The sequence below is a fragment of the Pseudooceanicola batsensis HTCC2597 genome (assembly GCF_000152725.1).
GTDB classification, from domain to species: Bacteria; Pseudomonadota; Alphaproteobacteria; order Rhodobacterales; family Rhodobacteraceae; genus Pseudooceanicola; species Pseudooceanicola batsensis.
The window spans coordinates 1,983,264-2,037,026 of record NZ_CH724131.1 but is presented as its reverse complement, the minus strand read 5'-3'; the positions used below and the strand labels follow the sequence as shown (position 1 = coordinate 2,037,026).

The 53,763-nt window shown below is 66.5% G+C and carries 59 protein-coding genes (1 of these 59 cut by a window edge); 29 read left to right on the top strand and 30 right to left on the bottom strand.

Features of this window, described 5'->3' with window-relative positions:
• Window positions 1-673: 673 nt before the first annotated feature.
• From OB2597_RS13705 to OB2597_RS13690, 4 genes are all read right to left on the bottom strand, one after another.
• Window positions 674-1,561, bottom strand: a complete 888-nt coding sequence (locus OB2597_RS13705) for an IS1-like element ISOba3 family transposase (protein ID WP_040609789.1) — start codon at window positions 1,559-1,561, stop codon at window positions 674-676.
• A 199-nt stretch (window positions 1,562-1,760) separates the two neighbouring features.
• Window positions 1,761-2,264: a hypothetical protein gene (locus OB2597_RS13700; RefSeq protein WP_009806182.1), complete on the bottom strand. Its 504-nt coding sequence runs from the start codon at window positions 2,262-2,264 to the stop codon at window positions 1,761-1,763.
• Window positions 2,265-2,348: 84 nt separating this feature from the next.
• Entirely contained in the window at window positions 2,349-2,573 is a 225-nt protein-coding gene (locus tag OB2597_RS13695) for a hypothetical protein (protein WP_009806181.1), read from the bottom strand.
• Between the two features lie 593 nt (window positions 2,574-3,166).
• Window positions 3,167-3,817 carry a 50S ribosomal protein L25/general stress protein Ctc gene (locus tag OB2597_RS13690; protein ID WP_040609788.1) on the bottom strand — a complete coding sequence of 217 codons (651 nt, stop codon included), beginning with the start codon at window positions 3,815-3,817 and terminating at the stop codon, window positions 3,167-3,169.
• A 255-nt stretch (window positions 3,818-4,072) separates the two neighbouring features.
• On the opposite strand from OB2597_RS13690, the gene OB2597_RS13685 reads away from it, so the two are divergent.
• The 3 genes from OB2597_RS13685 to OB2597_RS13675 all read left to right on the top strand — a co-directional run bounded on the left by OB2597_RS13685 (window position 4,073) and on the right by OB2597_RS13675 (window position 6,604).
• Window positions 4,073-5,299 (top strand): Hsp70 family protein, encoded by a 1,227-nt coding sequence (locus tag OB2597_RS13685; protein WP_009806179.1) that lies wholly within the window; start codon window positions 4,073-4,075, stop codon window positions 5,297-5,299.
• An 83-nt stretch (window positions 5,300-5,382) separates the two neighbouring features.
• Window positions 5,383-5,979 carry a HupE/UreJ family protein gene (locus OB2597_RS13680; RefSeq protein WP_009806178.1) on the top strand — a complete coding sequence of 199 codons (597 nt, stop codon included), beginning with the start codon at window positions 5,383-5,385 and terminating at the stop codon, window positions 5,977-5,979.
• 40 nt (window positions 5,980-6,019) lie between these two features.
• On the top strand, window positions 6,020-6,604 hold the full coding sequence (locus OB2597_RS13675) for a hypothetical protein (RefSeq protein WP_148234735.1): 585 nt from the start codon (window positions 6,020-6,022) through the stop codon (window positions 6,602-6,604).
• Between the two features lie 10 nt (window positions 6,605-6,614).
• Here the strand turns inward: OB2597_RS13675 and OB2597_RS13670 are convergent, their stop codons facing one another.
• On the bottom strand, window positions 6,615-7,778 hold the full coding sequence (locus OB2597_RS13670) for an alpha-hydroxy acid oxidase (protein WP_009806176.1): 1,164 nt from the start codon (window positions 7,776-7,778) through the stop codon (window positions 6,615-6,617).
• Window positions 7,779-7,871: 93 nt separating this feature from the next.
• Between OB2597_RS13670 and OB2597_RS13665 the strand changes: the two genes are divergently transcribed.
• On the top strand, window positions 7,872-8,669 hold the full coding sequence (locus OB2597_RS13665; RefSeq protein WP_009806175.1) for a ZIP family metal transporter: 798 nt from the start codon (window positions 7,872-7,874) through the stop codon (window positions 8,667-8,669).
• Window positions 8,670-8,677: 8 nt separating this feature from the next.
• On the opposite strand, the gene trpA is transcribed toward OB2597_RS13665, so the two are convergent.
• A complete protein-coding gene (gene trpA, locus OB2597_RS13660; protein ID WP_009806174.1) occupies window positions 8,678-9,469 on the bottom strand; it encodes a tryptophan synthase subunit alpha in 792 nt (263 codons plus the stop codon).
• A 75-nt stretch (window positions 9,470-9,544) separates the two neighbouring features.
• Window positions 9,545-10,540: a polyprenyl synthetase family protein gene (locus OB2597_RS13655; protein WP_009806173.1), complete on the bottom strand. Its 996-nt coding sequence runs from the start codon at window positions 10,538-10,540 to the stop codon at window positions 9,545-9,547.
• Window positions 10,541-10,600: 60 nt separating this feature from the next.
• Here OB2597_RS13655 and OB2597_RS13650 point away from each other — a divergent pair, with 60 nt between their 5' ends.
• The 3 genes from OB2597_RS13650 to OB2597_RS21505 all read left to right on the top strand — a co-directional run bounded on the left by OB2597_RS13650 (window position 10,601) and on the right by OB2597_RS21505 (window position 11,842).
• Window positions 10,601-10,816, top strand: a complete 216-nt coding sequence (locus OB2597_RS13650) for a putative signal transducing protein (protein WP_009806172.1) — start codon at window positions 10,601-10,603, stop codon at window positions 10,814-10,816.
• The gene (locus OB2597_RS13645; RefSeq protein ID WP_009806171.1) at window positions 10,813-11,586 is read left to right on the top strand and encodes a tRNA1(Val) (adenine(37)-N6)-methyltransferase; all 774 of its coding nucleotides are present in this window, start codon (window positions 10,813-10,815) and stop codon (window positions 11,584-11,586) included. Before OB2597_RS13650 ends, OB2597_RS13645 begins: the two co-directional genes overlap by 4 nt.
• Window positions 11,587-11,674: 88 nt before the next feature.
• Window positions 11,675-11,842, top strand: coding sequence for a YdcH family protein (locus OB2597_RS21505; RefSeq protein WP_009806170.1), 168 nt, complete (start codon window positions 11,675-11,677; stop codon window positions 11,840-11,842).
• Here OB2597_RS21505 and yddG read toward each other — a convergent pair.
• From yddG to OB2597_RS13620, 5 genes are all read right to left on the bottom strand, one after another.
• Window positions 11,820-12,716 carry an aromatic amino acid exporter YddG gene (gene yddG, locus OB2597_RS13640; RefSeq protein ID WP_009806169.1) on the bottom strand — a complete coding sequence of 299 codons (897 nt, stop codon included), beginning with the start codon at window positions 12,714-12,716 and terminating at the stop codon, window positions 11,820-11,822. The two genes, OB2597_RS21505 and yddG, sit on opposite strands and share 23 nt — an antisense overlap.
• Before the next feature lie 88 nt (window positions 12,717-12,804).
• Complete coding sequence (gene phbB / locus OB2597_RS13635; RefSeq protein WP_040609344.1) at window positions 12,805-13,527, bottom strand: acetoacetyl-CoA reductase; 723 nt, start codon at window positions 13,525-13,527, stop codon at window positions 12,805-12,807.
• 195 nt (window positions 13,528-13,722) lie between these two features.
• The gene (locus OB2597_RS13630) at window positions 13,723-14,898 is read right to left on the bottom strand and encodes an acetyl-CoA C-acetyltransferase (protein ID WP_009806167.1); all 1,176 of its coding nucleotides are present in this window, start codon (window positions 14,896-14,898) and stop codon (window positions 13,723-13,725) included.
• A 110-nt stretch (window positions 14,899-15,008) separates the two neighbouring features.
• Window positions 15,009-15,851, bottom strand: a complete 843-nt coding sequence (locus OB2597_RS13625; RefSeq protein ID WP_009806166.1) for an EAL domain-containing protein — start codon at window positions 15,849-15,851, stop codon at window positions 15,009-15,011.
• Between the two features lie 99 nt (window positions 15,852-15,950).
• On the bottom strand, window positions 15,951-16,508 hold the full coding sequence (locus tag OB2597_RS13620) for a TlpA disulfide reductase family protein (protein WP_009806165.1): 558 nt from the start codon (window positions 16,506-16,508) through the stop codon (window positions 15,951-15,953).
• Window positions 16,509-16,529: 21 nt separating this feature from the next.
• Here OB2597_RS13620 and argH point away from each other — a divergent pair, with 21 nt between their 5' ends.
• The 5 genes from argH to OB2597_RS13600 are packed head-to-tail and all read left to right on the top strand — an operon-like array spanning window position 16,530 to window position 22,317.
• Entirely contained in the window at window positions 16,530-17,921 is a 1,392-nt protein-coding gene (gene argH / locus OB2597_RS13615; protein ID WP_009806164.1) for an argininosuccinate lyase, read from the top strand.
• Window positions 17,918-18,073 (top strand): lipoprotein, encoded by a 156-nt coding sequence (locus tag OB2597_RS22305; protein ID WP_009806163.1) that lies wholly within the window; start codon window positions 17,918-17,920, stop codon window positions 18,071-18,073. Before argH ends, OB2597_RS22305 begins: the two co-directional genes overlap by 4 nt.
• The gene (locus tag OB2597_RS13610; RefSeq protein ID WP_009806162.1) at window positions 18,073-18,387 is read left to right on the top strand and encodes a DUF2834 domain-containing protein; all 315 of its coding nucleotides are present in this window, start codon (window positions 18,073-18,075) and stop codon (window positions 18,385-18,387) included. Before OB2597_RS22305 ends, OB2597_RS13610 begins: the two co-directional genes overlap by 1 nt.
• 18 nt (window positions 18,388-18,405) lie before the next feature.
• Window positions 18,406-19,671 (top strand): diaminopimelate decarboxylase, encoded by a 1,266-nt coding sequence (gene lysA / locus OB2597_RS13605; protein ID WP_009806161.1) that lies wholly within the window; start codon window positions 18,406-18,408, stop codon window positions 19,669-19,671.
• 30 nt (window positions 19,672-19,701) lie between these two features.
• A complete protein-coding gene (locus tag OB2597_RS13600) occupies window positions 19,702-22,317 on the top strand; it encodes a TIGR02302 family protein (protein ID WP_009806160.1) in 2,616 nt (871 codons plus the stop codon).
• Between the two features lie 42 nt (window positions 22,318-22,359).
• Here the strand turns inward: OB2597_RS13600 and OB2597_RS13595 are convergent, their stop codons facing one another.
• Window positions 22,360-23,271 (bottom strand): zinc-ribbon domain-containing protein, encoded by a 912-nt coding sequence (locus tag OB2597_RS13595; protein ID WP_009806159.1) that lies wholly within the window; start codon window positions 23,269-23,271, stop codon window positions 22,360-22,362.
• 149 nt (window positions 23,272-23,420) lie between these two features.
• Here OB2597_RS13595 and OB2597_RS13590 point away from each other — a divergent pair, with 149 nt between their 5' ends.
• From OB2597_RS13590 to OB2597_RS13580, 3 genes are read left to right on the top strand one after another with little or no spacing between them, the layout of a single operon-like run.
• Window positions 23,421-24,098, top strand: coding sequence for a cell division ATP-binding protein FtsE (locus tag OB2597_RS13590; protein WP_009806158.1), 678 nt, complete (start codon window positions 23,421-23,423; stop codon window positions 24,096-24,098).
• Window positions 24,095-24,997, top strand: a complete 903-nt coding sequence (locus OB2597_RS13585; protein ID WP_009806157.1) for a cell division protein FtsX — start codon at window positions 24,095-24,097, stop codon at window positions 24,995-24,997. The genes OB2597_RS13590 and OB2597_RS13585 overlap by 4 nt, the downstream gene beginning before the upstream one ends.
• On the top strand, window positions 24,994-25,743 hold the full coding sequence (locus tag OB2597_RS13580; RefSeq protein ID WP_009806156.1) for a lysophospholipid acyltransferase family protein: 750 nt from the start codon (window positions 24,994-24,996) through the stop codon (window positions 25,741-25,743). The genes OB2597_RS13585 and OB2597_RS13580 overlap by 4 nt, the downstream gene beginning before the upstream one ends.
• Before the next feature lie 241 nt (window positions 25,744-25,984).
• Here the strand turns inward: OB2597_RS13580 and lpdA are convergent, their stop codons facing one another.
• From lpdA to sucC, 14 genes are all read right to left on the bottom strand, one after another.
• Window positions 25,985-27,373, bottom strand: a complete 1,389-nt coding sequence (gene lpdA, locus OB2597_RS13575) for a dihydrolipoyl dehydrogenase (RefSeq protein ID WP_009806155.1) — start codon at window positions 27,371-27,373, stop codon at window positions 25,985-25,987.
• Window positions 27,374-27,506: 133 nt separating this feature from the next.
• Complete coding sequence (locus OB2597_RS13570; RefSeq protein ID WP_009806154.1) at window positions 27,507-27,893, bottom strand: MAPEG family protein; 387 nt, start codon at window positions 27,891-27,893, stop codon at window positions 27,507-27,509.
• The gene (locus tag OB2597_RS13565) at window positions 27,890-28,303 is read right to left on the bottom strand and encodes a DUF4345 domain-containing protein (RefSeq protein WP_009806153.1); all 414 of its coding nucleotides are present in this window, start codon (window positions 28,301-28,303) and stop codon (window positions 27,890-27,892) included. The genes OB2597_RS13570 and OB2597_RS13565 overlap by 4 nt, the downstream gene beginning before the upstream one ends.
• On the bottom strand, window positions 28,303-28,572 hold the full coding sequence (locus OB2597_RS13560; RefSeq protein WP_009806152.1) for a hypothetical protein: 270 nt from the start codon (window positions 28,570-28,572) through the stop codon (window positions 28,303-28,305). The genes OB2597_RS13565 and OB2597_RS13560 overlap by 1 nt, the downstream gene beginning before the upstream one ends.
• Before the next feature lie 15 nt (window positions 28,573-28,587).
• On the bottom strand, window positions 28,588-28,971 hold the full coding sequence (locus OB2597_RS13555) for an MAPEG family protein (protein WP_009806151.1): 384 nt from the start codon (window positions 28,969-28,971) through the stop codon (window positions 28,588-28,590).
• Window positions 28,972-28,983: 12 nt separating this feature from the next.
• Window positions 28,984-29,379, bottom strand: coding sequence for a cupin domain-containing protein (locus tag OB2597_RS13550; protein WP_040609343.1), 396 nt, complete (start codon window positions 29,377-29,379; stop codon window positions 28,984-28,986).
• Window positions 29,380-29,638: 259 nt separating this feature from the next.
• Window positions 29,639-31,201 carry a 2-oxoglutarate dehydrogenase complex dihydrolipoyllysine-residue succinyltransferase gene (gene odhB, locus OB2597_RS13545; protein ID WP_009806149.1) on the bottom strand — a complete coding sequence of 521 codons (1,563 nt, stop codon included), beginning with the start codon at window positions 31,199-31,201 and terminating at the stop codon, window positions 29,639-29,641.
• A 71-nt stretch (window positions 31,202-31,272) separates the two neighbouring features.
• Window positions 31,273-34,242, bottom strand: a complete 2,970-nt coding sequence (locus tag OB2597_RS13540) for a 2-oxoglutarate dehydrogenase E1 component (RefSeq protein WP_009806148.1) — start codon at window positions 34,240-34,242, stop codon at window positions 31,273-31,275.
• Complete coding sequence (locus OB2597_RS13535; RefSeq protein WP_040609784.1) at window positions 34,239-34,772, bottom strand: DUF805 domain-containing protein; 534 nt, start codon at window positions 34,770-34,772, stop codon at window positions 34,239-34,241. The genes OB2597_RS13540 and OB2597_RS13535 overlap by 4 nt, the downstream gene beginning before the upstream one ends.
• Window positions 34,773-34,937: 165 nt before the next feature.
• The gene (gene sucD / locus OB2597_RS13530) at window positions 34,938-35,822 is read right to left on the bottom strand and encodes a succinate--CoA ligase subunit alpha (protein ID WP_009806146.1); all 885 of its coding nucleotides are present in this window, start codon (window positions 35,820-35,822) and stop codon (window positions 34,938-34,940) included.
• A gap of 213 nt (window positions 35,823-36,035) precedes the next feature.
• Complete coding sequence (locus tag OB2597_RS13525; RefSeq protein ID WP_009806145.1) at window positions 36,036-36,698, bottom strand: hypothetical protein; 663 nt, start codon at window positions 36,696-36,698, stop codon at window positions 36,036-36,038.
• Window positions 36,689-37,249, bottom strand: a complete 561-nt coding sequence (locus OB2597_RS13520) for a hypothetical protein (protein WP_009806144.1) — start codon at window positions 37,247-37,249, stop codon at window positions 36,689-36,691. The genes OB2597_RS13525 and OB2597_RS13520 overlap by 10 nt, the downstream gene beginning before the upstream one ends.
• Window positions 37,250-37,271: 22 nt before the next feature.
• Window positions 37,272-37,733 carry a hypothetical protein gene (locus OB2597_RS13515; RefSeq protein WP_009806143.1) on the bottom strand — a complete coding sequence of 154 codons (462 nt, stop codon included), beginning with the start codon at window positions 37,731-37,733 and terminating at the stop codon, window positions 37,272-37,274.
• Complete coding sequence (gene sucC, locus OB2597_RS13510) at window positions 37,730-38,923, bottom strand: ADP-forming succinate--CoA ligase subunit beta (protein WP_009806142.1); 1,194 nt, start codon at window positions 38,921-38,923, stop codon at window positions 37,730-37,732. Before sucC ends, OB2597_RS13515 begins: the two co-directional genes overlap by 4 nt.
• A 276-nt stretch (window positions 38,924-39,199) precedes the next feature.
• On the opposite strand from sucC, the gene OB2597_RS13505 reads away from it, so the two are divergent.
• The gene (locus OB2597_RS13505; RefSeq protein ID WP_009806141.1) at window positions 39,200-39,538 is read left to right on the top strand and encodes a hypothetical protein; all 339 of its coding nucleotides are present in this window, start codon (window positions 39,200-39,202) and stop codon (window positions 39,536-39,538) included.
• 58 nt (window positions 39,539-39,596) lie between these two features.
• On the opposite strand, the gene mdh is transcribed toward OB2597_RS13505, so the two are convergent.
• Window positions 39,597-40,559 (bottom strand): malate dehydrogenase, encoded by a 963-nt coding sequence (gene mdh, locus OB2597_RS13500; RefSeq protein ID WP_009806140.1) that lies wholly within the window; start codon window positions 40,557-40,559, stop codon window positions 39,597-39,599.
• A gap of 236 nt (window positions 40,560-40,795) precedes the next feature.
• Window positions 40,796-41,098: a hypothetical protein gene (locus tag OB2597_RS13495; protein WP_009806139.1), complete on the bottom strand. Its 303-nt coding sequence runs from the start codon at window positions 41,096-41,098 to the stop codon at window positions 40,796-40,798.
• 261 nt (window positions 41,099-41,359) lie between these two features.
• On the opposite strand from OB2597_RS13495, the gene OB2597_RS13490 reads away from it, so the two are divergent.
• The 13 genes from OB2597_RS13490 (at window position 41,360) to OB2597_RS13435 (ending at window position 53,417) form a co-directional block, all read left to right on the top strand.
• Window positions 41,360-42,214: an HpcH/HpaI aldolase/citrate lyase family protein gene (locus tag OB2597_RS13490; RefSeq protein ID WP_009806138.1), complete on the top strand. Its 855-nt coding sequence runs from the start codon at window positions 41,360-41,362 to the stop codon at window positions 42,212-42,214.
• A 43-nt stretch (window positions 42,215-42,257) separates the two neighbouring features.
• A complete protein-coding gene (locus tag OB2597_RS13485; protein WP_009806137.1) occupies window positions 42,258-42,803 on the top strand; it encodes an NnrU family protein in 546 nt (181 codons plus the stop codon).
• Between the two features lie 13 nt (window positions 42,804-42,816).
• Window positions 42,817-43,020 carry a DUF1737 domain-containing protein gene (locus OB2597_RS13480; RefSeq protein ID WP_009806136.1) on the top strand — a complete coding sequence of 68 codons (204 nt, stop codon included), beginning with the start codon at window positions 42,817-42,819 and terminating at the stop codon, window positions 43,018-43,020.
• Window positions 43,020-44,051, top strand: coding sequence for a MaoC family dehydratase (locus tag OB2597_RS13475; protein WP_009806135.1), 1,032 nt, complete (start codon window positions 43,020-43,022; stop codon window positions 44,049-44,051). Before OB2597_RS13480 ends, OB2597_RS13475 begins: the two co-directional genes overlap by 1 nt.
• Before the next feature lie 220 nt (window positions 44,052-44,271).
• Window positions 44,272-44,661, top strand: a complete 390-nt coding sequence (sdhC, locus tag OB2597_RS13470; RefSeq protein WP_009806134.1) for a succinate dehydrogenase, cytochrome b556 subunit — start codon at window positions 44,272-44,274, stop codon at window positions 44,659-44,661.
• A gap of 11 nt (window positions 44,662-44,672) precedes the next feature.
• Window positions 44,673-45,044 (top strand): succinate dehydrogenase, hydrophobic membrane anchor protein, encoded by a 372-nt coding sequence (gene sdhD, locus OB2597_RS13465; RefSeq protein ID WP_009806133.1) that lies wholly within the window; start codon window positions 44,673-44,675, stop codon window positions 45,042-45,044.
• Between the two features lie 15 nt (window positions 45,045-45,059).
• On the top strand, window positions 45,060-46,865 hold the full coding sequence (gene sdhA, locus OB2597_RS13460; protein ID WP_009806132.1) for a succinate dehydrogenase flavoprotein subunit: 1,806 nt from the start codon (window positions 45,060-45,062) through the stop codon (window positions 46,863-46,865).
• Window positions 46,866-46,883: 18 nt separating this feature from the next.
• Window positions 46,884-48,260 (top strand): O-antigen ligase family protein, encoded by a 1,377-nt coding sequence (locus OB2597_RS13455; protein ID WP_009806131.1) that lies wholly within the window; start codon window positions 46,884-46,886, stop codon window positions 48,258-48,260.
• Between the two features lie 13 nt (window positions 48,261-48,273).
• Window positions 48,274-49,053, top strand: coding sequence for a succinate dehydrogenase iron-sulfur subunit (locus OB2597_RS13450; RefSeq protein WP_009806130.1), 780 nt, complete (start codon window positions 48,274-48,276; stop codon window positions 49,051-49,053).
• Between the two features lie 138 nt (window positions 49,054-49,191).
• The gene (locus tag OB2597_RS13445; RefSeq protein ID WP_009806129.1) at window positions 49,192-50,835 is read left to right on the top strand and encodes an FAD-binding dehydrogenase; all 1,644 of its coding nucleotides are present in this window, start codon (window positions 49,192-49,194) and stop codon (window positions 50,833-50,835) included.
• 108 nt (window positions 50,836-50,943) lie between these two features.
• On the top strand, window positions 50,944-51,093 hold the full coding sequence (locus OB2597_RS22095) for a hypothetical protein (protein WP_009806128.1): 150 nt from the start codon (window positions 50,944-50,946) through the stop codon (window positions 51,091-51,093).
• 313 nt (window positions 51,094-51,406) lie between these two features.
• On the top strand, window positions 51,407-52,579 hold the full coding sequence (locus tag OB2597_RS13440) for a type III PLP-dependent enzyme (RefSeq protein WP_009806127.1): 1,173 nt from the start codon (window positions 51,407-51,409) through the stop codon (window positions 52,577-52,579).
• Window positions 52,580-52,751: 172 nt separating this feature from the next.
• The gene (locus OB2597_RS13435) at window positions 52,752-53,417 is read left to right on the top strand and encodes a DUF998 domain-containing protein (RefSeq protein ID WP_084658799.1); all 666 of its coding nucleotides are present in this window, start codon (window positions 52,752-52,754) and stop codon (window positions 53,415-53,417) included.
• A 36-nt stretch (window positions 53,418-53,453) separates the two neighbouring features.
• Here the strand turns inward: OB2597_RS13435 and yghU are convergent, their stop codons facing one another.
• Window positions 53,454-53,763, bottom strand: the 3' portion of a protein-coding gene (yghU, locus tag OB2597_RS13430; protein ID WP_009806125.1) for a glutathione-dependent disulfide-bond oxidoreductase. It continues 569 nt past the right edge of the window; 310 of the gene's 879 nt are visible here — the last part of the coding sequence; the start codon falls outside the window, past its right edge; it ends in the stop codon at window positions 53,454-53,456.

The following is a 53,763-nucleotide window of genomic DNA, read 5'->3' as shown; positions in this document are numbered from 1 at the left end:
GGTCGTTGCGTCGGCCCCGGTTTATCGAAGCGCCCCGCGCGGGTCCAGCATTCTCAGGCGGGGGTAGTGGGTCAGTTTGAAATCTTGGCCTGTTACAACCCTTGCAACGCAAAGACCCCGCCGAAGCGGGGTCTTCTATCTGCGCCGTGCGGCTCAGTTTGCAATCACCGAAGTTGCACGGCGGCCCCTGGTGGGGTCTTAGTCGCGGATCACCATGTGAGAGCCGCTATCGGGACCCCAAATAATCGCTCACAGCGATTTTGTCAAGCGCGCCAACCCCAAGGCTGAAAGAGCGCACGCCCGAATTATTCTTAAATTTTCCTCACTTAGGGGCTGATAGATGTAAGTTCGGTTGCCCGCCCGGTCTTTTCCGGTTCGGATCAGGTCAAGTCTATGAAAACCGACTGCGTTGACCATGTCTCCCTTCACCCAAACGCCTTTGCTCGACCAAGGCTTTGGAAGTTCTGGGAAAATGTCGATTTGAGCGTGATATGGCAGAACGGGAACTGGCGGGTCCGTGCTTAGGGCAACGACAGTGCACAGGTAAGGTCTAGCAGTGATCTTTGGGCTGATCACCACGACGGCCGCCGCTTTTGCATTTCGGGCTTCGAGAATCCCGAGGTGAAGTCACACAACAAAACCGTGCCGATTGCTGGATGCTCTTTGATTGGCATTAATTCACCGCTCGTTTTTTGTAGGGTCCGCGCTTCTTCGGCGCGGGTTCTGCGGCGTCCACCAGCGCGACCAGATCAGCAATATCCCAAAGCCGATCCGTCAGACCGGCGGCCATTGCGGGCGAAACGCACAGCGTTTGATGCTGGCGGCAGAAATTGTAGTACATGAAGTGCAGCGCGACCGCATAGGCGTGGTTCTCAACCTTCTTGCTGAACCCGTTAGTCAGCCGCGTAAAGCGGCGCATGTGCATCCGCATGGTAAGATTCTGCCGCTCAACGTGCGACGTGCTTACCTTCGCCATGTCGGGGCGACCCTCCACCGCACGTTTCTTGGTGCCCGTGCATTCTGACGGAAAATACTTGCGCTCGTGCCCCTTCTGGCCCGTGGGTTCGCCGTACAGCTTGATGAGCTGGGCATAGTCAACGTCGCCACCGAATGCGCCTTCTACGGCTTCCAGATATGCCTTGTGACCGTCCGTGGTCAGTTGGACCCGGTTGGCGAGCCGAGAGCAAAGATCGTCCATGAAGCCAATAGCATATTCGCTGTCGCGCCCACCTACCATGTAGGACACGATCAGCTTGCTATCACTATCCAGAGCCGTCCAGGTCCACGTGTCGCCTGCGCCGTCTGGCGCAGCCTTGGCAGCAGCAACGTTCTTTTGCTTGGCATAGGTGAATGACCAGATTTCGTCGCACTGGATGACTGACGCCTTTACATCCCGCACGTTTCCATCGTGGTACGAGTGACATACTTTCCCCACATCTATCAACAGCTTGTTGACAGTGTTTTTGCTCACGTCAGCAATCCGCGATGTGGCGCGAATTGAATTACCTTCCACCAAAAGGCGGATGATCAGTGAGCGGGTTTTGGTATCCAACTTGTTCATACTCACAATGTAGGTGCTATCCATACTATAGTCAAGCATGTCGGTCAGTTTAAATTCACAGATGACATAACTCATTGACGGGAATCACCTATTCTCGCCTTGCAAGTTGCTGTTTTGGATGCTAGAAATGCGTCAGCCGCGCATTGGGAGGGCCAACTCCCGCCGCGCGGCTGACGACTTACATGAGGTTCTTACCTCCTCATGTCTCACCTCCCGGGCCGGCTTCACGGCCTTGCGCTGGGGGTTCAGTCGGTTGGCTAAACCGGCTCTCGATATTGGCCCCGGAAGAACTGTCGCTATACAGAGATTCTTCCGGGGCCGCATTCTCAGGAAGCGAGTAAGTGCCGTCATCGTGTTTCACGATGGTTCCCTTGTCGCTCAAGCGTTTCGTGGCGGTGTAGTAGTAATTCTGGCTCATCTGTGAAATGTCAAAGCCAACATCTGTCAGCCGGTTTCGGATGGCGTGATTGGTCATTGGTTCGGGGCCAAACCGCCGCAGAACATCAACGATGGCGTCCACCAGAGACGGCCCAGGCGAACTCTGGTGGCCATCATCACCTGACGGCTCGCTCTCTGTTTCATCGTCAGCCATGAAAAAGGATGCGGCCTTGATGCGCTCATCAAGATAGGCGATCCGCTTTACCAGCTTATCGCGCTCGGCCTTCCATTCCTCGACCTGATCCGTTGTGAGTAGTACGGCCATTTCGGCAACTCCAATCTGCTGCCGGACTCCTAGACCGTTCAATCTATCACGTCAAGAGGTGTATGGTGGGTGTATGTCAGGTATTCAGGTTTCGTTCCGCCATCGGGCGGCCGCAGCCTTCTTGGCGATTTTGCTGCGTTCTTCCGGCGTCAGCCTGTCAGCCCGCGCCCTGCCACCCTTCAAGCCGCCCTTGCGCTGACCCTCGGCTTTTTCGGGGGCGTCATCCTCAGATGCTTCACCAGTCGCCAAGTCCGTTATGAACTTCGCCAACTGGTTCGCGTCCTTGGGTCTCTTGGGCTTGTCTGTCATGCCTCCAATATGGGGCCAGACGCGATCCGGTGCAAATCAAAGCTGCGCGTTTGCGCGAGGGGCTAGATTTCAAACTGACCCACTACCCAGGCGGGGCCTGTGACGCGCCCGAGAGAGCCGGTTGGCTCGGGCGACGGTCAGGGGGGGGCCAGCCGGCGTCGATACCGATCTCGTCGATCAGGCGGACCCGACGGTCGTCTCCTCGTCCCGGGCACGGTGGTTCCGGTTCTTGACGCCGCTGCCATGCTTGGGCGAGCGGAGCAGGCGCCCCGGCCGTTCACCTCCGGCAGGACCATACGGTGGGGCAGTTCTGGCAGGGTACCGAAGAGCGAGACGGTGCAGTCATTCTTCCGCCCGGTGTGGACCTCGCCCGCGGGCGCGCGCCTCATCCGGACCATCTCGACCAGAGCGTCGAGATCCCTGGTGACGGCTGCAGAGGTCGTCCGCGGAAGCGTGTTGTCCGTTCACGACGCGAACCTTGCCGGAGATGGCGTCCTCTTGCCTGGTGCAAGGTGCGGTGGCGCAGACATAGGTCCGGCGCAAAGAAAAACGGCCCCGCCGGGGCGGAGCCGTTCAGCAAGATCGCTTGCCGATCAGGCCTCGGGGTCGGGCTCGACCTCGGTGGCCACGGTCTCGGTTTCGGTCTCGTCCTCGTCGTCTCCGCCGCCACGCAGACCCGAGGGGGCGGAGACGTTGGCGATCACGAAGTCGCGGTCGATGGTCGGCTTCACCCCGTCCGGCAGGTTGACCATGCTGATGGTGACCGTATCGCCGATCTCGAGACCGGTCAGGTCGACGACGATCTTCTCGGGAATGTCACCGGCCAGCACGTTGAGTTCGACATCGGCACGGACCACCGTCAGAACGCCGCCGCGCTTGATGCCCGGTGCGGCGTCTTCGTTGATGAACTCGACGGGGATGTGAAGGTTCACACGGCTGGTGCGGCGCAGGCGCATCAGGTCGAGGTGGGTCGGCAGGTCCTTGACCACGTCACGCTGCACGTTGCGGCAGATCACGCGGACATCGTCATGACCGTCGACCTTGAGGTTCCACAGGGTCGCCAGGAAACGGCCCGCCTTGAGCTTCTTGAGCAGGTCGTTGAACGGAATTTGGATCGGCAGCGGGTCGTTGTCGCCACCGTATACGATCCCCGGAACCATGCCAGCGCGGCGCGCTGCGCGAGCGGCGCCCTTGCCCGTCCCCGCACGTTCCTGGGCTACGAGATCAGGAATTTCTCCAGCCATCGGTTTGTTCTCCATAAGTGAGGCGGGCATCCTCCAAGGCTGTATGCCCGCATGAAGCCGCGCGATTACACGGAATCCGGGGGGATGGGAAGGGGTAATCCGTCGCCCGGCCGCTTTGACCCCTTCGGACGCGCCTCCGGTTCTGCCGCGCTGGCCGGCGGTCGGTATCCGGCCGGCCGGGATCCCCACCTTTGCGGTCTTGCGATCCCGCGCGTCATTGGCTAGGCGGACCTCCCCTGCAACGGAGCGCCCGCCATGACCCGGCTCGGTATCGATTTCGGAACGTCGAATTCCGCCGTCGCGGTGGCGACGCAAGGCGAGGTGCGGCGCATCCCGATCGAGCGCGGGGCCGAGACGCTTCCGACGGCCGTCTTCTTTCCCGAGGACGGTTCCGACATGCGGATCGGGCGGTCGGCCGCGGATGCGCTGATCGAGGGTGAGGACGGGCGATACATGCGGGCGCTGAAATCGGTCCTGGGGACGCCGCTCTTTCACGAAAAGCGGCTGATCGCGGGCCGGCGGCGCACCCTGGCGGATGTCGTGACGGCCTTTCTACGATCCGCGAAGTCCAGGGCCGAGGCCACCGCGGAGGTGCGGTTCGACCGGGTGCTTTCCGGGCGGCCGGTGCATTTCCACAGCGCCGATCCCGGCCGCGATGCGCAGGCCGAGGCGGACCTGCGCGCGTGCTATGCGGCTGCGGGGTTCGCCGATGTCGCCTTCATGTTCGAACCCGAGGCCGCGGCCATCGCCAGCAGGGGGGATGCGGACGAGACGGGGCTCGTCGTGGATATCGGGGGCGGTACATCCGACTTCACCCTCTTCCGGCGCCGGGCCGGGGGCGTCGAGGTGCTGGGCAGCCACGGGATCCGCCTCGGCGGCACGGATTTCGACCGGACCCTGTCGCTCGCTTTCGCGATGCCGGAGCTGGGCATGAACGGAGAGCTTGTCCGCACGCTGGGCGAGGGCAGGCTCCCCGTGCCGCGCCAGATATACGCCGACCTCGCGACCTGGCCGATGATCCCTTTCCTCTACACGCGCGAGACCGGGCGGGAGGTCGAGGATCTGGTGCGGCACGCGGTCGACCGGACGCGACTGTCGCGGCTGAAGACGGTCATCCGCGATCACCTCGGCCACGACCTGGCGTTCGCGGTCGAGCGGGCCAAGATCGCCGCGAACCGGCAGGAGCGCGATGCGGCCATCGACATGTCGCTGATCGAGCCGGGGCTGCGGGTGCCGATGCCGGCCTCGGCCATGACGGGCGTGCTGGGCGATTTCCGCGAGCCGCTGCGCCTGGCCCTCTACCAGACGCTCATGCAGGCCGGAGCGACTCCGGGCGCCGTGGATCACGTGGTTCTGGTCGGCGGCTCCAGCCTGATGCGCCTGGTGTCGGAGGTCGCCGTGGAGGTCTGTCCGCAGGCGCGCATCAGCCGGGCCGAGGCGTTCACGGCGGTGGTGGACGGGCTGGCGCTTGCCGCGCAATGACGGGCGGCGGCGAAAACCGGTAGACGCCGACGAAAACTCCTTTACCCTCCGCCGGGCCTGAAGCTCCTGGGGAATGGAAAATCATGATCAACAAACAGTTCGAGCGGGTCCTGCTGGCTCTGGTGGCGCTTTGCCTGATGAGTGCCGGGGCATCGGCCCATACGGGCGAGGGGATCAACACGGGCTTTGCCTCCGGCTTCTGGCACCCGATCCTCGGGTGGGACCACGTGGTGGCCATGGTGGCCGTTGGGCTCTGGGGGGCATTCCTCGGCATGCCGGCGCTCTGGCTCTTGCCGGTGGTGTTTCCGCTGGTCATGGCCCTCGGCGGGGCCGCCGGCGTCATGGGCATGCCGCTGCCGGCGGTCGAGACCGGGATCGCGCTCTCCGGTGTCGTTCTGGGTCTTCTGATCGCCTTCGCGGTCCGGGCGCCGATCTGGGTCGCCGCGACCATCGTCGGGGTCTTCGCGATTTTCCACGGACATGCGCACGGGACCGAGCTTCCCGAGGCCTTCAGCGCCTGGGGCTATGCGATAGGCTTCGTTGTCGGTACCGGCCTGCTGCACCTGGTGGGCATCGGCCTAGGCTTCCTCACCCGGTCCGAAGCGGGCAAGATGGCCGTCCGGGGCGCGGGCGGTCTGATCGCGCTGGTCGGCGCCGCCTTCCTGTTCGGCGTGGCCTGATCCTGCCTTGATGCGCCGCCGTTCCGTTGCATGGGCTGCCGTGGCACCCGTCGTGGCGGCCCCGGGCCCAGCTTGGGCGCATTCCTTCCGCAGCGGCGCCGACGGCTATCAGCAGTTCCTCGAAGGGGCGTGGGTGATCGTCGGTTACCCAGGGATCCTGCTGCCGCTCGTCGCTCTCGGGCTGCTGCTGGGGCTCTGGGACCGGGAGGGGATGGTCCGGGCCTGGCCCGCGCTGATCGTCGGCCTGGTTCTGGGCGTGCCGCTGGGGGCGGTGGCGCCGGTGGCCGTCGCGACCGGCTTCGTGGCGTTCGGCGTCTTCGTCGCGGCCCTGACGGCGCTGCTGGCGCGGCATTCCCGCTACGAGGCGTTCGCGCTGGCGGGTATCGCCGGCGCGATGGCCATGGCCACCGCGCTCGAGGGGCACGGGTTGTTCCAGCTGCCGGTGATGATCCACCTCGGGCTGTTCCTGACGGCCAATCTCGCCGTGGCGGCAAGCGCCGGGCTGGTGCGCGTCTCGACCGACCATGTGCCGGCCCAGTGGATGCGCATCCTGTGGCGGATCGCGGCGTCCTGGATCGCCGCGGTTCTGATCCTCTACCTGGCTTATCTGTCGCGGGGCGCCTGACGGCGGGGCGTCAGTCCCAGACGCCCGAAAAGCCCGCGGGCACCAGGATGCAGCTGCGGTCCACGTTCTCGATGTCGCGCTTGCCGGTAAAGGCCATCGCGATGTCGAGTTCGTTGCGGATGACTTCCAGCGCCCGCGTCACGCCGGCCTCGCCCATGGCGCCCAGGCCATAGACCCAGGGGCGGCCGATATAGGTGCCCCGGGCGCCCATGGCGATGGCCCTGAGCACGTCCTGCCCCGAACGGATGCCGCTGTCGATGTGCACCTCAAGATCGTCGCCGACGGCCTGGAGGATCGGGTCGAGCGCGCGGATCGAGCTGATCGCGCCGTCCTGCTGCCGTCCGCCGTGGTTCGACACCACGATCGCATCGCAGCCGACCTTCCTCGCCAGGATGGCGTCCTCGGGATCGAGGATGCCCTTGAGGATGACCGGCCCGCCCCAGAGTTTCTTGATCTCCTCGATCTTCTTCCAGTCGAGCTTCTGGTCGAACTGCTGCGCGGTCCATTCGCCCAGACGAGAGGTATCCTCGACGCCTTTGACATGGCCCACGATATTGCCGAACTTACGCCGCTCGGTCCGGAGCATTTCGAGGCCCCAGGTCCATTTGGTCATCAGGTCGGCGATGGTGGCCGGGGTCAGCCTGGGCGGGGCCGACAGGCCGTTCTTGAGGTCCTTGTGCCGCTGGCCGAGGATCTGCAGGTCGAGCGTGATGACCAGGGCCGAGCATTTCGCATCTTTCGCGCGCTGGATCAGGCGGCGGAGATAATCCTGGTCCTTCATCGTGTAGAGCTGGAACCAGAACGGTTTCGTGGTGTGTTCGGCGACGTCCTCGATCGAGCAGATCGACATGGTCGAGAGGGTGAAGGGCACGCCGGCCTTTTCCGCCGCCCTGGCTGCCTTGATCTCGCCATCCGCCCGCTGCATCCCGGTCAGCCCGACGGGGGCGAGGGCGACCGGCATGGCGACCTCCTGCCCGATCATCCGCGTCGCCAGCGTCCGCCCCTCCATGTTCACGGCGACCCGCTGGCGCAGGCGGATGTCCTGGAAGTCGGCGGTGTTCTCGCGGAAGGTCTGCTCGGTCCAGGAACCGCTTTCGCAATAGTCGAAGAACATCTTCGGCGTGCGGCGCCTGTGCAGTTCCCTGAGGTCGTCGATGCAGGTGATGACGGGCATGGCTCCCCTTCCTTCCCGGTGGTCCGGATTCACTATCCGGCACCGCGCATGCAGGCAAGTCGCAGTTGTCAGAAGCCGCCGTCGCCGTATGTCATGGGGATGACCGGGTCCGGCGACATGCAGATCATCCTGATCGGATTTCTCGCCAGCCTCGCCGCCGGGGTGATGACCGGGGTGGGGGCGTTGCCCGTGCTTCTCGGGCGCGAGATCACGCAGAAATGGCGGGACATGCTGCTGGGGTTCGCCGCCGGCGTCATGATCTCGGCCTCGTTCTTCTCGCTGATCCTGCCGGGGATCGAATACGCGACCGCGCTCTATGGCGGTGTCGGCCGGGCGGCCCTGAGCGCGGGAGGCGGCATCGCCCTGGGCGCGCTGGCGGTCTGGGCGATCAATGCCCGGGTCCCGCACGAGCACTTCGTGACGGGCCGCGAAGGGTCGGACAGCGCCGCGCTGGCGCGCATCTGGCTCTTCATCCTCGCGATCTCGATCCACAATTTTCCCGAAGGTCTCGCCGTGGGCGTGGGGTTCGGGGGCGGCGACGTGGGAAACGGGACGACCCTGGCGCTGGGGATCGGGCTGCAGAACGCCCCCGAAGGACTGGCCGTCGCGGTGGCGCTGCGGGGGCAGGGCTATGGCCGCTGGCGGTCCTTCCTTGTCGCGCTGGCGACCGGGCTTGTCGAACCGCTCGGAGGGCTGCTCGGGGTGGCGGCGGTGACCGCCTCGGAATACGTTCTACCGTGGGGGCTGACCTTCGCCGCGGGCGCGATGCTGTTCATCATCAGCCACGAGATCATCCCCGAGACGCACCGCCACGGTCATCAGAACCGGGCCACGACCGGGCTGATCGGCGGGCTGATCCTGATGATGCTGCTGGACGTGACGCTCGGCTAGACGGGTCCTCAGGCCCGGTGCGCGCCCTCGGCCAGGTCCCGGACATAGGCGGCCACCTCGGACACCGACCGGCCCGAGGCGATCTCGTGCACGATGGCCGATCCCACGACACTGCCGTCGGCGACCGATGCGATGGCCCGGGCGGTTTCGGGCGTCCGGATGCCGAAGCCGACGATGACCGGCAGATCGGTCTGCGCCTTGATGCGGGCCACTTCGGGGCCGACATCGGCGGCCTGTGCCTCGGCCGATCCGGTGATGCCGGTGATCGAGACATAGTAGACAAAGCCCGAGGTGTTCTCGAGCACCTTGGGCAGGCGCCTGTCGTCGGTCGTGGGGGTCGCAAGGCGGATGAAGTTGAGTCCGGCCTTCTGCGCGGGAATGCAGAGCTCGTCGTCCTCTTCCGGCGGCAGGTCCACCACGATCAGACCGTCCACGCCGGCGGCCTTGGCATCGTTCAGGAAGGTCTCGACGCCCCGGTTGTAGATCGGGTTGTAGTAGCCCATCAGGACGATCGGGGTGGTGGTGTCCTCTTTGCGGAAGGTCGCGATCATGTCGAGCGTCTTCTGCAGCGTCATTCCTCCGCCCAGGGCCCGCTGGCCCGCCAGCTGAATCGTCGGGCCGTCGGCCATGGGATCCGTGAAGGGTAGGCCGAGTTCGATGATGTCGACGCCCGCGCCGGGCAGGGACCGCAAGATCTCGAGCGATGTGGCCTCGTCCGGGTCGCCGGCCATGATGTAGCTGACGAAGGCCTTCTTTCCCTCGGCGCGCAGCCGCTCAAACGTCGCATCGATGCGTGTCATTCCATTCCCCTCGCCGTGTCGCCCCCCGGGCTGTCCCGACTTGCCGAAAAGCGCCGGCCGGGTCAATGGCAAGGTTCAGCGGAGACGTTCGACCACGTAATCGGCCAGGTCCGAGAGATGCGCGGTGAGATCGTGGTCCGGCAGATGCGTCAGCGCGGATTTCGCCCGGTCGGCCCAGTCCAGTGCCGTCTCCCGCGTGCTCCCGAGCGCCCCGTGCCGGTCGAGCAGCTCGCGCGCCGTGGCGAGATCCTCGTCGTTCTGGCGTCCCTTCTCGATCGTGCGGGTCCAGAAGGCGCGCTCCTCGTCGTCGGCGGCGGCGACCGCGCGGATGAGCGGCAGGGTCAGCTTGCGCTCGCGGAAATCGTCGCCCACGTTCTTGCCGGTGCTGTCGGTTTTGCCCGTCCAGTCGAGCAGGTCGTCGGCCATCTGGAAGGCGATACCGAGCGCGTCGCCATAGTCGAAAAGCGCCCGGACCTGCGCGGGCGAGGCACCGGCGATCTCTCCGCCCGCCTCGGTCGCGGCCGAGAAGAGCGCGGCGGTCTTGCCCCGGATGACCTGGAGATAGGTCTCCTCGGTGGTCTTCAGGTCCTGCGCGGCGCTGAGCTGGAGCACCTCGCCCTCGGCGATGGTCGCGGCGGCGTCGGACAGGATCGACAGGACGCGCAGGTTGCCGGGTTCGACCATGAGCTGGAAGGCACGGGCGAAGAGATAATCGCCCACGAGAACCGAAGACTTGTTGTCCCAGAGCAGGTTGGCGGTCGGCCGGCCGCGCCGCTGCGCGCTTTCGTCGACCACGTCGTCATGCAGGAGGGTCGCGGTATGAATGAACTCGACCGTGGCGGCGAGGTGGATGTGATAGGGTCCGTCGTACCCGCAGAGCCGCGCGGCGGCGAGCGTCAGCATCGGGCGGATGCGCTTGCCCCCCGCCTCGACAAGATGCGCCGTGACCTCGGGAATGCGCGGTGCGTGCCGCGAGGCCATGCGCTCGCGGATCAGCGCGTTGACCGCGCCGAGGTCGTCCGCCAGCAGGGCGGCGATGGCCTCGTGTGGTTTCTCGACGGGTTTGTCCAAGCCCGCATCACCCCCGCCAGACCCTCGACAATCCGGGGGTTCTGGCCTTAAGTCCCCAATATGAAACAGCTCATGCGAACCAATAATCCGGCGGACATGGCCTTCGCCCAGGCGCTGCTTCAGGGGGAGGGTATAGACTGGTTCGAAATGGACGTAAATATGAGCGTGCTGGAGGGATCGATCGGCATCCTGCCACGTCGGCTCATGGTCAAGTCAGAGGATCATGACCGGGCCGCGACCGTCATGAAAGACAACGGTTTCGACCTCGAGGCATGAGCGCCGCGCCGGAAACCCGCGACACGATCCTGGGCGGCCGGGTGGTCCTGTTGCAACCGAAGGATGGTTATCGGGCGGGGGTCGACCCCGTCTTCCTCGCCGCGAGCGTTGGGGCCCGGCCGGGGCAGTCCGTGCTCGATCTCGGCTGCGGGGCCGGAGCGGCGTCGCTCTGCCTGGGGCGGCGGGTGGCGGGACTGCGGCTGACGGGGCTGGAGCGGCAGCCGGTCTATGCGGAACTGGCGCGGCGCAACGCGATCGAGAACGGGCTGGCCTTCGAAGTGGTCGAAGGGGACCTGTCCGATATGCCCACCCATCTTCGTCAGCGGTCCTTCGATCATGTCATCGCCAATCCGCCCTACTTCCGGCGGGACCGGAGCCTGCGCGCCAGGGATGCCGCGCGCGAGGGGGCCATGGGTGAAGAGACGCCGCTGAGCGACTGGGTCGCGGCGGCGGCGCGTCGTTGTGCGCCGCGCGGGACCGTCACCTTCATCAACCGCGTGGACCGTCTGCCCGAAATGCTGGCGGCTTTCGAATCTTGCCTTGGGTCGCTGGAACTCTTTCCACTGATTCCGCGTGAGGGGCGCGAATCGCAACTTTTCCTCCTCCGGGGCCGGAAGGAGGGGCGGGCGGCCTTTCGTCTGCATCGCGGGCTTGTCGTTCACGCAGGTTCGACGCACGAGGGGGATCGCGTCGACTATACCCCTGCCGCATCAGCGATTCTGAGCGACGGGGCCGCCATGCCTTTCTGTGGGCCGGTAATCGAATCTTAACTCCATCAGCGGATCCTCGCGGGCGCAGCGTGACAGAAGTGTGAAACTGTGATCCAATTTTCTGGCAGCAATCAGAGAGGAGAATGAGATGAGCTTGAGTTCGCATCTGGAAGAACTGAAGAAAAAACACGAATCCCTCTCGGTCGCGGTGGAACATGCACAGCGATCGCCCGGGGCTTCGACCATGGAAATCAAAGAGCTGAAGAAACAGAAGTTGCGTCTCAAGGAAGAGATCAGCCGCCTGTCGGTGCATTAGCACCGGTTTTCCGGGGGCGTCTCAGACTGGCGCGGGCGGCGATACCCGCGCCACCGGTGATAAGTACGGTCGCAACCCCGAGCCGCGCGGTCGGTTCGGCGATGCCGGTTGCGACCAGGACCAGGGTCGACAGAAGCGGCGCGGCATAGGAGGCCACGCCGAGCATCTGTATGTCGCCCTGTTTCACCCCGATGTCCCAGGTGTAGAAGGCGAGTCCGACGGGTCCGAGGCCAAGGGCCACAACCGACAGCCACCCGATGGCCGAGACCGGCACCACCGTCTCTTCGAGCGTGAGATGCAGTCCGGCAGAGAGCACGGCGGCGGCCAGGCAGAAGACGGTCACGGCACTTGTCGGCACCGCGCCGAAGCGGCGGGAGAGGACCGAGTAGCCCGCCCATGTCAGGGCGCATGCCAGCGCCAGCAGGTACCCCAGCATGTAGTCCGGCGACAGGCCGCTGTATCCCCCGACGACCACCGCCGCCCCGGCGAAGCCGGCCAGCGCGCCCAGCAGGTGCCCGAGACGGAGACGTTCCCCCGGCAACAGCCCCGAGAAGAGGACGATGAGCAGCGGCCAGAGATAGGCGATCAGGCTCGCCTGCGCCGGTGGGGCATTGCGGAGCGCGCCGAAATAGAGCGCGTGATAACCGAAGAGCCCCACCGTCCCGAGCGCAAGCGCCGCCGGCGGGATCTGCCCCAGCGATTTCAGCTGTCCGGCAGCGACCGTCCAGATCAGGCCGACGAGTCCGCCGATCACGAAACACATGGCATTGAGCTGCAGCGGCGGCACCGGTCTGCTGCCCACGGTGAAGAGGGCCAGCAGAGCCCAGAGCAGGACTGCCGTGAAACCGATGGCTGTGGCGCGGGTGCGGGACATGCGCCCTTGTCGTCAAAGGGTGCGGTGGCGTCAACAGAAAGGGCCGGTGCAGAGGCACCGGCCCGGTTGTCCGCCAGTGGCGCGGGCGTCAGACGAAGAACTGCCCGCCGTTCGCGGTGATGGTCGAGCCGTTGATGAAGCCCGCGTCGTCGTCGGCCAGAAAGGCGACGCAGCGCGCGATCTCCTCGGGCTCGCCCAGGCGGCCGGTCGGGATCTGGCTGATGATCGCTTCGCGTACCTTTTCCGGCACGGCCATGACCATGTCGGTGGCGATGTAGCCGGGGCAGATGGCGTTGGCCGTGATGCCCTTGGAGGCGCCTTCCTGCGCCAGCGACTTGACGATGCCGAGGTCGCCCGCCTTGGTCGCGGCATAGTTGACCTGACCGAACTGGCCCTTCTGTCCGTTGATCGACGAGATCACGATGACCCGGCCGAAGCCGCGCTCGCGCATACCGGGCCAGACGGGATGGACGGTGTTGAACACGCCGGTGAGATTGGTGTCGACCACCTCTTTCCACTGCTCGGGGGTCATCTTGTGGAAAGGGGCGTCGCGGGTGATGCCGGCATTGGCGACGACGATGTCGATGGGGCCAAGCTCTTCCTCGACCTTGGCGATCCCGGTCTTGGAGGCCTCGTAATCGGCGGCGTTCCACTTGTAGGTCTTGATCCCGGTCTCCTCGGTGAAGCTGGCGGCGGCCTCGTCATTGCCCGCATAGGTGGCGGCCACCGTGTACCCCTTGTCTTTCAACGCCTTGGAGATTGCTGCGCCGATCCCGCGCGATCCTCCGGTGACCAATGCCGTCCGTGCCATGATTCCTCCTACGGTTCGGTGTCAGAGTAACTCTGTTACCCATATCGTTATCCGGGCGCAATATTGTTGCGCTAAGAAATTTTCACTCTGGCAGCAGATTCTCTGTCGCCACCCCACGCCTATCACACCTTGGCGCGGAAACGAGAAAGGGCGCCCTGCGGCGCCCCTTATTTTGCATGTCGGCGGTCGTGCTGATCAGTCGCGCTCGACGCACATGGCGACACCCATGCCGCCGCCGATGCAGAGCGTGGCAAGGCCCTTCCTGGCGTTGCGACGCTGCATTTCGAACAGCAGGGTGTTGAGAACCCGCGCGCCGGAGGCCCCGATGGGATGGCCGATGGCGATGGCGCCACCGTTCACGTTCACGATTTCCGGATCCCAGCCCATGTCCTTGTTGACGGCGCAGGCCTGGGCGGCGAAAGCCTCGTTCGCTTCGACCAGGTCGAGGTCCTCGGGCTTCCAGCCGGCTTTTTCCAGCGCCTTGCGCGAGGCATGGATCGGGCCGACGCCCATGATCGAGGGGTCCAGGCCGGCCGTCGCGTACGAGACGATACGGGCGAGGGGCGTGATGCCGCGCTTTTCGGCATTCTCGGCCGACATCAGCAGGGCCCCGGCGGCGCCGTCGTTGATCCCGCTGGCGTTGGCGGCGGTGACCGACCCGTCCCTGGTGAAGGCGGGCTTCAGTTTCTGCATGCCTTCGATCGTCGCGCCGTGGCGGATGTATTCGTCATCCTCGACCACCGTTTCGCCCTTGCGGGTCTTGACGGTGAAGGGAACGATCTCGTCCTTGAACTTGCCGGCCTTCTGTGCCGCCTCGGCCTTGTTCTGCGAGGCGAGGGCGAATTCGTCCTGCTGGTCGCGGCTGATCTGCCACTTTTCGGCGACGTTCTCGGCGGTCTGGCCCATGTGGTAGCCGTTGAAGGCATCCCAGAGGCCGTCCTTGATCATCGAATCGATGTACTTGACGTCGCCCATCTTGTGGCCCGCGCGCAGGTGCGCGACATGGGGCGAGAGCGACATGCTTTCCTGTCCGCCGGCGGCGACGATGTCGGCATCGCCAAGCTGGATGTGCTGGGCGGCAAGCGCCACGGCGCGCAGGCCGGACCCACAGACCTGGTTGATGCCCCAGGCGGCGGATTCCTGCGGCAGGCCGGCGTTGATATGCGCCTGACGGGCGGGGTTCTGGCCCTGGCCGCCGGTCAGCACCTGGCCGAGAATGGTTTCCGAGACCTCGCCGGGTTCGATTCCGGCGCGCTTGACCAGTTCGGCGAGAACGGTCGCGCCCAGGTCATGGGCGGGGGTGGTTGCGAATGATCCGAGAAAGGATCCGACGGGCGTACGGGCCGCGGATGCGATGACGACGTTCGTCATGGTGTGGTCCTCCACTATGCTTGACGCAGGAAATTCTCCCCCCACGCCTCCATGCGGATGACCTATCGCAAAACGGCCCCGGGCTCAATGTGCTGCATCGCGGCGATCCCTCAGCTGCCGGTTTCCGCGGCCGGTGGTTCCTCCCACGGGGGGCGGATCGTCGGGGCGGCAAAGCAGTAGCCCTGAACGCAATCGATCCCCGCCCGCGTGATCCACTGTGCATCCTCGGGGGTTTCGACCTGTTCCGCGACGGTCAGCATGTCCATGTGGCGGGCGATGGCGATCAGAGCGCGGGCCAGCACCTGGTTGTCGGGATCGGTCGCGACGCCGCGGATGAACTGGCCGTCGATCTTGAGGATGTCGAAGAGGAAATCGCGGAGGTAGCGGAACGACGTATGGCCCGCCCCGAAATCGTCGAGGGCGAAGCTGATCCCGTGGCGGCGCATTCGGGTCATGAAGCTGGTGACCAGTTCGGGGATCATCATGGCCGAACCTTCGGTGATCTCGAGGATCAGACGCTCGCCCAGGGCAGGATCGCGCATCAGGGCCTTGCGCAGGATGCGCATCCAGCGGGGATAGCCGATGGAACGGGCCGAGAGGTTCAGCGCCAGGCGGATCTCCGGCGTGTCCTCCAGCACGCGTAGGCCCATACTGAGGGCGGCGCAATCGATGCGGCGGCCGAGTTCCGTCACCTCGGCCGCGTGGATGAAATCCGCCGCGGGGATGACGCGCCCGGTTTCGTCGAAGATGCGGATCAGGCCCTCGTAATAGGCGATCCGGTCGGGAGCGCGCGCCTGCAGGACGGGCTGATAGGCAAGGGCCACGTTGCCGTTTTCGAGGGCGAGGGACACGGTGTTGAGAATATCTGCATCCCGCCGCGCCACGGCGTGGGTGAGCGGATCGCGGAGTTCCGGCGGAACATCCACCAGCGCCTGGTCGTTCAAGAGTGCCATTCCCGCCCCTCCGCTAAGGTCCGGGTCATCGTGACGCGACAAAGTTAATGTAGTGCGAACGGGCGTCGGCGAAATTCATGCGAATTCTAACGACCGTGTTCAGCCTTGCGACTCCCGGGCCAGCAGGCTCTCGACGATGCGGATTGCGCTGTCGCTCGACCAGTCCGCCGTCCCCACGAGCCGCGCGATCTCGCGTCCTTCGCGGTCGAGAATCACCGTCACCGGCAGCCCCAGCACGCCTGCCGCCCGGGCAAGACGGCTGCGCGGGTCGCGGTACCGGGGCAAAGCGGTGACTCCGATCTCGTCCAGGAACCGGTCGATGGCGGGCGGTGCGTTCGGCCCCGTGGCCAGAGTGACGACGGCAAAATCCTCGGCGCCGAAACGGTGTTGGAGCGCCTCCAGCGTCGGCATTTCCTCGCGGCAGGGCGCGCACCAGAGAGCCCAGAAGTTCAGGACGACGATCCGGCCCCGGTACTCCGCGAGGCTGGCCTCGCCCTCGGGCGCATCGAAGGCCACATCGGGAAAGTCGTGCGGCTCGGCATGGACGGCCAGCTTCTTCATGTCGCCCTCGCGCAGGCCGGCGATGTCCCCGGCCGCGCCGAGGTTTGCAGTGACGAGCAAGCCCGTATAAAGGAGCGCCTTGAGCCAGTTCTTCATCTTTCCTCCAACGGGTGGCCAATGACCGACACAAGCGCGAACCAGATGTGGGGGGGCCGTTTCGCCGCCGGACCCGACGCGATCATGGAGGCGATCAACGCCTCGATCGGGTTCGACCGGCGCATGGCCGCGCAGGATATCGCAGGCTCGCGCGCCCATGCCGCCATGCTGGCCGCGACGGGCATCGTCAGCGATAGCGATGCCGAGGCGATGAGGGAAGGGCTTCTCACGGTGTTGTCAGAGATCGAGGGCGGGTCCTTCGCCTTCTCGACGGCGCTCGAGGATATTCACATGAACGTCGAGGCGCGGCTGAAGGAAATCATCGGCGAACCCGCCGGGCGGCTGCACACCGGGCGGTCGCGCAACGACCAGGTGGCGACGGATTTCCGGCTCTGGGTCCGCGATCAGGCGGATGCGGCGATCGACGGGCTGCAGGCGCTGATGACGGCGCTGGTCGCGCAGGCCGAGCAGGGCGCCGACTGGGTGATGCCGGGGTTCACGCATCTTCAGACGGCGCAGCCGGTGACCTGGGGCCACCACATGATGGCCTATGTCGAGATGTTCGGGCGCGATCTGTCGCGGTTCCGCGACGCGCGGGCGCGGATGAACGAATCGCCGCTCGGGGCGGCCGCGCTGGCCGGGACCTCCTTTCCCATCGACCGCGAGATGACGGCGCGTGCCCTGGGATTCGACCGGCCGATGGCCAATTCGCTGGATGCCGTCTCGGACCGGGATTTCGCGTTGGAGTTCCTCGGCGCCGCGACCATCTGCGCGATTCATCTGAGCCGCATGGCCGAAGAGCTGGTGATCTGGTCCTCGGCCCAGTTCCGGTTCGTCGTGCTGTCGGACCGCTTCTCGACCGGGTCGTCGATCATGCCGCAGAAGAAGAACCCCGACGCGGCCGAACTGATCCGGGCCAAGATCGGCCGCATCTTCGGCGCGAACGTCGCCCTGACCATGGTGATGAAGGGCCTGCCGCTGGCCTATTCCAAGGACATGCAGGAGGACAAGGAACAGGTCTTCGATGCTGCCGACAACCTGATGCTGGCGCTGGCGGCGATGACCGGCATGGTGTCGGACATGGCCGCGAACCGCGAGGCGCTCGAGGCGGCGGCGGGGTCGGGCTTTTCCACCGCGACCGACCTGGCCGACTGGCTGGTGCGTACGCTCGACATGCCGTTCCGCGAAGCACATCACGTCACCGGGTCGCTCGTCGCCCTGGCCGAGCGGAAGGGCTGCGACCTGCCGGACCTGACGCTGGCCGACATGCAGGGCGTTCACGCGGCGATCACGGATGACGTCTTCGGGGTTTTGGGGGTCCACAACTCGGTCGCCTCGCGCACATCCTACGGCGGAACGGCGCCTGAACGGGTGCGGGAACAGATCCTGCGCTGGAAGGATGTGCTGAAATGACCCGCCTGCTGGCTCTCGTCCTGCTGTTCGGCATGGCCGCGCTCGTCTCGGCCTGCGGCGTGGACGGCGAGCCCGAACAACCCGAGCCCGAGACCGCAACCGAAACCGGAGTGACCGTGCACGGCCGTGTCGCGTTCGGGGTGTCGTTCTGATGTCGACGCTGCGCATCCTGTACCTGCTGCTGGCGGTCTGGGGCGCGGTGCATCCGATGTGGCATGTCCTGTCCTGGCTCACCGCCAACGGGTTCGACATGCAGGGCCTTTTCGCCGCGTGGACGGCGAACGACGCGGTCACGGGGCTGTCGATGGATCTTGTCATCGCGGTCATCGCCCTTGTCCTGTGGATCCTGGCCGAGGTCTCGGTCCGCCGGAACTGGTCCTCGCTCTGGGCGGTTCCGGCGACCTGTCTCATCGGGGTCGGCTGCGGGCTGCCGCTCTATCTCTTTCTCAGAACACGGCCCGTCTGAGGCCGCACGGGGACCGCAATGGATCATTTCCTCTACCGCGATGGCGCTCTCTATGCCGAGGACGTGCCGGTGGCCGAGATCGCCGCCGAGGTCGGCACGCCGTTCTACCTCTATTCGACGGCCACGCTGACGCGTCATTTCCAGCTGTTCGACGATGCGCTCTCCGGCCTGCCGCACCTGGTCTGCTATGCGATGAAGGCCGCGTCGAACCAGGCGATCCTCAGGACGCTGGCGGATCTCGGGGCGGGCATGGATGTCGTCTCGGGCGGTGAATATGCGCGGGCCCGGGCGGCGGGCGTTCCGGGCGAGAGGATCGTCTTCTCGGGCGTCGGCAAGACGCGGGTCGAGATGCGCGAGGCGCTGGCCGGCGGCATCCGCCAGTTCAACATCGAGAGCGAGCCGGAGCTGGAGGCGCTGAACGAGGTCGCGCTGTCCATGGGGGTGGTCGCGCCGGTGACGGTGCGGGTGAACCCGGATGTCGACGCCAGGACCCACGCCAAGATCGCGACCGGCAAATCCGAGAACAAGTTCGGGATCCCCATTTCCCGCGCGCGCGAGGTCTACGCCCGGATCGCAGCTCTTCCGGGGCTCGAGGCGATCGGAATCGACGTGCACATCGGCTCGCAGCTGACCGATCTCGAACCGTATCGGCAGGCGTTCGAAAAGGTCGGCGACCTGACCGATGCGCTGCGGGCAGACGGCCATGACATCCGGCGTCTGGACCTCGGCGGCGGGCTGGGCATCCCTTATACCCGCGGCAACGAGCCGCCGCCGCTGCCGATGGATTACGGCAAGCTGATCGCGGAAACGCTGGGCGACAAGGGCTGCGAGATCGAGATCGAGCCGGGGCGCCTGGTCGCGGGCAACGCGGGGATCATGGTCAGCCGCGTGATCTACGTGAAGTCCGGCGAGGGGCGCGATTTCCTCATCCTCGACGGGGCGATGAACGACCTGATCCGCCCGGCCATGTACGAGGCCCATCACGACATCGTGCCGGTGGTCGAGGCAGAGGCCGGTATCGAGTACCGGCCCTACGATATCGTCGGACCGGTGTGCGAATCCGGCGACACCTTCGCCAGACAGCGGATGATGCCGCCCCTGGAGGCCGGCGACCTCGTCGCCTTCCGGTCGGCCGGGGCCTATGGCGCGGTCATGAGCAGCGAATACAACACCCGCCCGCTGATCCCCGAAGTTCTGGTCAATGGGCATCAATTCGCTGTCATCCGGCCCCGCCCGAGCTTTGACGAGATCATAAACCGGGATACGCTACCTCCATGGCTGTAGGGTGACGCACGCCCGCCTTCGAGGAGTCGCATGACCGACCGCACGATCTTTGCCGACACCCTGTCCCGTATCTCGCGGCCGCTGGCCCTGACCCGTCTGGGGCTGTTGGCCGAACGGCTGGCCCGCGCCTTCTGGCCGCTCTGGTCGGTGGTGATCCTGGCCGCCGGTATGCTGATGCTGGGCCTGCACGACATGGTCGCGGTCGAGGTGGTCTGGGCGGTCGGCGCGATCTTCGCGGTGCTGGCGCTGGTCTTCGCCGGCTACGGGCTGTGGTCGTTCCGATGGCCGCGGCGGGAAGAGGCCCTGGCGCGGCTCGACGCCTCGCTCAAGGGGCGGCCTTTGCAGGCGCTGCGCGACGCGCAGGCCATCGGCAGCGGCGATTTCGGGTCGGAATCCCTCTGGCGGATGCACCAGTCGCGCATGGCCGACCGGGCCTCGGTGGCGAAGGCGGTCGATCCCGATCTCCGTGTCAGCAGCCGCGATGTCTTCGGCCTGCGCTTCATCGCGCTCACGGTCCTGATGATCGCCATGATCTTCGGCTCGTTCTGGCGCGTCGGCACGGTGGCGGGCATGGCGCCCGGCGGCGGCGCGGCACTGGCCGCCGGACCCACCTGGGAGGGATGGATCGAACCGCCCGTCTACACCGGCCTGCCCGTTCTCTACCTTGCCGATCTGGACGACGGGTTCGCGGTGCCCGAGGGCAGCAAGGCGACCATCCGTCTCTACGGCGAGGTCGGCGCGCTTTCGGTCGAACAGACCGTCGGGCCGGCTGTCGAGGACCCCAGCGCGCCGTCCCAGGTGATCCCGCTGGAACGCGAGGGCGAACTGGCGGTCGCCGGACCGGGCGGTGAAAGCTGGCAGGTCAGCCTGACAAGTGACACCGTGCCGTTCGTCGAGGTCACCGGCCCCTCCGAGGCGAGCGTGCGGGGCGAGTTCAAGCTGCCATTCGCCGCCGGCGACGACTATGGCGTCGAGATGGGCGAGGCGGAAATCGCGCTCGATCTGCCCGCGGTCGACCGCCGCCATGGTCTTGCCAGCGCGCCGGAACCGCGCGATCCGATCCGGTTGCAGATGCCGCTGCCGATCGCCGGGGACCGCACGGCCTTCGATCAGGAGCTGATCGAGAACCTGTCGGAACACCCCTGGGCCAACCTTCCGGTGACCGTGACGCTGCGGGCCACCGATGCGGCCGAGCAGACCGGCGCCTCGGAGCCCTACGAGACCCGGCTGGCGGCGCGGCGGTTCTTCGATCCGTTGGCGGCCGCGCTGGTCGAACAGCGGCGCGACCTTCTGTGGAACCGCGACAACGCCCGCCGGATCGTGCGCGTGATGAAGGCGATCTCGTGGCAGCCCGAGGGGCTTTTCCGGTCACAGACCGCCTATCTGCGGATGCGGGTGCTGATGCGCCGCATGGATGCGATCACGCAGTATGCACGCCTGACGGACGATCAGGTGGACAGCCTGGCGCAGGCGCTCTGGGATCTGGCGCTGCTGATCGAGGACGGCGATCTCGAAGATGCGCGCGAGCGGCTGCAACGGGCGCAGGAACGTCTGTCCGAGGCCATGAAGAACGGCGCCAGCGACGAGGAAATCGCCCGGTTGATGCAGGAACTGCGCGACGCCACGCAGGACTACATGCGCCAGCTCTCGCGCGAGGCCGCCGAGGAAGGCGAGCAGATGGGCGAAGAATTGTCGGCCGAGCAGATGGAAAATGCCATGCGCCTCAGCCAGGACGATCTGCAGGCGATGATGGACCGCATCCAGGAACTGATGGAGCAGGGCCGGATGGCCGAGGCGCAGCAGGCGCTGGAAGAGCTCCAGCAGATGATGGAGAACATGCGCGTCACCCAGGGTCAGGGCGGGCAGCAGCAGTCGCCGGGTCAGCAGGCGATGGAGGGGCTTTCGGAAACGCTCCGCGATCAGCAGGGCCTGTCGGACGAGGCTTTCCGCGATCTGCAGGAGCAGTTCAACCCCGATGCCAACCGCGGCGAAAGCCAGCAGAACCAGGGTCGCAGCGGCAATCAGGGCCGGGGTCAGCAGCATGGTCAGAACCAGCCGGGCCAAGGGCAGGGTCAGCAGCCGGGCCGGCAACCCGGTCCGCAGTCCGGCGGCAACCAGCAGCCCGGTCAGGGCCAGGGGCAGGGCGATCTTGAACAGGGGCTTGCCGACCGGCAGCAGGCGCTGCGCAACGAACTCAACCGTCAACGGGGCAACCTGCCGGGGCTGGGCGGCGAAGCGGGCGAACAGGCCCGCCGGTCGCTGGAGCGCGCCGAGGAGGCTATGCGCGGCGCCGAGGAGGCCCTGCGCGGCGACGACCTCGCCGGGGCGATCGACCGTCAGTCCGTCGCGATGGAAGCGCTGCGCGACGGCATCCGCAACATGGGCGAAGCCATGGCCGAAGAACGCCGGCAGGCCCAGGGCCAGCAGGGGCAGGCCAACGGCAATACCGGGGGCGAGCGCAACGACCCGCTCGGCCGCAGCGCCGGCACGAATGGCGACATGGGCAGCCAGCGCGACATGCTGCAGGACCGCGACGTCTATCGCCGTGCGCTGGAACTGGAAGAGGAACTGCGCCGCCGGTCCGGCGACAGCGACCGGCCCGAGATCGAGCGCGAGTATCTGAAGCGGTTGCTGGAACGGTTCTGACGGCGCGGGGACAGGCCGGCTCCTCTGCGACGGCGCGGCAGGTTACTGATCGGGCGCTGTCTCGTCGGACATGGCATCCAGGCGTTCCGCGAGGGTCTCGGCCTTTTCGTCCAGCCACATGCGGCCGTCGTCCACGCCCGCGACATACGCCTCCAGCGGGCCGGCCAGCGCCGGTACCGCATCGGCCAGCTGGGGGGCCTGAAGGTAGATGATGGTCATGAGCACGGCCAGCACGATGACGGCGACGAACCCGCGCCGAAACCCGAGCCGCTGCTCCTGCGCGGCCGCCCGGCCGGACCGGTCCTCGGCCCGGCGTGCGGGATCGCCCTTGCGGCGCAGGGTCGAGTTGATCTCCTCGATGTCCGGCAAGAGGTTCCGGCGCGACTCCCCGGCCTCCTGCGGCTCCGGCTCTTGCGGGGGATGCTGGGCCGCATCGGCATCGGCCCGGACCCGCGCCAGCCGGCTTTCGGCCGCGATCTCGCGCGCCTGGCGTCCGCGGTCGGGTTCCGGCTCGCCCAGCCCCAGGTCCGGCTGACTCTCCAGCGGCGCACCGGCGCGCGCGCGCTCTTCATAAACGGCCTCTTCCTGCAGGATCGACTTGACCTCCGGCGACAGGGGGCGCCGGCGCAGGGGCTGCTGTTCCTCGGGCAAGGCATCGCCCGCCTCCGGCGACGGGAGGGCGTCCGACACGCCCGTCTCGTCCTCGTCCGACCAGCCGTCGTCATCGATGTCGTCATCCGCCTCGGGATCCGGCCGGAACGAAGGTTCGCGTGCGGGCTCCGGCGCCTCCGGAAGGTCGGCGCCATCCTGCGCATCCTCGTCGGGCATGTGGTCGGGATGGTACTGATACCAGGTGTCGCCGCAGTTGGAGCATTGGACATCGCGTCCGGCGGCCGGAATGACCTCGTCCGGAACCTCGTATTCCGCATCACAGTTTGGACAGGTCAGTCGCATCCATCCTCCGCATACGCCGCTGCGTACCGCTTCGAAGCATAGCTTATCTTGTATATGCTTCGGTGAAAAACGCAATCGCCGCCCTGCCTGATCCAATTGAAACCTTGGGCCGAGTGGTGCAGAAGGAGGCTGGCCGACGGGGGAATGACGTGATCGAGCTGGACAATCTGGCCTACAGTTACGGCGGTGGCGAACTGCTGAGCGAGGTCTCACTCAAACTGGCGCCGGGCTCGTTCCATTTTCTCACCGGACCGTCCGGGGCGGGCAAGACGACCTTTCTCAAGCTCTGTTACGGGGCGCTGGTTCCGACCGCGGGCCATGCGCGCATCTTCGGGCAGGACGTGCGCGAGATGACCCGCGACGACATCGCGATGGTCCGCCGCAGGATCGGCGTGGTGCACCAGGACTGCCAGTTCCTCGACCACCTGCCGATCTCGGAGAACGTCGCCCTGCCGCTGACCGTGGCCGGGCGCGACGTGCAGGCCGAGGCGGCAAATCTCGACGAACTGCTCGCCTGGTGCGGGCTCACCCCGCGCGCAAGCGCGCTGCCGCCGCAACTCTCGGGTGGTGAGCGTCAGCGCGCCGCGCTCGCCCGGGCGGTGATCCTGTCGCCCGACGTCATCCTGGCCGACGAACCGACCGGCAATGTCGACTGGGAAATGTCGCAGCGCCTGCTGCAGCTGCTCGTGGAACTGAACCGGATGGGCAAGACCGTCCTGATCGCCTCGCACGACCTGGGCCTGATCCGGGCGGCCAAGCAGCATGTCCAGGCGCGGGTGCTGCGCATCTCGAACCGGCGGCTGCAGCTGGCGGGGGCGGACCTGTGAGGGGGCCGCGGGTCATCGGCGATCTTGTCTCGGGCGACGGCTCGGCCGACCGGGTGGTGCCGCCGTCGGGCCAGACCGCGCACCTGACCCTCTTCGCCGCGGCCGTCATGGCCTTCCTCGCGGTCTTCGCCCTGGCGCTGTCGCTCTCCACCGGCCGGCTCGCGGACAGGTGGGGCGAGGATCTGGCACGGGCCTCGACCGTGCGCATATCGGCGCCCGGAGAGCAGATGCAGGCGCAGACGGCGGCCGCGCTCCGGGTGCTGGAAACGACCGAGGGCGTCGCCTCGGCGCGGGCCCTGGATGCAACCGAACAGAGGGCGCTGCTGGCGCCGTGGTTCGGGCCGGAGGTGCCTGTCGAAGACCTGCCGGTGCCGCAGCTGATCGAGGTGATCGAGACCGACGCGGGCTTCGACGCCGCCGGTCTGAGGCTGCGGCTCTCGGCCGAGGCGCCCGGCGCGGTGCTCGACGATCACACGCGCTGGCGCCGTCCGCTGGTCCGCGCGGCCGAGCGGCTGCGCGCCCTCGGCTACCTGTCGATCCTGCTGATCGGCGGGGCCATGGCGGCCATCATTACTTTGGCCGCCAGCGCCGCCCTTTCGGCCAATGCGCAGGTGATCGGCGTGCTGCGCCTCGTCGGGGCCGAGGACCGCTATGTCGCGAGGGCGTTCGTGCGGCGCTTCACCCTGCGGACGCTCGCCGGGGCCGCGGCCGGAACCCTTGCGGGCTGTCTGGCGCTCCTGCTCCTGCCGTCGTCCGGCGAGGGCCTGGACATGCTCACCGGGCTCGGATTCCGGGGGGCGGAATGGCTCCTGCCGCTGCTGCTGCCGCCGGTGGCGGGGCTGGTGGCATACGCCGCCACCCGCCGCGCCGCGCTCCGCGTCCTGGGAGAGCTGACATGATCCTGCAGTACCTGCGATCGCTGATCTTCGTGGGCCAGATGTACCTGGCGATGGCAGTCTACGCGCTGATCTACACGCCCTTCGTGCTGTTCAACCGCGATGCAGCCTATGCGGCGGTCCATGCCTACTGCCGGTACGTGCGCTGGACCGCGCGATGGATGGTGGGCATCCGCAGCGAAGTGCGCGGAGAGGTGCCGGAGGGCGAGGTCCTGATCGCCTCCAAGCATCAGAGTTTTCTCGATATCATCCTGATCGTCAGCGCCCTGCCGCGCCCGAAGTTCATCATGAAGGCAAGCCTCGTCCACGCGCCGATCCTGGGCTGGTACGCCCTGCGGATCGGGTGCGTCCCGGTGGACCGCGGCAAACGGGCCCAGGCGATCCGCCAGATGATGGACGGGGTCACGGCCGGAGACGCCCCCGCGGGCCAGCTGATCATCTACCCGCAGGGCACGCGGGTCGCCCCCGGTGCCTACCTGCCCTACAAGGTCGGATCGGCGGTGATATACGAGACCACGGGCCAGACCTGCGTGCCCGCCGCGACCAATGTCGGGCTGTTCTGGCCCAGGCATGGCATCCTGCGCAAGCCGGGCCTGGCGGTGGTCGAGTTCCTCGAGCCCCTGCCACCCGGTCTCGAACGCCACGAGTTCCTGAGGCGTTTGGAAACCGAGATCGAGCTTGCAAGCAACCGGCTGATGCAGGAGAGCGGCTATGCCGAACCCGCACCCTCCAACACCCTGTCGACCTGAAGCGATCCGATCGCGCGCCTTCGGCGCATTCCATGACTAACAGGGGGCTGTCTGGCCCCTGCGTCGCGACTGCCGTGGCAGTCGCGCCGACCCCCGAGGATATTTGTCGGACCAAAGAAGGATAATCGCTTCTTTGGTCAGGAAAATATCCCCGCCGGAGGCCCCGAGGCGTCGGCCCCGCCTGCGGGGCCGGCAACGAGTGGAATGACTTGCGCCGCCCGGAGGGCGGCGCTCTTCCGGATCAGGAGTGGATCGGGCCGTCGCCGCAGGCGAGGGCGGCTTCGCGCACGGCTTCGGAATAAGTCGGATGCGCGTGGCAGGTCAGGGCGAGGTCCTGGGCGGAGGCGCCGAATTCCATCGTCACGCAGATCTCGTGGATCAGGTCGCCCGCCGCGGGGCCGATGATATGGGCCCCGAGAATGCGGTCGGTCTCCTTGTCGGCGAGGATCTTCACGAACCCTTCCGAGGCGAAGACCGCCTTGGCGCGGGCATTGCCCATGAAGGAGAACTTGCCGGCCTTGTAGGCGCGGCCCTCTTCCTTGAGCTGGTCCTCGGTCTTGCCGACGGCGGCGACCTCCGGATGGGTGTAGATCACCGATGGAATGACGCCATAGTTGACATGGCCGTGCTTGCCGGCAAGCACCTCGGCCACTGCCATGCCCTCGTCCTCGGCCTTGTGGGCCAGCATCGGGCCGGCGATGGCATCCCCGATGGCGTAGATGCCCTTCACGCTGGTCGCCCAGTGATCGTCGGTCTTGATGACGCCCCGGTCGGTCGTCTCGACACCGATATCGGCGAGGCCCAGGCCGTCGGTATAGGCCCTGCGGCCGGTGGCGATGAGCACGACATCGGCGTCGAGCTGGTGTTCGCTGTCGTCCTTGCGGGCCTTGTAGGTCAGCTTGGCCTTGCCGCGCGCGGTCTCGACCGACTGGACCGCGCCGCCCATGATGAAGTCCATCCCCTGCTTCTTCAGGATTTTCTGGAGGTTGCGCTGAACTTCCTTGTCCATCCCGGGGGTGACGTGGTCGAGGAATTCGATCACCGTCACCTCGGTGCCGAGGCGGGCATAGACCGAGCCCATCTCGAGCCCGATGACGCCGGCCCCCACCACGATCATCTTCTTCGGCACCTTGTTCAGCGTCAGCGCGCCGGTCGAGGAGACGACGATCTTTTCGTCGATCTCGATCCCGGGGAGAGTGGCGGGTTCGGAGCCGGTTGCGACGATGATGTTCTTCGCCTCGTGGGTCTCGTCGCCGACCTTGACCTTGCCAGCCTCGGGAATCGATCCCCAGCCCTTGAGCCAGTCGATCTTGTTCTTCTTGAAGAGGAACTCGATCCCCTTGGTGTTGCTGTCGACCGTGGACTGCCGGTACTCCTGCATGACCTTCCAGTCGACCGAGGGGCTCTTGCCCTTGAGGCCCATGGTGGCGAAGTTGTGTTCGGCCTCGTGCAGCTGATGGGTCGCGTGGAGCATCGCCTTGGAGGGGATGCAGCCGATGTTGAGGCAGGTGCCGCCGAGCGTGTCGCGGCCCTCGACGCAGGCGGTTCTGAGACCGAGCTGGGCGCAGCGGATGGCCGCGACATAGCCGCCGGGGCCGGAACCGATCACGATCACATCATAGGCTGCCATTGGGAACTCCTTGGGTCTGTTCGGCGTCGGTGTCAGGGCCGGTTTACGCGGGTCCGGGGCGAGAGGGAAGGGGCGCTGCCCCTCCTGGCCGTTCCGGCCAGTTCACCCCGGAGTATTTCCGGCAAGATGAAGGTCAAAGGAGGCTCGCCAGGATCATCAGCGTGGTGGCCAGCAACCCCGCCAGCCAGATCAGGCTGCGCCAGGGCACCCAGCCCAGGACATAGGCCGGGACATAGAGGATGCGGGCGGCCAGGTAGATCCAGGCGCAGGCCGCGGTGAGCCCGGTGGAGCCGGCATGGGCGGCCAGCAGCGCGGCGATGGTGAAGAGGATCAAGCCCTCGAAATGGTTGTTCATCGCGCGGTGGATGCGGCCGGGCCGGCCCGAAAGTTCGATCTTCTTGTCGCGCGGTTTCAGGGCGGCCCGGGTTCCGGCCTGGGCCTGACCGGCCACGGAATAGAGTGCGATCTGGAGGATCTGGAGCAGCGCGGCGAGGGCCAGGACAGTGAGTTCGGGGGTCATTGCCTGCGTCTCCACACCACGACGGTCCAAAGGGCCAAGAGCGGTCCGGCGACGATCTCGGCGATGACCGAGGGCAGCAGCGCCGGGTCGGTCAGCGGGGCATAGCCCGGCTGTATCAGCCGCGCGACCCCGCCAAGGGCGATGGCCAGCAGAAAGGCCGCGGCGATCGGGGCGAAGATCCGGAACCGCAGCGCGGCGGCGGCCATGCACAGCCCCATGCCCGCAAAGGTCGCGGCGAAGAACCGGACGTTGTTGTCGTGCCGGGCAAAGTCGATCGATGCCGAGGTGGGCACCGCGTCGGAAGGAAACTGCCAGCCGAGGGTCGGCATGCCGCCCAGCCCCGTGTTCAGCCCGATGACCACCATGGCCAGACCGGTCAGGCCGAGGATGACACGCAGAACCGTCTCCATCAGGCGGTCCGCAGGAAATGCGCCGATCCGGCGGTGACGGCGGCGCGGCGGCCGTGCGTGTCGGCCACGGCGCGGTCGAGCCAGCCTTGTGCCTTGGCGCGGTCGTTCACGTCGAACAGCACCCAGATCTCGCCCGGCGCCTCTGCGCCGTTCCAGACTTGCAGCCGGGTCAGTCCGGCGAGCGCCTGATCTTCGGTGTCCTCTGTCAGGGCGTCCATCGTCGTTTCGGGATCGGTGCTGTCGAGCCGACAGAGAAGTTGGAGGGGCATGGTCACGGCCTCGGATCAGAGTGCAAGAAGGTACAGCCAGAAGATCATGGCGAAACCCACCAGCCAGATAGCGGTTCGGAGATAGGCGATGCCGAGCGCGTAGACCACGACATAGGCGATGCGCGCCAGCAGGAAGAGCCAGGCGGCGGTGAGCGCCGCGCCCGGGGCCTCGGGCTGCTGCGCAAGGATCAGGACCGGCGGCGCGAAGAGCGCCATGGCGACGACGGAGTTCATCTGCGCACGGTCCAGCCGCCCGGCCATCCCGGTGAGGGAGGGCAGGCTTTCGCGATTGCCCGCCAGCTGCGAGAGGTCGAGTTTCCGGGCCGCGGCGAGTACCTGGGCCAGGATGGTGACGAGGACGACGATGCCGTAGAGGGCGAGGATCGAGGTAAGGGTCATGGGGCCAGCCTGTCAGGAGTCGGAGACGTTCGTTTCGGGATGATAGGCGATTTCCGCGAAGGAGTCCGCAGGGAAGGAATAAAGAAACCGCAGGATGCCTTCGCCGTTGCGCCATTCGTGGACGCATCCGGCGGGAACGAAGAAGGTGTCCCCCGGACGCATCTGCAGGATCTCGGCGCCCAGGCGGGCATGGCCATGCCCTTCGAGCACGTGGACGGTTTCGGGAATATCGTGCCAGTGCGCGGCCTCGACATCGCCGGCGCGCAGGGTGGCGATCCCCTGGACCAGCCCGTGGGTCGGGGTTTCGTCGCCCGAGAGCAGCGTGCGGTAGGTGACGGTCGAGGTTTCCCGCGGGTCCCAGAGATGGGGCGGACGGTCGGCAATGTTGATGCGGGTGGCCCTGGACATCCTGCTGCGCATCTCCTCTTTCGTTCCGCCTGAAGCCTACGCAGGAGCGGAACGCTTGAGAAGGGGGCGAAGCCCTCGCGGCCGGGACGCGCCCGCCCGCGGGGCCGGTCTCAGGACGCGCCGGGTGTGGAGCGGTGGTCCGGCCCCCGCCGCGGTCGACGCCGCCGGTCGGATCGTGGGAAGCCGGTGGGGGCCGTACGGGGCCTCCCGCCCGTGGCCGCAGGGGCCACGGACGGTGCTACAGGGATCTTCCGACCGGTCAGAGGTCCATCAGCAGGCGCTGCGGATCCTCGAGCGCCTCTTTCACGCGGACGAGGAAGGTCACGGCACCCTTGCCGTCCACGATGCGGTGATCGTAGCTGAGCGCGAGGTACATCATCGGGCGGATCACGATCTCGCCGTTGACGACCATCGGCCGCTCCTGGATCTTGTGCATGCCCAGGATGCCGGACTGCGGGGGGTTCAGGATCGGCGAGGACATGAGCGATCCGTAGACGCCGCCGTTCGAGATCGTGAAGGTGCCGCCCTGCATCTCGGCCATGGAGAGCTTGCCGTCGCGGGCGCGCTTGCCCTTTTCGTTGATCGCCTTCTCGATCCCGGCGAAGGACAGGCTGTCGGCATCGCGGATCACCGGAACGACGAGGCCCTGGGGCGTGCCGGTGGCGATGCCCATGTGCACGAAGTTCTTGTAGACGATGTCGGTGCCGTCGATCTCGGCATTGACCTCGGGCACCTCGTTCAAGGCGTGGCAGCAGGCCTTGGTGAAGAAGGACATGAAGCCCAGGCGCACGCCGTGCTTCTTCTCGAATTCCTCCTTGTAGGTCTTGCGCAGTTCCATCACCGCCGTCATGTCGACCTCGTTGTAGGTCGTCAGGATCGCGGCGGTGTTCTGCGCGTCCTTCAGGCGGCGGGCGATGGTCTGGCGCAGGCGGGTCATCTTGACCCGCTCCTCGCGTGCGGCGTCGTCGGCCGGAACGGGGGCGCGCGGCGGCGCCTTGGCCTCGGGGGCCGGAGCGGATTTCGCGGCCGAGATCGCCTTGGCCACGTCTTCCTTCATGACCCGGCCGTCACGGCCTGTTCCGGTCACCTGATCGCGCGACAGGCCGGCCTCGGCCATGGCCTTCTTGGCCGAGGGCGCGTCCTCGGTGTCCGAACGGCTGCCGCGGTTGGGTTTCGTCTCGTAGGCCTCGCCTTCGGCGCCCTCGTCCTGGACGGCTGGCGCGGCCTTGGCGCTGCCGCCGCCATCGCCCGAATTCAGCTCGGCGAGCTGGCCGCCCGCCTCGACGGTTTCGCCCTCGTTCTTGAGGATCTTCGACAGTACGCCCGCCGCCGGGGCCGGAACCTCGACCGACACCTTGTCGGTCTCCAGTTCGCAGAGCATCTCGTCGGCCTCGACGCTCTCGCCCTCCTTCTTGAACCATGTCGCGACGGTGGCTTCGCTCACGGATTCGCCCAGGGACGGCACCATCACCTTGACGGTCTCGCCGCCTTCGGTGGCCTCTTTCTCGCCATTGGCCGGTTGTTCGGCCTCGGTCTCTTCCGTGTCCTCGGCGCGCGGCTTGGTGTCCTCCGGCCCGGCGTTGCCGGATTCCGAGATGTTGCCGAGCAGGGCATCGACGCCGACGGTTTCGCCCTCTGCGGCGACGATGTCGGCAAGAACGCCGGCCGCGGGCGAGGGGACCTCGACCGTGACCTTGTCGGTTTCCAGTTCGCAAAGCATCTCGTCGACCTCGACGGTGTCGCCGGGTTTCTTGAACCAGGTGGCGACGGTGGCCTCGGTGACGCTTTCACCAAGCGTGGGCACGCGAATTTCGGTGGTCATCGGTGGCTATCCTTCAGATGTGTTCGGTATATCCGGTTCAGGCGGCGCCCCGTGGCCCCGCCCCTTCCATGTCATTTTTCAAGCCCAAGCGCGTCGGCGACCAGTGCCGCCTGCTGCGCCTTGTGCTGTGCGGCAAGCCCCGTGGCCGGAGAGGCCGTGGCGACGCGGCCCGCATAGACAGGGCGTTCGTGCTTGGCCTTGATGCGGGTCAGGACCCATTCGATGTTCGGTTCGACGAAGGTCCAGGCGCCCTGGTTCTTGGGCTCTTCCTGGCACCAGACCATCTCGGCGCCCTTGAACCGCTCGAGCTCCTTGACCAGCGAGATCGCGGGGAAGGGATAGAACTGTTCCAGCCGCAGTAGATAGACGTCTTCCAGTCCGGCTTCGTCGCGGGCCTCGAGAAGATCGTAATAGACCTTGCCCGAACACATGACGACGCGCCTGATCTTGTCGTCCTCGACCAGTTTCGTCGTCGACCGGTCCTTGCCGTACTGCTGGTCCGCATCGTCCCAGAGAACGCGGTGAAAGCTCGACCCGGTGGTGAATTCGTCCGCGTCCGACACCGCCAGCTTGTGACGCAGGAGCGATTTCGGCGTCATCATGATCAGCGGCTTGCGGAAGCTGCGGTGCAGCTGCCGGCGCAGGATGTGGAAATAGTTCGCCGGGGTCGTGCAATTGGCGACGATCCAGTTGTCCTGCCCGCACATCTGCAGGAAGCGTTCGAGCCGGGCCGAGGAGTGTTCGGGCCCCTGGCCCTCGTAGCCATGCGGCAGCAGGCAGACGAGGCCGGACATCCGCAGCCATTTGGATTCGCCCGACGAGATGAACTGGTCGAACATGATCTGCGCACCGTTGGCAAAGTCCCCGAACTGCGCCTCCCACAGGGTGAGGGCATTTGGTTCGGCCAGCGAAAAGCCGTATTCGAAGCCCAGCACCGCGTATTCCGAAAGCATCGAATCGATGACCTCGTAGCGCGCCTGACCCTCACGGATGTTGTTGAGCGGATAGTATCGCTCTTCCGTATTCTGGTTCACCAACGCGGAATGACGCTGCGAGAAGGTCCCGCGGGTGGAATCCTGCCCGGCCAGCCGGACGGGATAGCCCTCGGTCAGGAGCGAGCCGAAGGCCAGCGCCTCGCCGGTCGCCCAGTCGAAGCCCTCTCCGCTGTCGAACATCTTTTTCTTGGACGCGAGCAGCCGCTCGACCGTCCTGTGAGTGGGGAAACCCTCCGGGACGCGGGTCAGCGCCTCGCCGATCTGTTCCATCGTCTCGGGTTTGATCGAGGTCTCGCCGCGCTGGTAATCTTCCTTCTCGCGCTCGAGCCCGGACCACTTGCCGTCCAGCCAGTCGGCCTTGTTGGGCTTGTAATCCTTGCCGGCCTCGAACTCCTCGTTGAGATAGGACTGGAACGAGGCCTTCATGTCCTCGATCTCGCCCTCGGGGATCAGCCCGTCCTTGACCAGCCGGTCGGTATACAGGCTGAGCGTCGTCTTGTGACCCTTGATCTTCTTGTACATGAGCGGATTGGTGAACATCGGCTCGTCGCCTTCGTTGTGACCGAAGCGGCGATAGCAGAACATGTCGATGACCACGTCCTTGTGGAATTTCTGCCGGAACTCCGTCGCCACCCGTGCGGCGTGCACCACGGCCTCGGGGTCGTCGCCGTTGACGTGGAAGATCGGCGCCTCGACCATCAGGGCGATGTCGGTGGGGTAGGGGCTCGACCGGCTGAAATGCGGCGCGGTGGTGAATCCGATCTGGTTGTTCACCACGATATGGATCGTGCCGCCGGTGCGATGTCCGCGCAGGCCCGAGAGGCCGAAGCATTCCGCCACGACGCCCTGGCCGGCAAAGGCCGCGTCGCCGTGCAACAGGATCGGCAGGACGGCGGTGCGGTCGCTGTCGTTGAGCTGGTCCTGCTTGGCCCGTGCCTTGCCCAGCACCACGGGGTTGACCGCCTCGAGGTGCGAGGGGTTCGCCGTCAGCGACAGGTGCACCGTGTTGCCGTCGAATTCGCGGTCCGAAGAGGCGCCGAGGTGGTATTTCACATCGCCCGAACCGTCCACATCCTCGGGCTTGAACGACCCGCCCTGGAATTCGTTGAAGATCGCGCGATAGGGCTTTTCCATCACGTTGGCGAGCACCGAGAGGCGGCCCCGGTGGGGCATGCCGACGACGATCTCCTTCACGCCGAGCGAGCCGCCGCGCTTGATGATCTGCTCCATCGCGGGAACCAGGCTTTCGCCGCCGTCCAGGCCGAAGCGCTTGGTGCCCATGTACTTGACGTGCAGGAACTTCTCGAAACCCTCGGCCTCGACCAGCTTGTTCAGGATCGCCTTGCGGCCCTCGCGGGTAAAGGCGATCTCCTTGCCGTAGCCCTCGATCCGCTCCTTCAGCCAGCCGGCCTCCTCGGGGTTCGAGATATGCATGTACTGCAGCGCGAAGGTGCCGCAGTAGGTGCGTTTCACGATGTCGACGATCTGGCGCATCGTGCCGATCTCGAGGCCCAGAACCTTGTCGAGAAAGATCGGCCGGTCCATGTCCGCTTCGGCGAACCCGTAGGAACGGGGGTCGAGTTCGGGGTGGTTGGTCTCGTCCCGCATCCCCAGGGGATCGAGATCCGCGGCCAGGTGCCCGCGGATCCGGTAGGCGCGGATCAGCATGATGGCACGGACGGAATCCAGCACGGCCTGCTTGATCGCCTCGTCGCTGACCTCGACGCCCTTCTCGCTGGCCTTCGATTTGATCTTGTCACCCGCCGCCGCCATCTCGGCCGGCACCGGCCATTGCCCGTCGAGCGCCGCGGTCAGGTCGTCATTGGGAACGGGCGGCCAGTCGGCCCGCGCCCAGGACGGGCCCGCGGCCTCCTTCTTGGCGTCGATCTCGGTATCGCCGAGCTGCCTGAAGAATTCGCCCCAGGCCTCGTCGACCGAAGCCGGATCGTTCGCCCATCGCGCGTGAAGCTGTTCGAGATATTCCGCGTTGTGCCCCTGCATGAAGCTCGAGGCATGGAAGATGTCGTTGGGGCTTTGGTCGGTCATGACGAGACCTCATGAGGGTTGGGGCCCCACTGATTGGAGCCGGGTTGCGTGGGGCGGGTGAGCCACCAGATGACGATGAGCGGCGAGAAGAGGGCGATGATGATCGAGATGATCATGACGATGCCGACGATGCCCGCGAAGGCGGTGCCGAAATCGCCGGCCATGAGCGGACCCGTCACGCCTGCGACGCTCGCGAAGGTGCCGATGCCGACCCAGACGAGGATCGGATAGAGCAGGTAGAGCCCCGAGCGCCCGGTGTCGTGCATCCGCCGCCAGCCGACGGCAAGGATCGGCAGCAGCGTGGCGAGGGAGAAGAGCGAGGCGATCGGCCCGTTCTCGCTCTGGGCCGAGAAGTCGCCGGGGCCGGTCTCGACGCTGCCGGTGCCGAAGAGGATGCCGTCCAGTATGCCCGCAACGATGCCGCCGAGGATGATGAAGAGAATGAACCACCAGTACTCGGGTCGCGTGGCGCGGCCCGAGAAGGTGACGTATTTCCGGAAACAGGTGCGGACGGCTTGCGGAAAGGTCATGTCGCGGCCCCTTGTCCCGAGGAGGCGGGCCATGCGGTCCTTTCCGGTCCGCCCGTCGAGGGCGCCACGGAGGTTCCGGCAAGCTTCACATTCACCTGGCCCATGGCCGATCCTTACGTGTCGTGTTCCGGGCGGGGATCGCCCGGAACGGTCCTGTGGCGGGTCTCAGCCCTTGATCGCCTTCAGCACGGCCTCGCCCAGACCGGCGGGGCTGTCGGCGACCACGATCCCGGCGGATTTCATCGCCTCGATCTTGTCGTCCGCGCCGCCCTTGCCGCCGGCGACGATGGCGCCCGCGTGGCCCATGCGGCGGCCCGGAGGGGCGGTGCGGCCGGCGATGAAGCCGGCGGTCGGCTTCCAGCGACCCTTCTTCTTCTCGTCGGCGAGGAACTGGGCGGCCTCTTCCTCGGCCGATCCGCCGATCTCGCCGATCATGATGATGGACTCCGTCTCGTCATCGGCAAGGAACATCTCGAGCACGTCGATGTGTTCGGTCCCCTTGATCGGGTCGCCGCCGATGCCCACGGCCGAGGACTGGCCCAGGCCCGCGTCCGAGGTCTGCTTGACCGCCTCGTAGGTCAGCGTGCCCGAGCGCGAGACCACGCCGACCGACCCGCGCTTGTGGATATGGCCGGGCATGATGCCGATCTTGCAGGCGTCGGGGGTGATGACGCCGGGGCAGTTCGGGCCGATCAGCGTGCAGGGGCTGTTCTTCAGCGCCGCCTTGACCTTCATCATGTCGAGCACGGGGATGCCCTCGGTGATGCAGACGATCAGCGGGATCTCGGCGTCGATCGCCTCGAGGATGGAATCCGCCGCGAAGGGCGGCGGCACGTAGATCACCGAGGCGTTGGCGCCGGTCTGGTCCACGGCCTCGTGGACCGAATCGAACACCGGCAGGTCGAGATGGGTCGAGCCGCCCTTGCCGGGCGTCACGCCGCCGACCATCTTGGTGCCGTAGGCGATGGCCTGTTCCGAGTGGAAGGTCCCCTGAGAGCCGGTGAAGCCCTGACAGATGACCTTGGTGTTTTCGTCTACGAGGACTGCCATGTTGGGCGTCTCCTTTTCAGTATTTTGCAGTCTGCATCAACGCGAGAGGGGCTCTCTGCGAGTAAAAGAGGGCTTCCCGGACCCGCCGGCACACAGAAGAGCGCGGTCCGGAACGGGAAGGGGCGGGACGATGCAGGAAAGGGCGGCGGGCATTCTGCGGGACGCGGGCCCCGTCAGATCCATTCCTGTCGCTCGTTCCGGCGCGGGATCGGGTCATTCGGGGACCTCCGCGGGGTGGAACATCGTGTCGATAAAGATCGCGCCGCCCGCGATATGGATGGTCGCGTAGCGGGGTTCGCCCGCCAGATCCACGATGGCGCGATAGTGGGGCATGACGATCTCTGAGGCCGCGCTGCCGGGGTCGCCGGGCAGGGTGAGCTCTCCTCCGACGCGCAGCACCTCGTCCTCGTCCAGCACCGATTTCAGACCCGCGTCAAGCGCGCGGCCGTATTCGACGAGACCCGGATCGGTCATGGCGTATTTCTGGATGACCGCGGCAAAGCCGGCGGGGTCGCGCCCGGTCACGGCACAAGATGTCTGCAATCCACCGGGCATGCCGTAGTAATATACCTCGGTCTTGACCCCCTCGGTCCCGGCCGGCTCGGTCACGGCCACGACGCCGTTGTCGTCGGTGCGGTCGATGGCGCTGCCCTTGTCGGCCGCGTCCTGGAGGAAGCCAGCCGGATCCGACCCGACCGCGCCGCAGAATTCGAGGAAGCGTACCCAGGTGTTGCCGGCGGTCTTCGCGGCGTCTGTTTCCTGCGCTGCGGCAGGGGCGGCGGCCAGCAGCAGGGCGGCGATCACCGGGCCGATGGCCGGCGCCATGCGCCGCAACGCCGCGCCGCGCCTTGTGCCTGCATCATGGATCAGAACCATATCATCACCTGTGCCGTGCCATTCTCGACGCAGACGGGATCCTGTCCGCGCATGCCGATGGTAACCTCCGTCGCGCTCTGCGGCAGGAAGGCCGCGTAGCCCGTGCAACTGTCGCCGGCCGCGTTGCCCGGCGTGATGACAGGCCCGTTCTCGTGGCTGCCCGCGACAAAGAGGCCGGGAAATGCCTCTTCCAGGATCGTGCCGGCGAGGGGGATCGCCTCGGTCACCCCGATCATGTCGGTGCCTATGGCGCAATGCAGGGAGAAATTCTCGTAGGTGATCATCACCGTGCCGAGGTCCGGCTGCGGCGCGGCGAACCAGTGGATGACCGTCTCTTCGTCCATCCGCTCGGGCGTGTAGCTGTAGCCGCGGGCGTCCAGCTCCTGCACCAGCACGTTCGGGTCCCGATCGTTCTGGATGCAGAGCGTCATGGCCTCCCTCAGGAAGCCGGTGACCTCGCCGCGCTGCGCGGCGACCGCGAAGCCCAGGCCGAACTGCCCGGCGAGGGCCAGGCAGAGGGTCGAGGCATATGTGCGGATCACGTGACGCAAGGCTCGGTCTTTCCGGGAAATCCTATTTCTGGCCCTTGACGATGAACTGGGAGCCGGTCGAGCCGCCGCTCCCGCCGCCGACGCCGATGTGCACCCATGCGCCGTTCACCTCGCCGATGAGGCCGGCCATGACGCGGCCGACATCACGGCTCTGCAGGTCGGTGATATCGGCCGCGAGCATGGCGTTGCGGACGAAATCCAGCGCGGCCTCCCTGTCGAAGGCCATCGACGGCAGGTGGATGTCGCACCAGTTCTCGGCGGGGTCGAAGGTGGTGGTGGAGACGTCGGTGACGTGCTTCCACTTGCCATCAACCTCGTTGGCCCCGGGGAGGGCGCGAACCGGCGGAATGCCCTGCGCCACGATGCGGATGCATCCCGAGATCACGTCGTCCAACGCGGCTTCCTCCGGCGTGTGACTGCCTGCGGAGGCCGTCACCGGGCCCATCAGCCCCAGGGCGAGAACTGTCGCGACAGCCAGTTTCATCCCTTCACGGCCTTCACGATCTTCTCGGCACCGTCGCTGAGGTTGTCGGCCGCGATGACGTTCAGGCCGGAGGTGTTGATGATCTCCTTGCCCTTCTCGACGTTCGTGCCTTCCAGCCGGACGACCAGCGGGACCTCCAGTCCGACTTCCTTCACCGCGGCGACCACGCCCTCGGCGATGACGTCGCAACGCATGATGCCGCCGAAGATGTTCACCAGGATTCCCTTCACGTTCTTGTCGGACGTGATGATCTTGAACGCTTCGGTCACCTTCTCCTTCGTGGCGCCGCCGCCGACGTCGAGGAAGTTGGCAGGCTCCGCCCCATACAGCTTGATGATGTCCATCGTCGCCATGGCGAGGCCCGCGCCGTTCACCATGCAGCCGATCTCGCCATCCAGCGCGATGTAGTTGAGGTCGTACTTGGACGCGGCGAGTTCCTTGGGGTCCTCTTCCGTCTCGTCGCGCAGGGCGATGATGTCGTTGTGACGATACAGCGCGTTGCCGTCGAAGCCGACCTTGGCGTCCAGCACCTTGAGGTTGCCGTCGGGCATGACGATCAGCGGGTTGATCTCGAGCATCTCCATGTCCTTCTCGGTGAAGGCACGGTAGAGCTTGTCAAGAAGCTGGACCATCTGCTTGACCTGCGGACCTTCCATGCCGAGGGCAAAGGCGACGCGCCGGCCGTGGAACGGCTGGTAGCCGGTGGCGGGCTCGATCGAGAAGGACAGGATCTTCTCGGGGGTCGATGCGGCGACCTCCTCGATGTCCATGCCGCCCTCGGTCGAGCAGACGATCGAGACGGCCGAGGTCTGGCGGTCGACGAGCAGGGCGAGGTAGAGTTCGCGCTCGATGTCGGACCCGTCCTCGATATAGATGCGGTTCACCTGCTTGCCGGCCGGACCGGTCTGGTGGGTCACGAGGGTGCGGCCGAGCATCTTCTTGGCTTCCTCGGCGGCTTCCTCGACGGACTTGGCCAGGCGCACGCCGCCCTTCTCGCCGGCGTCGGCCTCCTTGAACGAGCCCTTGCCGCGGCCGCCCGCGTGGATCTGCGCCTTCACGACCCAGAGGGGGCCGTCCAGTTCCCCGGCGGCAGTCTTGGCGTTCTCGGCTTTCAGGACTGCACGTCCGTCGGAGACCGGGCATCCGTAGTCGCGAAGAATCGCCTTCGCCTGATACTCATGAATGTTCATGAATTCCGTCCCTCGTTTCAGATACGTTGGGCACGGTAGTGGCATAGTGCGGCCGCGCTATGAATCTTTTTCTCCCGGAATCCGTGGGAAACCGCTCATTTGCGGGGGTTTGTGATCACACGATTGCGGGGCGTGATCACAAGGTGCGCGCAAGGGCCGGTTCTGCGGCGGTAAAGTGGGAAAATGCCGCGCTTCGGTGCGATTCACCGCCCGGTGGCGGGGTGGGGGAACCGGTTTCCGGCAGGCGGGTTGCTTTTCGAAAGGAGTTTGCACGCCATGACGCTATTTCCGAAGCTTCCCGATCACCTGTCCGGCCGTCCCGTTCCGGTCGCGCGGCGCGACCGCTGGATGCCGCTGGCCTTCGGCGCCGGTCTGGTGGCGGTCGGCGCGCTGCTGTCGCGGTTCCGTCCGAGTGCGCTCGACATGCCCAACCCCTCACCGCTGCGGGACAAGCGCTCGGGCCGGATGGGCAAGGCGGTGCGTCTGTCGCGGGACGGCGCGGAACAGGTGGCGCCCGAGAATCTGGTCGGAAAGATCGGCACCTCGCTGGCCATCGCGGGCGGCGCCATGATCGCCGCGCGGCTGCTGGACGAGGTCTCGGGCCACGGCCGGTGAACGCGAAAGCCGCGGGACTGACGGCCCGCGGCTTCGGTTTGTCCTGCGGTGGTCCGGCTTAGGCCAGCGACTCGTCGATGCCCTTGCAGGCTTCGACCAGGCCCTTCACGGCCTCGACCGACTTGTCGAACATCTCCTGCTCGTCCTTGTTCAGCTTGATGTTCACGATCCGCTCGATCCCACCGGCGCCGATGACGGTGGGAACGCCCACGTACATGTCCTTGACCCCCAGTTCGCCCGAGCAATAGGCGGCAGAGGGCAGGACGCGCTTCTGGTCCTTGAGATAGGCCTCGGCCATCTCGATCGCCGAGGTGGCCGGTGCGTAGAAGGCCGACCCGGTCTTGAGCAGGCCAACGATCTCGGCGCCGCCGTCACGGGTGCGCTGGATGATCGCGTCGAGCTTTTCCTGCGTGGTCCAGCCCATCTTGACCAGATCGGGCAGCGGAATGCCGGCGACGGTCGAATAGCGGGCACAGGGCACCATCGTGTCGCCGTGTCCGCCGAGGACGAAGGCGGTGACGTCCTTCATGGACACGCCGAATTCGAGGCTGAGGAAATGGCGGAAGCGGGCGCTGTCGAGCACGCCGGCCATGCCGCAGACCTTTTCGGCCGGGAGGCCGGAGAACTTCTGCAGCGCCCAGACCATCGCGTCGAGCGGGTTGGTGATGCAGATGACGAAGGCGTCGGGGGCGTTGGTCTTGATGCCCTCGCCCACGGCTTTCATGACCTTCAGGTTGATGCCCAGCAGGTCGTCGCGGGACATGCCCGGCTTGCGCGGGACACCGGCGGTGACGATGCAGACGTCGGCGCCCGCGATGTCGGCATAATCCTGCGTGCCCTTGAGATGCGCGTCGAAGCCTTCGGACGGGCCGGATTCCGCGATGTCGAGGGCCTTGCCCTCGGGCGTGCCTTCGGCGATGTCGAAGAGGACGACGTCGCCCAGTTCTTTCAGTGCCGCGAGGTGTGCGAGCGTGCCGCCGATCTGACCAGCGCCGATCAGGGCGATCTTGGGTCGTGCCATGGAACCTATCTCCAGTCCGATAAATCTCGGGCGATGCCTAGGCATTTTGCGGGATCAGCGCAAGTGCGCGCAGGTGCGGAGGGTCCGGATCGTCGGACCGTAGCGTCGGCACCCTTAAGAAAAGGGCATGAAAATCAGCATAATGCGTCTGCCGCACCCTCCGGGGGGGAGGGGCGCCGGGGCGGGGCCGCTGCCGGGTGTTCGCGCGGGGAGGGGGCTGGGAGGTTCGATTCTGATCACGCATCCGTGTCGTCCAGGGGCAGAGCTTCGGCATAGGTTTCGAACGCCTCTCCGCTGGCGACGAGGCAGGTGATGCCGCCGGGCCGCGTGGCGGTGATCGTCCAGGAGCCGGTTTCGGAGGAGACGAAGACCTCGACCATCCGGTTGCCGGCGCCGAGGCCGATCGACCGGCGGGTTTCGCCATAGGTGCTGGCCAGCCGCTCGACCACCAGGTCGCGCGGGGCGCAGCTGGTGCGGGCGTGGGCGGGGATCGTGAACAGAAGGAGCGCGGCAAGCGTTCCGGTGACGACATTTCGCATTGTTTCATACCTTTTATCTGCCGCGGGGCCGGCCCGCGTGCTTGCGGCCTCCGTCCGGTGCGTGTCCGGGCCTGGGTCGTGCGGACAATCTGCCGCCGGCGTCTGAAGACGTGGTTAATGCTGCGCGCGGTGGTCCTTGCCCCCGCGGCCACGGTACGGAATTCTGCATCGCGGCGCGGACGGCCTTGAACTTTTCCCTCGGAAAATGCCATTGGTGCGCAAGATTCTTGCTAACCGATCCGCGCAGCCCCGGAGATTCCCATGGACGACGACTTCCGCCCCTACCGATCTGTTCTCTATATTCCCGGGTCCAAGGACCGTGCGCTGGACAAGGCGCGGGGGTTGGCCTGCGATGCGATCATCTTCGACCTCGAGGATGCGGTGACGCCGGATGCCAAGGATGCGGCGCGCGAGACGTTGAAGGCCGCGCTGGAGCAGGGCGGATACGGCGAGAGGGCCAGGATCATCCGGATCAACGGGCTGGACACCGACTGGGGCGCCGACGATGTCCGTGCTCTCAGGGACGCCGGGGCCGATGCCTTTCTTCTGCCCAAGGTGGATTCCGCGAAGGACATCGAGGCGCTGGACGACCTGCTTGGCGGCGAGACGGCGATCTGGGCCATGATCGAGACGCCGCTGGGCGTTCTGAACGCGCTGGAAATCGCGGCGCACCCCAGGGTGACCGGGTTCGTGGCCGGGACCAACGACCTCGCCAAGGAGCTGAACTGCCGCGGCCGGGACGACCGGCTGCCGATGATGTTCGCGCTGCAGCAGATGCTGCTGGCGGCGCGCGCGCATGGGGTGGTCTGCATCGACGGCGTGTACAACCAGTACCTGGACGAAGAGGGGCTGGCCGCAGAATGCGCGCAGGGCCGCGACCTGGGCTTCGACGGCAAGACGCTGATCCACCCGGCACAGGTCGAGGGGGCGAACAGGGCCTTCGCGCCGACCGAGGCCGAGGTCGAGCTGGCCCGGCGTCAGATCGCCGCGCTGGAGGAGATCGAGCGGACCGGACAGGGCGTCGCGGTGGTCGACGGCAAGATCGTCGAGAACCTCCATGTCGAGACGGCCAAAAAGACGCTGGCCAAATCCGAGGCGATTGCGCGGAGGGGATGAACCCGGCAACGTGGGGCGACTCCATGCTCAAGACAGGTGACTGATGCTCCTTCTCGTTCTCGGCGTGCTGCTCTGGTGGGCGGCCCATCTTTTCAAACGCGTCGCACCCGGCCCCCGCGCCCGGATGGGCACTGCGGGCAAGGGGGCGGTGGCGCTGGCGCTCGTCGTCTCGATCGTGCTGATGATCTTCGGCTACCGCGCCGCCGAGGGGGCGTTCTTCTGGGGGCGCCATCCGGCGACCGTGGGTATCAACAACCTGATGATGGTGGCCGCGCTCTACCTGACCAGTCCCGGACCCAAGAAGGGCGCGCTGTTCTACCGGATGCGGCACCCCATGCTGACCGGCTTCCTGCTCTGGACGCTGGCGCACCTGCTGGTGAACGGCGATGTCCCCTCGTTCGTCCTCTTCGGCGGGCTGGGTCTCTGGGCCGTCGTCGAGATGATCGTCATCAACCGGTCGGACCCGGACTGGTCCCCGCCCGCGAAGGGCTCGATCGCCAAGGACGGGATGTTCTTCGCCATCTCTGTCCTGTTGCTGCTGGTGATCGGCTGGATACACACATGGCTCGGATACCCGACCTTCGGATAAATCAGGACTGCACATGAAAGCCTATCGTTTCCTCACGGCCGACGACACTTCGGCCTTTTGCCACAAGGTCACCGCGGCGCTCGACAAGGGGTGGTCGCTCTATGGCGATCCGACCTATGCGCACGATGCGACCACGGGGGTGATGCGCTGCGGCCAGGCCGTGGTGAAAGAGGTCGAGGGGGCCTACGCGCCCGAGATCAAGCTGGGAGATCTGTGATGACCAAGACCAATCCGGGGCGTTTCTTCGAGGATTTCGAGGTCGGGCAGGTGATCGACCACGCCGTGCCGCGCACCGTGTCGGGCGGAGAGCGGGCGCTGTACCAGGCGCTCTATCCGATGCGGCACGCGCTCTATTCCTCGGACGAGTTTGCGCGCGGCTGCGGTCTGCCGGCATCGCCGCTCGACGATCTGATCACCTTTCATCTGGTGCTGGGCAAGTCGGTGCCCGACATCTCGCTGAACGCGGTCGCCAACCTGGGCTATGCCGAGGGGCGGTGGTTGAAGCCCGTGCATGCGGGCGACACGCTCCGGGCCTCCTCCGAGGTGCTGGGGCTCAAGCAGAATTCAAACGGCACGTCGGGGGTGGTCTACCTCAGGACCCGCGGAGTGAACCAGCGGGACGAGACGGTGCTGGAATACATCCGCTGGGTGATGGTGCGCAAGAACGACACCGAGGCGCCGGCGCCCGAGACGGTGATCCCCGAGCTGGCGAAGGCCGTCGCGCCCGAAGACCTGGTGGTGCCCGACGGGCTGGATTTCTCGCGATACGACTACACCCTGGCGGGCGAGCCGCATCGCTTCGGCGACTACGAGGTGGGCGAGGTGATCGGCCATGTCGACGGCGTCACCATCGAAGAGGCCGAGCACATGATGGCGACCCGGCTGTGGCAGAACACGGCCAAGGTGCATTTCGACGCGACCTTCCGGCCCGACGGTCAGCGACTGATCTATGGCGGGCACGTGATCTCGCTCGCGCGGGCGCTGTCCTTCAACGGGCTGGCCAATGCGCAGATGGTTGTGGGCCTGAACGGCGGCGCCCATGCCAACCCCTGTTTCGCCGGGCAGACGGTCAAGGCGTGGTCCGAGGTGCTGGACAAGGCCGAGACCGGTGCGCCCGGTGTCGGCGCGCTCCGGCTGCGGCTGGTGGCGGTGAACGACGCCTCGGTCGGGGAACTCAGGGGCGAGGATGGAAAGTACCTGCCGCAGGTGCTGCTCGATCTCGACTACTGGGCGCTGGTACCGGTGTGACGGGGGCCGCCGGGCCGCGCGCTTTTCCAAGAGAATCTGTCGGGTATCGGCGCAGCTCCCGTCAGGCGGGCGGCGTGTGATCACACTTTTTCCCGATGTGATCACGAAGGGCGTCGCAGCCTGCGATACCGGGGTTTTCTGCGCGCGCATCCGGTTGGGCTGATGACAAGCCTGTAAAAATCAGTAGTACTCGCCGCAGGAAAAACCGAGAGGGGACCTCATGGCCGACGTGAACAGGGGCAACCGCCCGCTTTCGCCATTCATGCTGGGGCAATATTACCGTTTCCAGCTGAACTCCGTTGCATCCATCCTGACACGGATCACCGGCAATGCGTTGATCGTCGCCGCTTTCCTCATCGCCTGGTGGTTCATGGCCGCGGCCGCGGGACCTGAATATTTCCGTGTCGCCGACTACGTGATCACAAGCTGGGTCGGCGACCTGATCCTGCTCTTCTCGACCCTCGGCCTGTGGTATCACACGCTGGCCGGCGTCCGGCACCTGATCTGGGACAACGGTTATCTGCTCGACATGGAAAGCTCGGACAAGATGAGCTGGATCATCATCGGCGGGTCGGTCGTGCTGACCCTTCTCACCGTCATCATCGTCTGAAGGGGCTGAGCATGCGTTTTCTCACCGACCGCAAGCGCGCCGTTGGCATGGGCGCCTCGAAGACCGGCACCGCGCATCACTGGCAGATGCAGATCTCGTCGATCGCGCTGCTGATCCTGGTCCCGCTCTTCGTGCTGAACTTCGGCGCGATCCTCGGGTCTTCCTACGAAGAGGTCGTCGCGCACTATTCCCGACCCTATCCGGCGATCGTGGCCGCGCTGACGCTTCTGGTGGGGATGACCCATTTCAAGAACGGCGCGCAGATGGCGATCGAGGACTATATCCACGGCCTCGCCGGCCGGCTGTCGATCATCGGCGTGACCATCCTGGCCTATGCCATCGCCGGCGTCGGCATCTTTTCCCTGCTCCGGCTGGCGCTGTAATTCCCGAGGTATCCGATGGCTGCTTACGAATACGAAACGCATGAATACGACGTGGTCGTCGTCGGGGCTGGGGGCGCGGGTCTGCGCGCCACGCTCGGCATGGCCGAACAGGGGCTGCGCACGGCCTGCGTGACCAAGGTCTTCCCGACCCGCTCGCATACCGTGGCCGCGCAGGGCGGGATCGCCGCCTCGCTGTCCAACATGGGGCCCGACCACTGGCAGTGGCACATGTATGACACCGTCAAGGGCTCGGACTGGCTGGGCGATACCGACGCGATGGAATACCTTGCCCGTTCGGCGCCCGCCGCCGTGTACGAGCTGGAACATTACGGCGTGCCCTTCTCGCGCACCGAAGAGGGCAAGATCTATCAGCGGCCCTTCGGCGGGCACACCACGGAATTCGGCGAAGGCCCCGCCGTGCAGCGCACCTGCGCCGCCGCCGACCGGACCGGCCACGCGATCCTGCACACGCTCTATGGCCAGTCGCTGAAGAACAACGCCGAGTTCTACATCGAATATTTCGCCATCGACCTGATCATGAGCGATGACGGCGTCTGCACCGGCGTTCTCTGCTGGAAGCTGGACGATGGCACGATGCATGTCTTCCGCTCCAAGATGGTCGTGCTGGCCACCGGCGGCTACGGCCGGGCCTATTTCTCGGCCACCTCCGCCCATACCTGCACCGGCGACGGGGGCGGCATGGTGGCCCGCGCCGGGCTGCCGCTCCAGGACATGGAGTTCGTGCAGTTCCACCCGACGGGTATCTACGGCTCGGGCTGCCTGATCACCGAAGGCGCGCGGGGCGAGGGCGGATACCTCACCAACTCGGAAGGCGAGCGGTTCATGGAGCGTTACGCGCCCCAGTACAAGGACCTCGCGCCGCGCGACTACGTCTCGCGTTCCATGACCATGGAGATCCGCGAAGGCCGCGGCGTCGGCGAACACGGCGACCACATCCACCTGAACCTCAGCCACCTGCCGGCCGAGGCGCTGGCCGAGCGGCTGCCGGGCATTTCCGAGTCCGCCCGGATCTTTGCCGGCGTCGACGTCACGAAAGAACCGATCCCGGTCCTGCCGACGGTGCACTACAACATGGGCGGCATCCCGACGAACTACTGGGGCGAGGTGCTGAACCCCAGCGAAGGCGATCCGAACGCCGTGGTCCCGGGCCTGATGGCCGTGGGCGAGGCGGGCTGCGCGTCCGTCCACGGGGCGAACCGGCTGGGCTCGAATTCGCTGATCGACCTGGTGGTCTTCGGCCGTGCGGCGGCCATCCGCGCCGGCAAGGTGGTGGATCCCGAAAGCGCCGTGCCGGAGGTCGTGACGGCCTCGGTCGACAAGGCCTTCGACCGGTTCGACGGTCTGCGCAACGCCTCCGGTTCCATCCCGACCGCCGATCTGCGGGACGAGATGCAGCGGACCATGCAGTCCGACGCGGCGGTGTTCCGGACCTCCGAGACGCTCAAGGACGGCGTGACCAAGATGACCGAGATCGCCGGCAAGCTGGGCGACCTGAAGGTCACCGACCGCTCGCTGATCTGGAACTCGGACCTGATGGAGACGCTCGAGCTGACCAACCTGATGCCGAACGCGCTGACCACGATCGTCGGGGCCGAGGCGCGGCACGAATCGCGCGGCGCCCATGCCCACGAGGATTACTCCGAGCGCGACGACGAGACCTGGCGCGTGCACACCATCGCCCGCGTCGACGGCAACAAGGTCGAGCTGAGCTATCGTCCGGTGATCACCGACCCGCTGACAACCGAGGACGAGGGCGGCATCGAACTCAAGCGGATCGCGCCCAAGGCGCGGACCTTCTGAACGAGTCCGGGTTCGCCGATGTCGAGGGCACAGAGCGCAACCAGGGCCGGCATCGGATACGGATCCGGCCCGCGCGCCTCTGCCCGCCCGCCGGGCGGCGCGGCCGGGGCGGGCGAGCGGCGATCGCTGCTGCTACGGGTAACCGACGCGATGATCGTGCTGGGCCTGATCTCGCTGAGCATCCTGCCCTATCAGACGGCGTTGTCGCTGATCTGGCTCGCGGCGCTGCTGCCCCTGCTGGTGCACTGGCGGTCGCTCTCCGTCCGGGCGGTCGATCCCCTGACCGCCGGCCTGCTCCTCGGTCTCTTCGCGCTCCTGGCGGTCTCGTGGTGGGTGCATCCCGTCCCCGCGGATGCCGCGATCACGGATCCGGCGGCCTTTCCCACCTTCTGGATCATCTGCGCCATCTTCGGCCTGACGCTCCTGGCGCGGGCCGCTCTTTTCGGCGATACGGCCCGGCTGCTGAAGGTCTGGATCCCCGTCGGTCTTGCGGTGGCCTTCGCGGTCTTGTCGGTGGAACGGTTCACGCCCCTGTTCGGCGATGCCGGATGGTGTCGTGTCAAGGGGCGCGCGGATACCTCGTTCAACGCCGCGCTGGTCTTTTCGTGCTTCACCTACCTCTATCTCGCGCTCTGGCCGCGCCTGCAGGGGGCGGACCGGGTGATCGCCATGGGTCTCGTGTCGGCCATGGTGGTGGTCGTCCTCTTCTACACCGTCTCGCGCAGCGTTCTGATCGGCACCGGCGTGGCGGGACTGGTCGTGCTGGCGGGCTTCGCCACCGCACGCCCGCCCCGGTGGACCCGCGCGGCGGGTGGTTTCGCGGGGGCGTACCTGGCCGGCATCCTGATCAGCCTCGGCCTGATCCAGCTGGCGCCCTGCGCCGCCTACAAGAGCGTGGGGATGCTGGGGCAGGTCCTCGCCGGGGGCGAGATCCCGGCCGACGCGACCTCGATCAACATCCGGCTGGTCTTCTGGGCGATCGGGGCGGAGACCTGGGCGCAGGCGCCGCTTATCGGCTCCGGCCGCTGGAGCGAGATCGCCGCGATGGAGGCCTTTCCCCATGACCACGTCCACCAGCAATACCTGGCCTGGCTCATCTGGTTCGGGCTGCCCGGCCTGCTCGCCGGCCTGGCCTTCCTGGCCTTCCCGCTCCCCGCGGTTCTGTCCGGCACCCGCGGCGCCTCGCGCTGGATCCTGGTTGCGGCGCTTCTGTGCCTTCCCCTGGCGCTGTTTTTCGATACCTTCCTTCGCATGCCGGCGTTCATCGGGCTGCACATCGGTCTCGGCTGCCTCATGCTCGGGCTCTCGCGCGGCGGCGCCCGCCCGCGGGGCCCCGACCTCTCAACCGACCTGCCGGATCCTCCGTCAGGTGACGAAATCCTGACCCAGAGCTGAAAAGGAAACCGAGATGGTACAATTCACGCTCCCCAAGAACTCGCGCATCCGGACCGGAAAGACCTGGCCCAAGCCCGACGGCGCGACGAACGTGCGCAAGTTCAAGATCTACCGCTGGAACCCGGATGACGGCGAGACGCCGCGGGTCGACACCTATTTCCTCGACATGGACAAATGCGGCCCGATGGTCCTGGATGCGCTGATCAAGATCAAGAACGAGATCGACCCGACGCTGACCTTCCGCCGATCCTGCCGCGAGGGGATCTGCGGATCCTGCGCGATGATGATCGACGGGATCAACACGCTGGCCTGCATCTACGGGCTCGACGAGATCAAGGGCGACGTGACGATCTATCCGCTGCCGCACATGCCGGTGGTGAAGGACCTGATCCCGGACCTCACGCATTTCTACGCGCAGCACGCGTCGATCATGCCCTGGCTCGAGACCAAGACGAACCGGCCGGCGAAGGAATGGCGGCAGTCCATCGAGGACCGCAAGAAGCTGGACGGGCTCTATGAATGCGTGATGTGCGCCTCGTGTTCGACCGCCTGCCCGTCCTACTGGTGGAACGGCGACCGCTATCTCGGGCCGGCCGCGCTGCTGCATGCCTACCGCTGGATCATCGACAGCCGCGACGAGGCGACCGGCGAGCGGCTGGACGACCTCGAGGATCCCTTCAAGCTCTACCGCTGCCACACGATCATGAACTGCGCGAAGACATGCCCGAAGGGCCTGAACCCGGCACGGGCGATCTCGAATATCAAGCAGATGATGGTGGAACGCACCGTCTGATCCCGGCGGCCCCGCCCCGTTCTTCTTTGGTCCGGAAATATCCCGGGAGGTCCGGAGGGCAGAGCCCTCCGGTCGCGCAGCGAATTGCGTGGTCTCTCGCGGTGCGGATGCTAGGCTGGTCCCCGGGAGGAGAGGTGCATGGCCAGATACGAAGCGGATGTGATCGTCGTCGGCGCGGGGCTCGCCGGGCTTGTCGCCGCGACCGAGGCGGCGGAGCGGGGGCGCAGGGTCCTGCTGCTGGACCAGGAGGGGGAACAGAGCCTCGGCGGGCAGGCCCACTGGTCGCTGGGCGGGCTGTTCATGGTGGACACGCCGGAACAGCGGCGGATGCGGATACGCGACAGCCGCCATCTTGCCGCGCAGGACTGGATGGGCTCGGCCGGGTTCGACCGGAGTGAGGACGTCAATCCCAGGGCCGTGGCCGAAGCCTATCTCGATTTTGCCAGCGGCGAGATGCGGGCGTGGCTGCACGGGATGGGGATGCGCTGGTTTCCGGTCGTGGGATGGGCCGAACGCGGCGGAGCGCTGGCCCATGGTCACGGCAATTCGGTACCGCGGTTCCATCTGACATGGGGCACCGGGCCGGGGGTGGTCGCGCCCTTCGCCGACAAGGCGCGGCGGCTGGCCGAAAGCGGCGACCTGACCTTCGGGTTCCGCCACCGTGTCACCGGGCTGGACCTGCGCGCGCGACGGGTGGCGGGCGAGATCCTTGCCCCGAGCGATGCCGCGCGCGGGCGCAGCACCTCGCGGGAGGTGGTGGCGGATTTCGAGGCCACGGGCGCGGGGCTGATCCTGACCTCGGGCGGCATCGGGGGCGACCACGCCAAGGTGCGGCGCCACTGGCCGGTCGAGCGGCTGGGCCCGCCTCCGGAGCGGATGGTCTCGGGCGTGCCGGACTACGTGGACGGGCAGTTGCAGGGGATTGCCGAGGCCGCCGGGGCCGGCCTGATCAACGGCGACCGGATGTGGCACTACTGCGAGGGCATCCGGAACTGGGATCCCATCTGGCCGAACCACGGAATCCGGATACTTCCCGGTCCGTCATCGGTCTGGCTCGACGCGCACGGCGAGCGGATGGAGCCGCCCTGCCTGCCGGGGTTCGACACTCTGGCGACGCTGCGGCGGATCCTCTCCACCGGGCGGGATCACAGCTGGTTCGTCCTGACGCAGGCGATCATCAAGAAGGAATTCGCGCTCTCGGGCTCGGAGCAGAACCCGGATTTCTCCTCGGGCAGGTGGGCCGAGGTCATCCGGTCTCGGGTGCTGAACAAGGCGGCGACCGGTCCGGTCGAGGCCTTCAAGGAGAAGGGCGACGATTTCGTCGTCGCGGACACGCTCGAAACGCTGGTCGAGGGGATGAACCGGCTGGAGCCGGACTGCCCGCTGGAAGAGGACCGCCTGCGACGCCAGATCGAAGCCCGCGACCGCGAGATGGAGAACCCCTTTTCCAAGGATGCCCAGGTCGTGGCCATCCACGGGGCGCGCCGGTACCTGGGGGACAAACTGGTCCGGACGGCGAAACCGCACCGGATCCTCGATCCCGCGCAGGGTCCGCTCATCGCCGTGCGCCTGAACATCCTCACGCGCAAGTCGCTGGGCGGCCTGCATACCGATGTGCGTGCCCGCGTTCTGGACCCGGAGGGCGAGCCGATCGAGGGGGTCTATGCCGCCGGCGAGGTCGCGGGTTTCGGCGGGGGCGGCTATCACGGGTACAACGCGTTGGAGGGCACCTTCCTGGGCGGCTGCATCTTTTCGGGGCGCACGGCGGGGCGCGAGGTCTGAGCGCTGCGATCGCTGCAAGGCCGCCTTGCGAAATCGGGGGCTGAATTCTGCGGGGGGCGGGGCCATCTTCCGGTCAGGGAGGGGCCTTGAAACCCGAAGAGGCACCTTATGGAACAGACCGACAAACCCACCCCCGAAGAGCTTCGCAAGGCACAGGCCGCGCTGAACGCCGTCAACCTGGCCTACGAGTATTTCGCGCCGGAGCGGGCGACCGTGCCGCCGAAGACGGGCTACTTCGCCTATGTGGAAACCGCCTGAAGGCGGACGCGTGCTTGCAACCATGCCACAGGGTGACCCCCTTCGTGGCATGGTTTCATCTCGCCTTCTCAGGTCCTTGCCCGGATGACGGGCGACGTATCGGGAAAAATTCGATCCGGGGGCAGAATACCACTTGATCGACTCACCGATTGGCCCGATATGCGCAAATACATAGACGCCAACGCACGCGCCTCTGGCGAGAGGGATAAGTCGATAATCCCTGCGGTTACGTAGCGACGGTAACGTCTCCCTTGGAACTGAGCGGTCTGAGCCGATGGAATTCGGAATGGCCGGGTCTGACTGGAGATGACCAATGAACGCATACGTAGCCGATTTCTCGGCCCGCACCTCTGTACGCCGTGACACCCGTGTCGAAACCTTCCTTCGTCAGACGACGTTCGACCGCCCGACGCTGGTCATCGACGTCGACCGCGTGGAAGAGCAGTACCACGCCCTGAAGGCCGGGCTGGGCCGCGCGCGCATTCATTATGCCGTCAAGGCCAACCCGCAGCGCGAGATCGTCGAGCGTCTGGTCGACCTCGGTTCGGGCTTCGACGCCGCATCGCGCGCCGAGATCGAGCTCTGCCTGTCGCTGGGTGCCCGCCCCGAGAACATCTCGTTCGGGAACACCGTCAAGAAGGTGCGCGACATCGAGTTCGCCTGGGGCGCCGGCGTCACCCTCTTCGCCGCCGACGCGGAGGAAGAGCTGGAAAAGATCGCCGAACATGCGCCGGGTGCAGAGGTCTACATCCGCCTGATCGTCGATGCCTCGGAAGCGGACTGGCCGCTGTCGCGCAAGTTCGGCTGCGCCCGCGACAAGGCGATCATGTTGCTCGACATGGCGCGCGAACTGGGGCTCAGGCCGGTCGGATTCTCGTTCCACGTCGGCTCGCAGACCAAACGTGCCGAGATGTGGACTGCCACGCTCGATCAGGTCGCAGCCGTGTGGGAGGCCGCGAAAGAGGCCGGTCACGAGCTGACCCTGCTGAACATCGGCGGCGGCTTCCCGGCCTATTACGGCGAGGAAATCCAGCGCCCGACGGCCTATGCCGCCCGCGTCATGGAGCTGATCACCGAGCGGTTCGGCGATGTCGCCCACGTGATGGCCGAGCCCGGCCGCGGGCTGGTTGCCGAAGCCGGGGCGATCGCCGCCGAGGTGCTGCTGGTCTCGCGCAAGTCGGAGAACGATCTGCACCGCTGGGTCTATCTCGACATCGGCAAGTTCTCCGGCCTGGCGGAGACCATGGACGAAGCGATCCGCTATCAGTTCCTGACCGAGCGCGACCACGAGGCCACCGGCCCCTGCATCCTCGCCGGCCCGTCCTGCGACAGCGCCGACGTGCTTTACGAAAAGCGCCCGGTGGAACTGCCGCTCGGCCTGCGGTCGGGCGACCGGTTCATCATCCGCAACTGCGGCGCCTATACCTCGACCTATGCCTCGGTCGGGTTCAACGGCTTCCCGCCGCTGGACGTGGTGGTGCTGTGATCGACGCCTGAGCCGCCGCCGGTATCGCGGCGGATCGCATCGGGAAAGGGCGCGGCGTTCGGTCTCCGCGCCCTTTCAACTGTCGTGAACGGGAGCCGGCGTCCATTCGACCCGCTCAAGCGCCGGAACCGGGCCCCGCCGGTGTGGTTGATCCTTAGGCAAGGGGGCTGCAATGAGCAGGACACGGCGTAGACTGACCGATGTGGGAACGGGCGAGCGCCCGGAGCTATTGTTGTTCTGCGGGCTGGTGGGGCTGGCGGGCAGCCTGGCCCCCCTGGTGACAGCGGTCTGGGCGGGCATCGTCGCCGAGCACGACCTGGTCGCCGACACGCTGAGCGACCTGGCCCGGGGTCCGCACAAGATGATCATGGACGTGGGTTTCTACATCCACGCCTCGGCACTGGTCTGCCTGGCCATCGCGGCGGCCCATGCGCATCTGGGCCGCGCCGCATGGTCGGCGGGGATCTTCTGTCTGGCCCTGCTGGCGCTGGTGGTATCGCTGCTCGGGCTCTACGACGATTTCCACAACAGCTGGGAGGCGGCCGACAGCGTGACCGTCCACACGAAGCTCAGCGTGCTTCTGGGGCCGCTCTATCTGGCGGGCCCGCTTCTCATGGCGCCGGGGGCGGCGCGGGCGGGCCCTGTCTATGCCGGGCTCTTCGTCGTCTCGGCAGTGATCTGGATCGTCTTCGCCACGCTCTTCAAGATGGCCCCGACCGGATATGACGGCATCCTCGAGAAAGTGGCGATCGTCGCGACCCTGCTTTGGACCGTGCCCATGTCGCGGCTGATCCTCGCCCGGGGATGGCTGGCGCTTGCGCGCCAGCGCGAGGGATGAGACCGCCGGCCGCAGGGGGCCGGCGATGCCTGTCGGTCACGCCTTGTCGTCGCCGATCTTGTCCTGCGTCCGGGTCTCGAAATCGCTGGCGTCGTGGCGTTCGTGAAGCTGCTGCGAGGGATCGCCGAAGGTCGCGTTCACCATGCGCCCCCGCTTGACCGCCGGGCGGTCGAAGATCGTTTCGGCCCAACGGATGACGTTCTTGTATTCATGCGCCGAGAGGAAGGTCTTGGCTTCTTCGTAAGCGCCCTCGGTCACCATCCGGCCGTACCAGGGCACTGTCACCATGTCCGCGATCGAATATTCGTCTCCGGCCAGGAAGGTCTTGTCCGCCAGTTCCCGGTCC

What these genes read in the sequence shown, in the direction of transcription:
- OB2597_RS13705 (WP_040609789.1), bottom strand. Translation starts at nt 1,561, where the DNA reads ATGAACAAGTTGGATACCAAAACCCGCTCACTGATCATCCGCCTTTTG.
- OB2597_RS13700 (WP_009806182.1), bottom strand. Translation starts at nt 2,264, where the DNA reads ATGGCCGTACTACTCACAACGGATCAGGTCGAGGAATGGAAGGCCGAG.
- OB2597_RS13695 (WP_009806181.1), bottom strand. Translation starts at nt 2,573, where the DNA reads ATGACAGACAAGCCCAAGAGACCCAAGGACGCGAACCAGTTGGCGAAG.
- OB2597_RS13690 (WP_040609788.1), bottom strand. Translation starts at nt 3,817, where the DNA reads ATGGCTGGAGAAATTCCTGATCTCGTAGCCCAGGAACGTGCGGGGACG.
- OB2597_RS13685 (WP_009806179.1), top strand. Translation starts at nt 4,073, where the DNA reads ATGACCCGGCTCGGTATCGATTTCGGAACGTCGAATTCCGCCGTCGCG.
- OB2597_RS13680 (WP_009806178.1), top strand. Translation starts at nt 5,383, where the DNA reads ATGATCAACAAACAGTTCGAGCGGGTCCTGCTGGCTCTGGTGGCGCTT.
- OB2597_RS13670 (WP_009806176.1), bottom strand. Translation starts at nt 7,778, where the DNA reads ATGCCCGTCATCACCTGCATCGACGACCTCAGGGAACTGCACAGGCGC.
- OB2597_RS13665 (WP_009806175.1), top strand. Translation starts at nt 7,872, where the DNA reads ATGGGGATGACCGGGTCCGGCGACATGCAGATCATCCTGATCGGATTT.
- trpA (WP_009806174.1), bottom strand. Translation starts at nt 9,469, where the DNA reads ATGACACGCATCGATGCGACGTTTGAGCGGCTGCGCGCCGAGGGAAAG.
- OB2597_RS13650 (WP_009806172.1), top strand. Translation starts at nt 10,601, where the DNA reads ATGAAACAGCTCATGCGAACCAATAATCCGGCGGACATGGCCTTCGCC.
- OB2597_RS13645 (WP_009806171.1), top strand. Translation starts at nt 10,813, where the DNA reads ATGAGCGCCGCGCCGGAAACCCGCGACACGATCCTGGGCGGCCGGGTG.
- OB2597_RS21505 (WP_009806170.1), top strand. Translation starts at nt 11,675, where the DNA reads ATGAGCTTGAGTTCGCATCTGGAAGAACTGAAGAAAAAACACGAATCC.
- yddG (WP_009806169.1), bottom strand. Translation starts at nt 12,716, where the DNA reads ATGTCCCGCACCCGCGCCACAGCCATCGGTTTCACGGCAGTCCTGCTC.
- phbB (WP_040609344.1), bottom strand. Translation starts at nt 13,527, where the DNA reads ATGGCACGGACGGCATTGGTCACCGGAGGATCGCGCGGGATCGGCGCA.
- OB2597_RS13630 (WP_009806167.1), bottom strand. Translation starts at nt 14,898, where the DNA reads ATGACGAACGTCGTCATCGCATCCGCGGCCCGTACGCCCGTCGGATCC.
- OB2597_RS13625 (WP_009806166.1), bottom strand. Translation starts at nt 15,851, where the DNA reads ATGGCACTCTTGAACGACCAGGCGCTGGTGGATGTTCCGCCGGAACTC.
- OB2597_RS13620 (WP_009806165.1), bottom strand. Translation starts at nt 16,508, where the DNA reads ATGAAGAACTGGCTCAAGGCGCTCCTTTATACGGGCTTGCTCGTCACT.
- argH (WP_009806164.1), top strand. Translation starts at nt 16,530, where the DNA reads ATGACCGACACAAGCGCGAACCAGATGTGGGGGGGCCGTTTCGCCGCC.
- OB2597_RS22305 (WP_009806163.1), top strand. Translation starts at nt 17,918, where the DNA reads ATGACCCGCCTGCTGGCTCTCGTCCTGCTGTTCGGCATGGCCGCGCTC.
- OB2597_RS13610 (WP_009806162.1), top strand. Translation starts at nt 18,073, where the DNA reads ATGTCGACGCTGCGCATCCTGTACCTGCTGCTGGCGGTCTGGGGCGCG.
- lysA (WP_009806161.1), top strand. Translation starts at nt 18,406, where the DNA reads ATGGATCATTTCCTCTACCGCGATGGCGCTCTCTATGCCGAGGACGTG.
- OB2597_RS13600 (WP_009806160.1), top strand. Translation starts at nt 19,702, where the DNA reads ATGACCGACCGCACGATCTTTGCCGACACCCTGTCCCGTATCTCGCGG.
- OB2597_RS13595 (WP_009806159.1), bottom strand. Translation starts at nt 23,271, where the DNA reads ATGCGACTGACCTGTCCAAACTGTGATGCGGAATACGAGGTTCCGGAC.
- OB2597_RS13580 (WP_009806156.1), top strand. Translation starts at nt 24,994, where the DNA reads ATGATCCTGCAGTACCTGCGATCGCTGATCTTCGTGGGCCAGATGTAC.
- lpdA (WP_009806155.1), bottom strand. Translation starts at nt 27,373, where the DNA reads ATGGCAGCCTATGATGTGATCGTGATCGGTTCCGGCCCCGGCGGCTAT.
- OB2597_RS13570 (WP_009806154.1), bottom strand. Translation starts at nt 27,893, where the DNA reads ATGACCCCCGAACTCACTGTCCTGGCCCTCGCCGCGCTGCTCCAGATC.
- OB2597_RS13565 (WP_009806153.1), bottom strand. Translation starts at nt 28,303, where the DNA reads ATGGAGACGGTTCTGCGTGTCATCCTCGGCCTGACCGGTCTGGCCATG.
- OB2597_RS13560 (WP_009806152.1), bottom strand. Translation starts at nt 28,572, where the DNA reads ATGCCCCTCCAACTTCTCTGTCGGCTCGACAGCACCGATCCCGAAACG.
- OB2597_RS13555 (WP_009806151.1), bottom strand. Translation starts at nt 28,971, where the DNA reads ATGACCCTTACCTCGATCCTCGCCCTCTACGGCATCGTCGTCCTCGTC.
- OB2597_RS13550 (WP_040609343.1), bottom strand. Translation starts at nt 29,379, where the DNA reads ATGTCCAGGGCCACCCGCATCAACATTGCCGACCGTCCGCCCCATCTC.
- odhB (WP_009806149.1), bottom strand. Translation starts at nt 31,201, where the DNA reads ATGACCACCGAAATTCGCGTGCCCACGCTTGGTGAAAGCGTCACCGAG.
- OB2597_RS13540 (WP_009806148.1), bottom strand. Translation starts at nt 34,242, where the DNA reads ATGACCGACCAAAGCCCCAACGACATCTTCCATGCCTCGAGCTTCATG.
- OB2597_RS13535 (WP_040609784.1), bottom strand. Translation starts at nt 34,772, where the DNA reads ATGACCTTTCCGCAAGCCGTCCGCACCTGTTTCCGGAAATACGTCACC.
- sucD (WP_009806146.1), bottom strand. Translation starts at nt 35,822, where the DNA reads ATGGCAGTCCTCGTAGACGAAAACACCAAGGTCATCTGTCAGGGCTTC.
- OB2597_RS13525 (WP_009806145.1), bottom strand. Translation starts at nt 36,698, where the DNA reads ATGGTTCTGATCCATGATGCAGGCACAAGGCGCGGCGCGGCGTTGCGG.
- OB2597_RS13515 (WP_009806143.1), bottom strand. Translation starts at nt 37,733, where the DNA reads ATGAAACTGGCTGTCGCGACAGTTCTCGCCCTGGGGCTGATGGGCCCG.
- sucC (WP_009806142.1), bottom strand. Translation starts at nt 38,923, where the DNA reads ATGAACATTCATGAGTATCAGGCGAAGGCGATTCTTCGCGACTACGGA.
- OB2597_RS13505 (WP_009806141.1), top strand. Translation starts at nt 39,200, where the DNA reads ATGACGCTATTTCCGAAGCTTCCCGATCACCTGTCCGGCCGTCCCGTT.
- mdh (WP_009806140.1), bottom strand. Translation starts at nt 40,559, where the DNA reads ATGGCACGACCCAAGATCGCCCTGATCGGCGCTGGTCAGATCGGCGGC.
- OB2597_RS13495 (WP_009806139.1), bottom strand. Translation starts at nt 41,098, where the DNA reads ATGCGAAATGTCGTCACCGGAACGCTTGCCGCGCTCCTTCTGTTCACG.
- OB2597_RS13490 (WP_009806138.1), top strand. Translation starts at nt 41,360, where the DNA reads ATGGACGACGACTTCCGCCCCTACCGATCTGTTCTCTATATTCCCGGG.
- OB2597_RS13485 (WP_009806137.1), top strand. Translation starts at nt 42,258, where the DNA reads ATGCTCCTTCTCGTTCTCGGCGTGCTGCTCTGGTGGGCGGCCCATCTT.
- OB2597_RS13480 (WP_009806136.1), top strand. Translation starts at nt 42,817, where the DNA reads ATGAAAGCCTATCGTTTCCTCACGGCCGACGACACTTCGGCCTTTTGC.
- OB2597_RS13475 (WP_009806135.1), top strand. Translation starts at nt 43,020, where the DNA reads ATGACCAAGACCAATCCGGGGCGTTTCTTCGAGGATTTCGAGGTCGGG.
- sdhC (WP_009806134.1), top strand. Translation starts at nt 44,272, where the DNA reads ATGGCCGACGTGAACAGGGGCAACCGCCCGCTTTCGCCATTCATGCTG.
- sdhD (WP_009806133.1), top strand. Translation starts at nt 44,673, where the DNA reads ATGCGTTTTCTCACCGACCGCAAGCGCGCCGTTGGCATGGGCGCCTCG.
- sdhA (WP_009806132.1), top strand. Translation starts at nt 45,060, where the DNA reads ATGGCTGCTTACGAATACGAAACGCATGAATACGACGTGGTCGTCGTC.
- OB2597_RS13455 (WP_009806131.1), top strand. Translation starts at nt 46,884, where the DNA reads ATGTCGAGGGCACAGAGCGCAACCAGGGCCGGCATCGGATACGGATCC.
- OB2597_RS13450 (WP_009806130.1), top strand. Translation starts at nt 48,274, where the DNA reads ATGGTACAATTCACGCTCCCCAAGAACTCGCGCATCCGGACCGGAAAG.
- OB2597_RS13445 (WP_009806129.1), top strand. Translation starts at nt 49,192, where the DNA reads ATGGCCAGATACGAAGCGGATGTGATCGTCGTCGGCGCGGGGCTCGCC.
- OB2597_RS22095 (WP_009806128.1), top strand. Translation starts at nt 50,944, where the DNA reads ATGGAACAGACCGACAAACCCACCCCCGAAGAGCTTCGCAAGGCACAG.
- OB2597_RS13440 (WP_009806127.1), top strand. Translation starts at nt 51,407, where the DNA reads ATGAACGCATACGTAGCCGATTTCTCGGCCCGCACCTCTGTACGCCGT.
- OB2597_RS13435 (WP_084658799.1), top strand. Translation starts at nt 52,752, where the DNA reads ATGAGCAGGACACGGCGTAGACTGACCGATGTGGGAACGGGCGAGCGC.